General features: G+C 73.2%; 49 protein-coding genes and 1 tRNA gene (1 of these 50 only partly in view). 29 read left to right on the forward strand and 21 right to left on the reverse strand.

Features of this window, described 5'->3' with window-relative positions:
- From uvrB to der, 16 genes are all read left to right on the forward strand, one after another.
- Positions 1 to 489, forward strand: the 3' portion of a protein-coding gene (gene uvrB / locus G011_RS0121110; protein WP_013152016.1) for an excinuclease ABC subunit UvrB. Its footprint begins 1,611 nt before the window's first position; 489 of the gene's 2,100 nt are visible here — the last part of the coding sequence; its start codon lies beyond the left edge, outside the window; its stop codon occupies positions 487 to 489.
- A 182-nt stretch (positions 490 to 671) separates the two neighbouring features.
- Positions 672 to 1,124: a DUF3060 domain-containing protein gene (locus G011_RS0121115; protein WP_081643008.1), complete on the forward strand. Its 453-nt coding sequence runs from the start codon at positions 672 to 674 to the stop codon at positions 1,122 to 1,124.
- Positions 1,125 to 1,515: 391 nt separating this feature from the next.
- The gene (locus G011_RS0121120) at positions 1,516 to 2,511 is read left to right on the forward strand and encodes a GNAT family N-acetyltransferase (RefSeq protein ID WP_013152018.1); all 996 of its coding nucleotides are present in this window, start codon (positions 1,516 to 1,518) and stop codon (positions 2,509 to 2,511) included.
- Between the two features lie 186 nt (positions 2,512 to 2,697).
- Entirely contained in the window at positions 2,698 to 3,621 is a 924-nt protein-coding gene (locus tag G011_RS0121125; protein WP_019610215.1) for a hydroxymethylglutaryl-CoA lyase, read from the forward strand.
- Between the two features lie 312 nt (positions 3,622 to 3,933).
- Positions 3,934 to 5,574, forward strand: a complete 1,641-nt coding sequence (locus G011_RS0121130; protein WP_081643009.1) for a CTP synthase — start codon at positions 3,934 to 3,936, stop codon at positions 5,572 to 5,574.
- 44 nt (positions 5,575 to 5,618) lie between these two features.
- Positions 5,619 to 6,281: an NUDIX domain-containing protein gene (locus tag G011_RS0121135; RefSeq protein WP_019610217.1), complete on the forward strand. Its 663-nt coding sequence runs from the start codon at positions 5,619 to 5,621 to the stop codon at positions 6,279 to 6,281.
- Positions 6,282 to 6,284: 3 nt separating this feature from the next.
- A complete protein-coding gene (locus tag G011_RS0121140; protein ID WP_019610218.1) occupies positions 6,285 to 7,271 on the forward strand; it encodes a site-specific tyrosine recombinase XerD in 987 nt (328 codons plus the stop codon).
- A 249-nt stretch (positions 7,272 to 7,520) separates the two neighbouring features.
- Positions 7,521 to 8,474, forward strand: coding sequence for a ParA family protein (locus tag G011_RS0121145; protein ID WP_013152023.1), 954 nt, complete (start codon positions 7,521 to 7,523; stop codon positions 8,472 to 8,474).
- Positions 8,471 to 8,872, forward strand: a complete 402-nt coding sequence (locus tag G011_RS0121150) for a hypothetical protein (protein ID WP_019610220.1) — start codon at positions 8,471 to 8,473, stop codon at positions 8,870 to 8,872. The genes G011_RS0121145 and G011_RS0121150 overlap by 4 nt, the downstream gene beginning before the upstream one ends.
- Before the next feature lie 122 nt (positions 8,873 to 8,994).
- Positions 8,995 to 9,870, forward strand: coding sequence for a ScpA family protein (locus G011_RS0121155; protein ID WP_019610221.1), 876 nt, complete (start codon positions 8,995 to 8,997; stop codon positions 9,868 to 9,870).
- Entirely contained in the window at positions 9,867 to 10,541 is a 675-nt protein-coding gene (gene scpB / locus G011_RS0121160; protein WP_019610222.1) for an SMC-Scp complex subunit ScpB, read from the forward strand. Before G011_RS0121155 ends, scpB begins: the two co-directional genes overlap by 4 nt.
- Positions 10,528 to 12,528 carry a pseudouridine synthase gene (locus tag G011_RS31275; protein WP_019610223.1) on the forward strand — a complete coding sequence of 667 codons (2,001 nt, stop codon included), beginning with the start codon at positions 10,528 to 10,530 and terminating at the stop codon, positions 12,526 to 12,528. Before scpB ends, G011_RS31275 begins: the two co-directional genes overlap by 14 nt.
- 99 nt (positions 12,529 to 12,627) lie before the next feature.
- On the forward strand, positions 12,628 to 12,990 hold the full coding sequence (aroH, locus tag G011_RS0121170) for a chorismate mutase (protein WP_019610224.1): 363 nt from the start codon (positions 12,628 to 12,630) through the stop codon (positions 12,988 to 12,990).
- Between the two features lie 71 nt (positions 12,991 to 13,061).
- The gene (locus tag G011_RS0121175) at positions 13,062 to 14,225 is read left to right on the forward strand and encodes a prephenate dehydrogenase (protein ID WP_019610225.1); all 1,164 of its coding nucleotides are present in this window, start codon (positions 13,062 to 13,064) and stop codon (positions 14,223 to 14,225) included.
- Between the two features lie 108 nt (positions 14,226 to 14,333).
- Positions 14,334 to 15,029, forward strand: coding sequence for a (d)CMP kinase (gene cmk / locus G011_RS0121180; RefSeq protein WP_013152030.1), 696 nt, complete (start codon positions 14,334 to 14,336; stop codon positions 15,027 to 15,029).
- A gap of 143 nt (positions 15,030 to 15,172) precedes the next feature.
- Positions 15,173 to 16,759, forward strand: a complete 1,587-nt coding sequence (der, locus tag G011_RS0121185; RefSeq protein ID WP_304412447.1) for a ribosome biogenesis GTPase Der — start codon at positions 15,173 to 15,175, stop codon at positions 16,757 to 16,759.
- A 203-nt stretch (positions 16,760 to 16,962) separates the two neighbouring features.
- On the opposite strand, the gene G011_RS30080 is transcribed toward der, so the two are convergent.
- From G011_RS30080 to G011_RS0121200, 3 genes are all read right to left on the reverse strand, one after another.
- Positions 16,963 to 17,370, reverse strand: a complete 408-nt coding sequence (locus tag G011_RS30080) for an alpha/beta fold hydrolase (protein ID WP_019610227.1) — start codon at positions 17,368 to 17,370, stop codon at positions 16,963 to 16,965.
- A gap of 47 nt (positions 17,371 to 17,417) precedes the next feature.
- Entirely contained in the window at positions 17,418 to 18,863 is a 1,446-nt protein-coding gene (locus G011_RS0121195; RefSeq protein ID WP_019610228.1) for an MFS transporter, read from the reverse strand.
- 164 nt (positions 18,864 to 19,027) lie between these two features.
- Positions 19,028 to 20,191, reverse strand: coding sequence for a DUF418 domain-containing protein (locus G011_RS0121200; RefSeq protein WP_019610229.1), 1,164 nt, complete (start codon positions 20,189 to 20,191; stop codon positions 19,028 to 19,030).
- A 138-nt stretch (positions 20,192 to 20,329) separates the two neighbouring features.
- On the opposite strand from G011_RS0121200, the gene G011_RS0121205 reads away from it, so the two are divergent.
- Positions 20,330 to 20,617 carry an AbrB/MazE/SpoVT family DNA-binding domain-containing protein gene (locus G011_RS0121205; protein WP_019610230.1) on the forward strand — a complete coding sequence of 96 codons (288 nt, stop codon included), beginning with the start codon at positions 20,330 to 20,332 and terminating at the stop codon, positions 20,615 to 20,617.
- A 279-nt stretch (positions 20,618 to 20,896) separates the two neighbouring features.
- Positions 20,897 to 21,394 (forward strand): DUF523 domain-containing protein, encoded by a 498-nt coding sequence (locus tag G011_RS0121210; protein WP_013152037.1) that lies wholly within the window; start codon positions 20,897 to 20,899, stop codon positions 21,392 to 21,394.
- Between the two features lie 207 nt (positions 21,395 to 21,601).
- On the opposite strand, the gene G011_RS0121215 is transcribed toward G011_RS0121210, so the two are convergent.
- A complete protein-coding gene (locus G011_RS0121215; RefSeq protein WP_019610231.1) occupies positions 21,602 to 22,141 on the reverse strand; it encodes a dihydrofolate reductase family protein in 540 nt (179 codons plus the stop codon).
- Positions 22,138 to 23,070, reverse strand: a complete 933-nt coding sequence (locus G011_RS0121220) for a helix-turn-helix domain-containing protein (protein ID WP_019610232.1) — start codon at positions 23,068 to 23,070, stop codon at positions 22,138 to 22,140. Before G011_RS0121220 ends, G011_RS0121215 begins: the two co-directional genes overlap by 4 nt.
- Before the next feature lie 166 nt (positions 23,071 to 23,236).
- Here G011_RS0121220 and G011_RS0121225 point away from each other — a divergent pair.
- A tRNA-Pro gene (locus G011_RS0121225) sits at positions 23,237 to 23,310 on the forward strand.
- A gap of 68 nt (positions 23,311 to 23,378) precedes the next feature.
- Here G011_RS0121225 and G011_RS0121230 read toward each other — a convergent pair.
- Positions 23,379 to 24,383 (reverse strand): arabinan endo-1,5-alpha-L-arabinosidase, encoded by a 1,005-nt coding sequence (locus G011_RS0121230; RefSeq protein WP_019610233.1) that lies wholly within the window; start codon positions 24,381 to 24,383, stop codon positions 23,379 to 23,381.
- A gap of 935 nt (positions 24,384 to 25,318) precedes the next feature.
- Between G011_RS0121230 and G011_RS0121235 the strand changes: the two genes are divergently transcribed.
- Together G011_RS0121235 and G011_RS0121240 are read left to right on the forward strand one after the other, a co-directional pair.
- Positions 25,319 to 27,001 carry a sodium:solute symporter family protein gene (locus G011_RS0121235; protein WP_019610234.1) on the forward strand — a complete coding sequence of 561 codons (1,683 nt, stop codon included), beginning with the start codon at positions 25,319 to 25,321 and terminating at the stop codon, positions 26,999 to 27,001.
- A 49-nt stretch (positions 27,002 to 27,050) separates the two neighbouring features.
- Positions 27,051 to 27,323 (forward strand): hypothetical protein, encoded by a 273-nt coding sequence (locus G011_RS0121240; protein WP_019610235.1) that lies wholly within the window; start codon positions 27,051 to 27,053, stop codon positions 27,321 to 27,323.
- A gap of 45 nt (positions 27,324 to 27,368) precedes the next feature.
- Here the strand turns inward: G011_RS0121240 and G011_RS0121245 are convergent, their stop codons facing one another.
- From G011_RS0121245 to G011_RS0121265, 5 genes are all read right to left on the reverse strand, one after another.
- Positions 27,369 to 28,262 carry an alpha/beta fold hydrolase gene (locus G011_RS0121245; protein WP_019610236.1) on the reverse strand — a complete coding sequence of 298 codons (894 nt, stop codon included), beginning with the start codon at positions 28,260 to 28,262 and terminating at the stop codon, positions 27,369 to 27,371.
- 428 nt (positions 28,263 to 28,690) lie between these two features.
- Positions 28,691 to 29,818: an MFS transporter gene (locus tag G011_RS0121250; protein WP_019610237.1), complete on the reverse strand. Its 1,128-nt coding sequence runs from the start codon at positions 29,816 to 29,818 to the stop codon at positions 28,691 to 28,693.
- A gap of 155 nt (positions 29,819 to 29,973) precedes the next feature.
- Complete coding sequence (locus G011_RS0121255; RefSeq protein WP_026338505.1) at positions 29,974 to 31,506, reverse strand: tripartite tricarboxylate transporter permease; 1,533 nt, start codon at positions 31,504 to 31,506, stop codon at positions 29,974 to 29,976.
- A 5-nt stretch (positions 31,507 to 31,511) separates the two neighbouring features.
- Positions 31,512 to 32,477 (reverse strand): tripartite tricarboxylate transporter TctB family protein, encoded by a 966-nt coding sequence (locus G011_RS0121260; RefSeq protein ID WP_231391547.1) that lies wholly within the window; start codon positions 32,475 to 32,477, stop codon positions 31,512 to 31,514.
- On the reverse strand, positions 32,474 to 33,475 hold the full coding sequence (locus G011_RS0121265) for a tripartite tricarboxylate transporter substrate binding protein (protein ID WP_019610240.1): 1,002 nt from the start codon (positions 33,473 to 33,475) through the stop codon (positions 32,474 to 32,476). The genes G011_RS0121260 and G011_RS0121265 overlap by 4 nt, the downstream gene beginning before the upstream one ends.
- Positions 33,476 to 33,926: 451 nt before the next feature.
- On the opposite strand from G011_RS0121265, the gene G011_RS0121270 reads away from it, so the two are divergent.
- Positions 33,927 to 36,719 carry an aconitate hydratase gene (locus tag G011_RS0121270; RefSeq protein ID WP_019610241.1) on the forward strand — a complete coding sequence of 931 codons (2,793 nt, stop codon included), beginning with the start codon at positions 33,927 to 33,929 and terminating at the stop codon, positions 36,717 to 36,719.
- A gap of 211 nt (positions 36,720 to 36,930) precedes the next feature.
- On the opposite strand, the gene G011_RS0121275 is transcribed toward G011_RS0121270, so the two are convergent.
- From G011_RS0121275 to G011_RS0121285, 3 genes are all read right to left on the reverse strand, one after another.
- A complete protein-coding gene (locus G011_RS0121275) occupies positions 36,931 to 37,872 on the reverse strand; it encodes a GntR family transcriptional regulator (protein WP_019610242.1) in 942 nt (313 codons plus the stop codon).
- Positions 37,873 to 37,991: 119 nt separating this feature from the next.
- Positions 37,992 to 38,849 carry an alpha/beta hydrolase gene (locus G011_RS0121280; protein WP_231391548.1) on the reverse strand — a complete coding sequence of 286 codons (858 nt, stop codon included), beginning with the start codon at positions 38,847 to 38,849 and terminating at the stop codon, positions 37,992 to 37,994.
- Positions 38,850 to 39,329: 480 nt separating this feature from the next.
- A complete protein-coding gene (locus G011_RS0121285) occupies positions 39,330 to 40,403 on the reverse strand; it encodes an alkene reductase (RefSeq protein WP_019610244.1) in 1,074 nt (357 codons plus the stop codon).
- Between the two features lie 113 nt (positions 40,404 to 40,516).
- On the opposite strand from G011_RS0121285, the gene G011_RS0121290 reads away from it, so the two are divergent.
- Complete coding sequence (locus G011_RS0121290; protein ID WP_019610245.1) at positions 40,517 to 40,894, forward strand: MerR family transcriptional regulator; 378 nt, start codon at positions 40,517 to 40,519, stop codon at positions 40,892 to 40,894.
- 95 nt (positions 40,895 to 40,989) lie between these two features.
- Here the strand turns inward: G011_RS0121290 and G011_RS0121295 are convergent, their stop codons facing one another.
- Positions 40,990 to 41,499, reverse strand: coding sequence for a hypothetical protein (locus G011_RS0121295; RefSeq protein ID WP_013152055.1), 510 nt, complete (start codon positions 41,497 to 41,499; stop codon positions 40,990 to 40,992).
- A 308-nt stretch (positions 41,500 to 41,807) separates the two neighbouring features.
- Positions 41,808 to 42,464: a TetR/AcrR family transcriptional regulator gene (locus G011_RS0121300; RefSeq protein WP_026338506.1), complete on the reverse strand. Its 657-nt coding sequence runs from the start codon at positions 42,462 to 42,464 to the stop codon at positions 41,808 to 41,810.
- A 54-nt stretch (positions 42,465 to 42,518) separates the two neighbouring features.
- Between G011_RS0121300 and G011_RS0121305 the strand changes: the two genes are divergently transcribed.
- Together G011_RS0121305 and G011_RS0121310 are read left to right on the forward strand one after the other, a co-directional pair.
- Positions 42,519 to 43,493 (forward strand): alpha/beta fold hydrolase, encoded by a 975-nt coding sequence (locus tag G011_RS0121305; RefSeq protein ID WP_019610247.1) that lies wholly within the window; start codon positions 42,519 to 42,521, stop codon positions 43,491 to 43,493.
- Between the two features lie 155 nt (positions 43,494 to 43,648).
- Positions 43,649 to 43,945, forward strand: a complete 297-nt coding sequence (locus tag G011_RS0121310) for a hypothetical protein (RefSeq protein WP_019610248.1) — start codon at positions 43,649 to 43,651, stop codon at positions 43,943 to 43,945.
- 343 nt (positions 43,946 to 44,288) lie between these two features.
- On the opposite strand, the gene G011_RS0121315 is transcribed toward G011_RS0121310, so the two are convergent.
- From G011_RS0121315 to G011_RS0121330, 4 genes are all read right to left on the reverse strand, one after another.
- The gene (locus G011_RS0121315) at positions 44,289 to 45,911 is read right to left on the reverse strand and encodes a carbohydrate-binding protein (RefSeq protein ID WP_019610249.1); all 1,623 of its coding nucleotides are present in this window, start codon (positions 45,909 to 45,911) and stop codon (positions 44,289 to 44,291) included.
- Positions 45,912 to 47,072: 1,161 nt separating this feature from the next.
- The gene (locus tag G011_RS0121320) at positions 47,073 to 47,837 is read right to left on the reverse strand and encodes a cupin domain-containing protein (RefSeq protein WP_019610250.1); all 765 of its coding nucleotides are present in this window, start codon (positions 47,835 to 47,837) and stop codon (positions 47,073 to 47,075) included.
- A complete protein-coding gene (locus tag G011_RS0121325; RefSeq protein WP_019610251.1) occupies positions 47,834 to 48,754 on the reverse strand; it encodes a PmoA family protein in 921 nt (306 codons plus the stop codon). The genes G011_RS0121320 and G011_RS0121325 overlap by 4 nt, the downstream gene beginning before the upstream one ends.
- Entirely contained in the window at positions 48,747 to 49,919 is a 1,173-nt protein-coding gene (locus tag G011_RS0121330) for a Gfo/Idh/MocA family protein (protein WP_036552881.1), read from the reverse strand. Before G011_RS0121330 ends, G011_RS0121325 begins: the two co-directional genes overlap by 8 nt.
- 139 nt (positions 49,920 to 50,058) lie before the next feature.
- Here G011_RS0121330 and G011_RS0121335 point away from each other — a divergent pair, with 139 nt between their 5' ends.
- From G011_RS0121335 to G011_RS0121345, 3 genes are all read left to right on the forward strand, one after another.
- Positions 50,059 to 51,075: a LacI family DNA-binding transcriptional regulator gene (locus G011_RS0121335; RefSeq protein WP_019610253.1), complete on the forward strand. Its 1,017-nt coding sequence runs from the start codon at positions 50,059 to 50,061 to the stop codon at positions 51,073 to 51,075.
- Between the two features lie 411 nt (positions 51,076 to 51,486).
- Positions 51,487 to 53,133, forward strand: coding sequence for an amidohydrolase (locus G011_RS0121340; protein ID WP_019610254.1), 1,647 nt, complete (start codon positions 51,487 to 51,489; stop codon positions 53,131 to 53,133).
- Positions 53,134 to 53,289: 156 nt separating this feature from the next.
- Complete coding sequence (locus G011_RS0121345; RefSeq protein ID WP_019610255.1) at positions 53,290 to 54,624, forward strand: MFS transporter; 1,335 nt, start codon at positions 53,290 to 53,292, stop codon at positions 54,622 to 54,624.
- A 247-nt stretch (positions 54,625 to 54,871) separates the two neighbouring features.
- Here G011_RS0121345 and G011_RS0121350 read toward each other — a convergent pair whose 3' ends face one another.
- Positions 54,872 to 56,170, reverse strand: coding sequence for a M20 family metallo-hydrolase (locus G011_RS0121350; RefSeq protein WP_019610256.1), 1,299 nt, complete (start codon positions 56,168 to 56,170; stop codon positions 54,872 to 54,874).
- A gap of 278 nt (positions 56,171 to 56,448) precedes the next feature.
- Here G011_RS0121350 and G011_RS0121355 point away from each other — a divergent pair, with 278 nt between their 5' ends.
- On the forward strand, positions 56,449 to 57,597 hold the full coding sequence (locus G011_RS0121355) for a helix-turn-helix domain-containing protein (protein ID WP_019610257.1): 1,149 nt from the start codon (positions 56,449 to 56,451) through the stop codon (positions 57,595 to 57,597).
- Positions 57,598 to 57,671 lie beyond the last annotated feature (74 nt).

Here is a 57,671-nt window from a genome sequence, read left to right on the forward strand (position 1 = left end):
CGCTCGGAGACCTCGCTGATCCAGACGATCGGGCGCGCGGCGCGCAACGTCGCGGGCCAGGTGCACATGTACGCCGACAACGTCACCGACTCCATGCGGGCGGCCATCGACGAGACCAACCGGCGCCGGGACAAGCAGTTGGCCTACAACGCCGAGCACGGGATCGACCCCACGCCGCTGCGCAAGCAGATCGCCGACATCCTGGACACGCTCAACCGCGAGGACGTGGACACCGAGGAGCTTATGGCCACCGGGTACCGCAGCTCGGGGGGCAGGGGCGGCCGGGCGCCGGTGCCCGCGCTGGGCGAGCGTTCGGCGGACGTGTCCGCCATGCCGCGCGCGGAGCTGGCCGGGCTCATCGAGCAGCTGAGCGAGCAGATGCACCAGGCGGCCACCGACCTCCAGTTCGAGCTGGCGGCCCGGTTGCGCGACGAGATCGGCGAACTCAAACGTGAGCTCCGCGGCATGGACGCGGCCGGGGTGAAGTGACGCGAGTGCCTGTGGATTAACGTTTCCAGCTCTGGGAACACCGGGATCGGGGCGGCACCCACATCTCGAAACAGAAACTTTTTGAGAACGGCGAGGTCGCACAGTTACCTCCGCGTGACATACTCTTGGCTTCGCGCAAGCCGTATGTCGCAATTGCCGGTTATCCGGTTGTGGGGGAGAACATGAGAGTTCGGCTTCTCGTGGCCGCGGGTGGCGGCCTGCTGATCACCGGCCTTCTTCCCGGCTGTGGTCTGGCCTTCGGGCACGAGGACGTCGAGCCGCCCAACGGCGCCCCGGGCACCGAGGGCGCCTCCGACGGGGGCGAGCCCGACATGCCCAAGCACAACGTCAGCACCGAGGACGTGCTCATCGTCGTCGACGACGGCGCCGAGGTGAGCGAGGACTGCGGGGAGCGCGAGGTCGTCGTCACCGCGGACGACGCCGTCGTCGTGCTGCACGGAGACTGCGGGCTGGTGCGCGCCACCGGTCGCGGGTCCACCGTCGACGTGGGCTCGGCGGACAAGATCGTGCTGGTCGGCGTGGACAACAGGATCTCCTTCGCCTCCGGCGAGCCCGAGGTGATCAACCACGGGCGCAACACCACCGTGGCCGAGGGCGGCGCCGCGCAGCGGTGATCCCGCGGGCGCCGCGCGCCGGGAGGCCCGCGGATCCCGCGGGCGCCGCGCGCCGGGAGGCCCGCGCCGGGGGATCCGTGTCGGGGCGTTGACCGCCCCGGCACCCGAGAGTGACCTTCGATCCGTTACGGTGGTGCGCGTCCGTGCGCGCGCGGGGAAGCGGCGCGGGACGCCGGGGCCGAGCGGGCGCGGCGACGCGCAGTGAATTCTTGGTTGCAGTTGGCTGTTTCGTCCTCCTGATCGGTTCTGAGGCGGTACGGTCGTTTCGTTCCGCCCGCGGTATGGCCTGTCCCGCCGGGGCGGCACGACGGCCCGGGGGCGGCGCACGCGCCCTGCCGGAGCCGTTCCGAGGGCGCGCGTTCGACGTGAGGACCCGCTAGGGGAGGGGTGGATGAGCGGTTATGTCGCACGGGTGCGGCATGATGAGTCGCCCGGGGGCGACGTCGGCCTGGACCCGTTGGTGAGTTCGGCCGCCCAGCGCTGGGCGGCCGTGGATTCGCTGTTGCCCGAACCGGTCAACTTCGCTCCGGGCTCCTATCCCCTCCTGACCGTCAGCGACGAGGACGGCCGTGCCGTCGCCGCCGGCACCATGCACTACACCTGGTACCAGCCCGGCGAGGTCGGCCGGATATGGGGCGTGCCCGACCAGCACTGGCTCACCCCCATCGTGGGCGGCCCCGACCCCGGCCGCGCCCTGGACTCGCTGCTGACCAGCTGGCGCGACCAGCTGGAGGACCTGCCGACCGGCACCGGCTCGGAGTCGGCGGCCCTGGTGAGCTGGCCAGCCCGCGACGTGTGCGGCATCATCCCGCTCCAGCGCCACGGTCTACAGCCCTACACCGTGCTGGCCGCCCGCCAGCGCCGCCGCGGCGTGCCCCCGTCGCTGCCGCCGCGCGACGTGACCATCCGGCTGGCCGACCGCAGCGATCTGACCCAGGTGGTCGGTCTGCTGATGGAGGAGCACCGCTACGAGCAGCACTTCGGCGGGGTGTTCCTGCAGCCCGACACCGCCGAGCAGACCCGTGAGGTGGCGGCCCGGGCGCTGAACCGCTCCCGGTCCTGGATCTGGCTGGCCGAGCGGCGCGGTCGCGCGGTGGGCCTGCTGTGGGTCTCCCCGCCCGAGCGTTCGCGCTGGGCCAAGTCGCTGGTCAACGCGCGCCCGATCGCGCACATCGGCTACGGCGTGGTGACCGCCGCGGAGCGCGGCAGCGGGATCGGCACGGCGCTGGTGGGCCAGGCGCACCAGGCGCTGGACAGCCACGGAGTGGGCGTCTCGGTGCTCAACTACGCGGCGATGAACCCGCTGTCGGGGCCGTTCTGGCACCGCATGGGGTACCGCCCGGTGTGGACGACCTGGGAGGTCCGCCCCGCGCTCGCCCTGCGCTGATCCGGGCAGCGCGAAGCCGGAGGGCCGGGGTGGCCCCCCGGTATCCAGTAGACCGCGCTCCCCCCGTCCCGCGCCAGCGGCGTTCCGGTGCCTGTGGACGACGGGGGCGCGGCCCGGTGCGGGCCCGCCGACGGGTGCTCCACTACCCTGTGCGCTGACGCGACGGCGCGTGGAAGGGGACGGACGATGGCTGCCAGCGACAGCGGGCCCGAGGGCGCGGAGCACGTCGAGATCGTCGAGGTGGGGCCGCGCGACGGCCTCCAGAACGAGGAGAGGACCCTCCCGGTCGAGGACCGCATCGAGCTGATCGACCGCGCGGTGGCCGCCGGGGTGCGCCGGATCGAGGCGGTCAGCTTCGTCAACCCCAGGCGCGTCCCCCAGATGGCCGGGGCCGAGGAGGTCATGGCGGGCGTCACGCGCGCGCCGGGGGTCTCCCACATCGGGCTGGTCCTCAACCGGCGCGGCCTGGACCGCGCGGTGGCCGCGCGGGTGTCCGAGGTCAACGTCGCGGTGCCCGCCACCGACGGGTTCTGCGTCCGTAACCAGGGGTGCACCGTCGAGGAGATGCTCGGCACCCTGGCCGACATCGACGCCGCGCTGGAGGGCACGGGCATTCCGCTGAGCGTGACCGTCTCCACCGCGTTCGGCTGCCCCTTCGACGGCGAGGTGGCGCCCGAGCGCGTGGTGGAGGTGGTCCGGCGCATCGCCGACACCGGTGCGGTGGAGATCGCCCTGGCCGACACGATCGGCGTGGGCGTGCCCCGCCAGGTGACCGCACTCGTGGCCGCCGTCGGCGAGGTCGCGGGCGGACGCGCGCTGCGCTGTCACTTCCACAACACCCGCAACACCGGTTACGCGAACGCGCTCGCGGCCGTGGACGCGGGAGTGCGGGTGCTCGACTCCAGCCTGGGCGGATTCGGCGGTTGCCCGTTCGCCCCCGCCGCCACCGGCAACATCGCCACCGAGGACCTGCTGTACGCGCTGCACCGCAGCGGCCTGCACACCGGGATCAGCCTCTCCGGGGCCGCCGCCCTGGGCGGGTGGATGGGCGAGCGCCTGGGCAAGCAGCCGCCCGCCTACCTGGGCCGCGCCGGGGCGTTCCCGGCCTGAGGCGCCGGTGTGGTGTTCGTCGCCCGGCCCTCGCAGTCCAAGGACCCGGACCTCGGGGCGCACGAACGGTTTCCGCGCGCCGCCGCGCTCCCCGAACCGCTGTGGGCAAGGCGATCACGCTGGTGACGGGAGGGAACCCGGGGGTGTACGGCGGTGTCCCCGGGTGTGGACATCCGGGGTGCCTGTTATCCTGGTGCCCCGTGGAGTCCGGCGGCCGGAGCGACGAAGCCAACCGCCCGCAACCGGACCGCCGCACGGCCGCTCAGCCCGATCCGAGCCCGCCGTAGCCACTCAACCCACGGGAGCACCACTTTGGCATCCGCCGCGAGTACCAAGCACCTTTTCGTTACCGGCGGCGTCGCCTCCAGTCTCGGTAAAGGCCTGACCGCTTCCAGCCTGGGACGACTCCTGAAGTCGCGCGGCCTGCGGGTCACCATGCAAAAGCTCGACCCCTACCTCAACGTCGACCCGGGGACGATGAACCCCTTCCAGCACGGCGAGGTCTTCGTCACCGACGACGGGGCCGAGACCGACCTGGACGTCGGCCACTACGAGCGCTTCCTGGACACCGAGCTGTCCGCCACGGCCAACGTCACCACCGGCCAGATCTACTCCAGCGTCATCGCCAAGGAGCGCCAGGGCGCCTACCTCGGCGACACCGTGCAGGTCATCCCGCACATCACCAACGAGATCAAGGCGCGCATCTACGCGATGGACGCCCCCGACGTCGACATCGTCATCACCGAGATCGGCGGCACGGTCGGCGACATCGAGTCGCAGCCCTTCCTGGAGGCGGTCCGCCAGATCCGCCACGAGATCGGCCGGGACAACTGCTTCTTCCTGCACGTGTCCCTCATCCCCTTCCTCGGCCCGTCCGGCGAGATGAAGACCAAGCCCACCCAGCACTCCGTGGCCGCCCTGCGCAGCATCGGCATCCAGCCCGACGCCATCGTGTGCCGCTCGGACCGCCCCATCACGCAGAGCCTGAAGTCCAAGATCAGCCTCATGTGCGACGTGGACGAGGCCGGGGTGGTCTCCACCCCCGACGCCCCCTCGATCTACGACATCCCCAAGGTCCTGCACCGCGAGGGCCTGGACGCCTACGTCGTGCGCCGCCTGGGCATGCCCTTCCGGGACGTGGACTGGACCGAGTGGGACGAGCTGCTGCGCCGCGTGCACCAGCCCGACCACGAGGTCACCATCGCCCTGGTCGGCAAGTACATCGACCTGCCCGACGCCTACCTGTCGGTCAGCGAGGCGCTGCGCGCGGGCGGTTTCGCCACCGACACCCGCGTCAACATCCGCTGGGTGGCCAGCGACAACTGCGCCAGCCCCTCCGGTGCCGCCTCCGAGCTGGACGGCGCGGACGGCATCCTCATCCCCGGCGGCTTCGGCGTGCGCGGCATCGAGGGCAAGATCGGCGCCATCCGCTACGCCCGTGAGAACGGTGTGCCGCTGCTGGGCATCTGCCTGGGCCTGCAGGCCGTCGTCATCGAGTACGCCCGCCACGTGCTCGGGCTGGAGGGCGCCAACAGCACCGAGTTCGACGACAAGGCCGCCGACCCGGTCATCGCCACCATGGCCGACCAGACCGACGTCGTCGCCGGGGAGCGCGACATGGGCGGCACCATGCGCCTGGGCATGTACCCGGCCGCGCTGGGCGAGGGCACCGTGGTGCGTGAGCTCTACGAAGGCAGCGCCGAGGCCTCCGAGCGGCACCGCCACCGCTTCGAGGTCAACAACGCCTACCGCCCGAAGCTGGAGGAGGCGGGTCTGGTGTTCTCCGGGCTCTCCCCGGATGGCAAGCTGGTGGAGTACGTCGAACTGCCCCGGGACGCCCACCCGTTCTTCGTCGCGACGCAGGCGCACCCGGAGCTGCGTTCCCGCCCGACCAAGGCCAACCCGCTCTTCCGCGGACTGGTCTCGGCGGCCCTGGAGTACCACAACTCCTGATCCGAGGGGCCGGGCGGGGCACGAGGCCTGAGAGGCGAGAATCCATGCCCAGTGACACCCACCCGGCCCTTCCCACGGGGGCGGACGCGAAGGTCGCGGACGCCCCCGAGTCGTGGCCGGTGGAGCGGTCCGAGGAACGCTTCCGCAGCGCCAAGTGCGGCATGCGTACGGACTGGGTGCGCATGGTCGGCAGCGACGGCGGGGGCACGACCGTGGCCGCCCGCGACTACATGGAGCACCCCGGCGCCGCCGCGGCCCTGGCCCTGGACGCCGACGGCCGGGTGCTGCTCCAGCGCCAGTACCGCCACGCCACCCGGCACACCCTGTGGGAGCTGCCCGCCGGTCTCATAGACGAGGAGGGCGAGGGGCCGCTGCGCACCGCCCAGCGCGAACTCGTCGAGGAGGCGGGGCTGCGCGCCGGGCTCTGGCACGAGCTGGCCGAGTTCTTCCCCTCGCCCGGGTTCTCCGACGAGCGCATCCACGTGTACCTGGCCCGGGACCTGTCGGTGGTGCCGCCCGAGGAGATCGGCTTCGAACGCGAGCACGAGGAGGCCGACCTGGTCGCCGAGTGGGTGCCCCTGGAGGAGGCGGTCGCCCTGGTCATGGCGGGCAGGCTGCACAACGGCGCCACCGTCATCGGCGTCCTGGCCGCCCAGGCCGCCGCCGCGGACGGGTTCGCCTCCCTGCGCGAGCCCGCGGAGGACTGACCCGTGGCCGACCGGGCGGGAGAGGAGCAGGACCCGCTGGCGCGGGTGTGCGCCGCCTTCCTGGACCACCTCAGCGCGGAGCGCGCCCTGGCCGACAACACCCTCGCGGCCTACCGGCGCGACCTGCGGCGCTACCGCGCCTACCTGGCCGGGCACGGGGTCCTGTCGCCCGAGCGGGTGGGCCCCGCCCAGGTGGGCGACTTCCTGCGGGCCCTGCGCGAGGGCGACGCCGACCACCCGCCGCTCGGCGCCGCCTCGGCCGGACGGGTCCTGGCCGCCGTGCGCGGCCTGCACCGGTTCGCGGCCCGCGAGGGCTGGACGAATGTCGACCCGGCCGCCGAGATCTCCCCGCCCGCGCCGCCGATGCGCCTGCCCAAGGCGGTGCCGCTGGCGTCGGTGGAGCGCCTCCTGGACGCCGCCGGACCGGTCGGGGCCCCGGCCTCCGGCGACCGCGCCGGGCTGCTGGCCCTGCGCGACCGGGCGCTGCTGGAGGTGCTCTACGGCACGGGCGCGCGCGTCTCCGAGGCGGTGGGGCTGGACGTGGACGACGTCGCCGACGCGGTGGAGGGCGACGACGCCGTGGGCCTGGTGCGCTTCCGCGGCAAGGGCGGCAGGGAGCGCGTGGTGCCGCTGGGCTCCCACGCCCGCCGCGCGCTCTCGGGCTACCTGGTGCGGGCCCGGCCGGGTCTGGCCGCCTCCGGCCGGGGCGGTCCGGCGCTGTTCCTCAACGCGCGCGGGGGCAGGCTCACCCGGCAGGGCGGCTGGGGGATCCTGGCGGCCGTGGCCGAGCGCGCCGGGGTCGAGGGCGTCTCACCGCACACCCTGCGCCACTCCTTCGCCACCCACCTGCTCGACGGCGGAGCCGACATCCGGGTCGTCCAGGAGCTGTTGGGACACAGTTCGGTCACCACCACGCAGATCTACACGCTGGTGACGGTCGAGCACCTGCGCGAGGTGTACGCGTCGAGCCATCCCCGGGCACGGCGCTGAGCGGGGAGGCCACCACGGGGGTCCGCGCGCGGTGCGAAGCGGAACAACCCGGTTGGAGGCTCCGATTTCCCCCAGGGGCGCAGGCGTGGGATTCTACCCGTACGTTTTGTTGAAGTGCGTCGTGTCGGCGTTCTAGAGTCGCCGCGCGGAGGTACGTTGCTGTCGACATATTGAGTTTCCGACGGCGGCCAGGGACAGGGGCGCGCGGCATCCCTAGCCGTGGCCGATCCGTAGGGGAGGTCAAGGGTTGTGAACTGGGACAACGAGGCTGCGAACACCGCACCTGTCGGCGAGGGGGAGCTCGCCGACCCGGTGACCAACCCGTGGGGGACGACACGCAACACGGGGGCTAACCTGCACACCTCAAGACCCGAGCGAGCCTATCCGGAGCCCGGGCCCGTAGATGAACACGGCCCGGCACGGATTGTAGCACTCTGTAACCAGAAGGGTGGGGTCGGCAAGACCACCACGACGATCAACCTCGGCGCCGCCATCGCCGAGTACGGAAGACGGGTGCTGCTGGTCGACTTCGACCCGCAGGGCGCGCTCTCCGTCGGCCTGGGCCGCCTCGATCCGCGCGAACTGGACCTGACCGTCTACAACCTGCTCATGCAGCGGGACGTGACGGTCGAGGACGTCCTGCTCAAGACCGACATCGACGGCCTGGACCTGATCCCGAGCAACATCGACCTGTCGGCCGCGGAGGTGCAGCTGGTCGGCGAGGTGGCGCGCGAGCAGATGCTCGGCCGCGCGCTGAGACCGGTCATCAACGACTACGACGTGGTCCTGATCGACTGCCAGCCCTCGCTGGGCCTGCTCACCGTCAACGCGCTCACCGCCGCGGACGGCGTCATCGTGCCGCTGGAGTGCGAGTTCTTCGCGCTGCGCGGTGTGGCACTGCTGATGGACACCATCCAGAAGGTCCAGGAGCGGCTCAACGAGGACCTGGTCATCGACGGCTTCCTGGGCACCATGTACGACCCGCGCACGCTGCACGCGCGCGAGGTGCTGTCCACGATCATCGACGGCTTCGGGGACAAGGTCTACGGCACGGTCATCAACCGCACCGTGCGCTTCCCCGACGCCACCGTGGCGGGCGAGCCCATCACCAGGTTCGACTCGTCCTCGGCCGGGGCCAACGCCTACCGGGAGCTGGCCAAGGAGGTGCTGGCGAGGTGGCCTCTCAGCGGTCACGGCGTGTGACCCTACCCGGGGCGGACGAACTGTTCTTCCGTCCCAGCGGCACCGAGGAGGTGCCGGAAGAGACCGAACGCCAGCACAAGGCACCGGAGCAGGGCAGCAAGGGCAGCAGGGGCGAGGCTCCGTCGCGCTCCAACGGCACCAACAGGGGCACGTCCGCCGTGAAGGCGGCGCGCGCGCCCAAACCGAGCGGGCGCCAACGCCACGACGAGAAGATCACCGTCTACATCTCCGGGCCCGAACTGCTGGCACTGGAACAGACCCGGCTCTCGCTGCGCGCCGAGCACGGGCTGTCCGCCGACAGGGGCCGCCTCGTCCGCGAGGCCGTCGCCGTGCTGCTGGCGGACTTCGAGGAGCACGGACCGGCCAGCATGCTGGTACGCAGGCTGACCGAGGACTGAGGGCACGCGCACCGGTACCGGAGGGGGTGCCGGTTCGATGACGGAGGTGCCACGGGTGTCACCGGCGGGTTCTGGCCGGTGACACCCTTGTCCCATGAGGAAGACGACGCGGGGCCGGTGCCATGGGGGCTGAGGGAACGTCGGCGGACACCGTCGCGGAGGTGGACGACAACGCCTTCCAGGTGCACCTCGACAACTTCGAGGGGCCCTTCGACCTGCTCCTCGGGCTGATCGCCAAGCACAAGCTGGACATCACCGAGGTGTCGCTGTCCAAGGTCACCGACGAGTTCATCGCGCACATCCGGGCGCACGGCGACGACTGGGACCTGGACCAGGCCAGCAACTTCCTGCTGGTCGCGGCGACCCTGCTGGACCTGAAGGCGGCGCGCCTGCTGCCGCGCGGCGACGTCGAGGACGAGGCCGACCTGGCCCTGCTGGAGGCCCGCGACCTGCTGTTCGCCCGGCTGCTCCAGTACCGCGCCTACAAGGAGGTCGCCTCCTTCATGCGGGCGCGGCTGGCCTCGCAGGGGCGCCGCTACGCGCGCGCCGTCCCGCTGGAGGAGCGCTTCGCGGGGCTGCGGCCGGACGTGCTGTTCAAGCTGGGCCCCCAGGAGTTCGCCGCCCTGGCGGGGATGGTCTTCACGCCCAAGGAGCCGCCCAGCGTCCCGGTCACCCACATCCACCAGGCCAAGACCTCGGTGAAGGAACAGGGCGAGCTGATGGTCGCGGAGCTGCGCGAGCACGGACGGTTGACCTTCGCCCAGCTCACGGCCGCCTGCACCGGTACCTTCGAGGTCATCGCCCGCTTCCTCGCCCTGCTGGAGCTGTACCGGGCCGCCAACGTGGGCTTCGACCAGCCCGAACCGCTGGGGGAGCTGATCGTCTCCTGGACCGGCGGCGAGGGCGAGGTCGAGCTGGAGAGCGAGTACGACGAGGCCGACGGCGCCGGGGACACCGGCGGCGGGAGCGGGCCGGGGGAGACGGAGGAGCGCGGATGAGCGTCCGGGACACGGTGGGGAACCCGACAACGGAGGACCCGGCAGCGGGGGACGCGGCGGCCCGGGAGGCGGTCGGCGGAGAGGCCGCAGGGGACGGGACCGAGGTGGGCGCGCAGGGCGCCCCGGCCACCCTGCGCCGCGACCTGGAGGCCGTGCTGATGGTCGTGGACCAGCCGGTGTCGGAGTACGACCTGGCGCGGGCCATGGACGTGCCCGTCACGGTGGTCGTCGGGGTGCTGGAGTCGCTGTCGCGGGAATACACCGAGCAGGGCCGGGGTTTCGACCTGAGAGCGGTGGCCGAGGGGTGGCGTGTGTACACGCGGCCCGAATGCGCCGACGTCGTCGAGCACTTCCTCCGGGAGGGGCAGGAGGTGCGGCTCACCCAGGCCGCGCTGGAGACGATGGCGGTGGTGGCCTACCGACAGCCGGTCTCCCGGGGCAGGGTCTCCGCCGTGCGCGGTGTCAACTGCGACGGGGTTATGCGTACCCTCGTACTGAGGGGCCTGATCGAAGAGGCCGGACACGACTCCGAGTCCGGTGCGCTGCTGTATCGGACCACCTCCTATTTCCTGGAACGGTTGGGCCTGCGAGGCCTCGACGAGCTGCCTGATCTGGCGCCGTTCCTCCCCGACGACATCGAAGGTCTAGACGACACCGGTGAGCACACCTAACAACAGTTCCCGCGGTGCGCGGGACGACGCCCCGCGCGGTGAGCGCGGCGACTACGACAAGCGCGGCGGACAGGGCCGCGGCGACAGCCGGGACCGCCGGGACGACCGTCCCCGCGGCGGGTTCCGGGGTGACCGGGACGATCGCGGCGGACGTGACTTCCGCGGCGGCCGCGACGGCCAGCGCGGTGAGGGCCGCTCCTTCGGCGGCGACCGTGACGGCCGCCGTTCCTTCTCCGGCGGTCGGGACGACCGTGGCGGACGTGACTTCCGGGGCGGTCGTGATGACCGTGACCGTGGTGGCTTCCGCGGTGACCGTGGCCCGGGTGGCGGCCGGGACGACCGCGACCGCGGTGGCTTCCGCGGTGACCGGGACAGCCGTGGCGGGCGCGACTTCCGTGGTGGCCGTGACGGTCAGCGGGACGACCGCCGTTCCTTCGGCGACCGCGACAACCGTGGCGGGCGTGACAACCGTGGTTCCGGTGGCGGCCGCGACTTCCGCGACGGTGGGGACCGGCGTTCGTTCTCGGGCGGTCGGGACGACCGCGGTGGCCGTGACTTTCGGGGCGGTCGTGATGACCGTGACCGTGGTGGCTTCCGCGGTGACCGCGACAACCGCCGCTCCTTCGACGACCGCGGCGGCCGTGACGGCCAGCGGGACGACCGCCGTTCCTTCGGCGACCGCGGCAACCGCGGCTCGGGCGGTCGCTTCCAGGACCGTGACAACCGTGGCGGGCGTGACAGCCGCGACGGTGGGGACCGGCGTTCGTTCTCGGGCGGCCGGGACGAGCGCGGCGGCCGTGACTTCCGTGACCGCGACAACCGTGGCCCGGGCGGACGCTCCTACGACCGTGGCGGACGCGGCCCGGGTGGCGGTCGTGATGACCGTGACCGCGACCGCGGTGGCGTCCGGGGTGACCGGGACAGCCGGGGTGGGCGCGACTTCCGCGGTGGCCGTGACGGCCAGCGCGGCGAGGGCCGCTCCTTCGGAGGCGGTCGCGACGACCGCCGCTCCTTCGGTGACCGCGACAACCGCGGCGGGCGTGACAGCCGTGGCCCCGGTGGCGGACGCGACTTCCGCGACCGCGAGGACCGTGAGGACCGCGACGGCCGTCCCGGCGGCGACCGCTCCGGCGCCAAGCGCGTCACGAGCGAGAACCAGCTCTCCAAGGCGGCCCGCGAGCGGCTCAGCGCCCTGCGCGCCGACTACGACCCCAAGGACGAGGACCACGCCGACGAGGCGCGCGACACCTACACCGACGTCGAGAACGGCATCCGCCTCCAGAAGGCGCTCGCCGCGGCCGGGGTCGCCAGCCGCCGGGCCAGCGAGGAGATGATCGCGGCCGGACGCGTCAGCGTGGACGGCCAGGTCGTGCGCAGGTTCGGCGCCCGGGTCGACCCCGAGTCCTCCGAGATCCGCGTCGACGGCATGCGCGTGGTCACCGCCCCGGACAAGCTGTACTTCGCGCTCAACAAGCCGCGCGGCGTCGTCAGCACCATGTGGGACCCCGAGGGCCGCCCCACCCTGGCCGACTACACCGGTCAGACCGAGGAGCGGATCTTCCACGTCGGCCGGCTCGACACCGAGACCGAGGGCCTCATCCTGCTGACCAACGACGGCGAGCTGGCCAACCGGCTCACCCACCCGCGCTACAAGGTCGTCAAGACCTACATCGCCAAGGTGCCCGGCCCGGTCCCGCACCGTGTCGTGCGCGAGGTGCAGAAGGGCGTGGAGCTGGAGGACGGCCCGGTCGAGGTGGACTCCTTCCGCGTGGTCGACAACGAGCCGCCCAAGGCGCTCGTCGAGATCCGGCTGCACGAGGGCCGCAAGCACATCGTGCGCCGCCTGATGGAGGCCGTCGGCCACCCGGTCGCCGACCTCGCCCGTACCCAGGTCGGCCCGATCGACCTGAACGCCCTCAAACTGGGCACGATGCGGGCCCTCACCTCGCGTGAGGTGAGCGAACTCTACGAGGCCGCGGGCCTGTAGATACAGTTGACGGCGGTCGCCTGCCCGGACACCGGGCGGCGACCGCCGTTCCCTTTTCCCGGGCACGGCACGCTGAACGAGGACGAGGCGGGATCGAACGTGGCGGTACGGGCCATCCGCGGTGCGGTGCAGGTCGACGCGGACGAACGCGAGCAGGTGCTGGAGGCCACGGCCGAACTGGTCTCGGAGGTGATGCGGCGCAACTCACTGGGGACCGACGACGTGATCAGCGTGCTGTTCACCGCCACCCCCGACCTGAACAGCGAGTTCCCCGCGCTGGCCGCGCGCAAGCTCGGCTTCTCCGACGTCCCGCTGATGTGCGCGACCGAGATCGCCGTCCCCCACGCCTTGCCGCGCGTGGTGCGCCTCATGGCGCACGTGGAGACCGACCGGCCGCGCTCCGAGCTCCAGCACGTCTACCTGCGCGGGGCCCAGGCCCTGCGGCTGGACATCGCCCAGTGACGGCATCCACCGGCCTCCGGGCAGGTCGTAGGCTTGGGAGGTAACGGGAACACGTCGGAGGCGGGGGAACAGTGAGCGACAGCAGCGGTGCGCGGGGGGACGGGGAGCAGCGGCTCCCGGTGCGCCGGGTCACGGTGGTCGGCACGGGGCTCATCGGCACGTCGGTGGCGCTCGCCCTGCGCTCGCGCGGCGTGGACGTCGCCCTCTCCGACCCCGACGCCGCCTCCCTGCGCCTGGCCTGCGACCTGGGCGCGGGACACCCCCTGGAGGAGTCCGACGACCCGACCTCGGCCCCGGCCGACCTCGCGGTCATCGCCGCGCCGCCCGCCGTCATCCCCTCCGTGCTGCGCCGGGCCCAGGACCGGGGACTGGCCCACGTCTACACCGACGTGGCCAGCGTGAAGGCGAGTGTGCTGGCCGAGGCCGAGCGGCTGGGCTGCGACATGGCCACGTTCGTGGCCGGGCACCCCATGGGCGGCAGGGAGAAGCAGGGCCCCGGCGCCGCGCGCGCCGACCTGTTCCTGGGCCGTTCGTGGGCGCTGTGCCCCACCGGCAAGGCCGACGCGCAGGCCGTCGCCGTCGTCGCCGAGGTCGCCCGCATGTGCGGCGCGGACCCGCTGGTGCTGGACGCGGCGGCGCACGACCGGGCGGTGGCGCTGGTCTCGCACGCGCCCCACGTGGCCTCCTCGGCGGTGGCGGCCCGGCTGCTCTCGGGCGACGACGCCGCCCTGACCCTGGCGGGGCAGGGCGTGCGCGACGTCACCCGGGTGGCGGGCGGCGACCCCGCCATGTGGTCCGAGATCCTCACGCACAACGCCGCCCCGGTCGCGGAGGTCCTGCACGCGGTGGCCGCCGACCTCGCGGCGACCGCCGACGCCCTGCGCGCGCTGGCGGACCGGCCGGGGCCGAAGGAGGCGTCGGACCGCGTCCTCGCTCCGGTGCACGACCTGCTGGAGCGCGGCAGGACGGGCCACGGCCGCATCCCCGGCAAGCACGGCACGGTACGGCTGCCCGACTACACGGTCATGCCGGTGGTCATCCCCGACGAACCCGGTGCGCTGGGCCGCCTGTTCGCCGCGGCGGCGGAGGCCGGGGTCAACATCGAGGACGTGCGCATCGAGCACACGCCCGGCCTGCCGCTGGGCGTGGCGCAGCTGCACGTGCTGCCCGAGGCGGTGGACACGCTCGCGCGTGCGCTGGCCGCCGACGGCTGGTCGGTGCACCCGGGCCTCTGAGCTCCCCGCGCACTGCGCACGACTGCACGCGACCGAGCGCCAAGTACACACGGGCCACGGGTAGGGTTGGGCGTCGGCAACAGTGAACGCAAGCGGGAGTCAACGGCAGTGAGCGCGCAGGACAGCACCGAGGGCATCGTCATCGCGATCGACGGTCCCTCCGGGTCGGGCAAGTCGAGCACCTCCCGGGGTGTGGCCAGGGCGCGGGAGCTGCGGTACCTCGACACCGGCGCGATGTACCGCGCGCTGACCTGGTGGATGCTCTCCCAGGGTGTGAACGTCAACGACGCCGACGCCGTGACCGCCCTCGTCGACACCCCCGTCATCACCATGGGCACCGACCCCGACGCGCCCTCCGTGGCGGTGGACGGCCGCGACGTGGCCGCCGAGATCCGCGGCAGGGAGGTCACCACCAACGTCAGCGCGGTCTCGGCCGTGCCCGCGGCGCGCGAGCGCCTCGTGCGCACCCAGCGCGAGATCATCGCCGCCGCCAGGGCCGAGAGCGCGGGCATCGTGGTCGAGGGACGCGACATCACGACCGTCGTCGCCCCCGACGCCCCGGTCAAGCTCTTCCTGACCGCCAGCCCCGAGGCCCGCGCCCAGCGCCGCAGCAAGGAGGTCCGCAGCGCCGACGTCGCCGCCACCCAGGCCGACCTGGCCCGGCGCGACGCGCTGGACTCCAGCCGGGCGCACTCGCCCCTGCGCCAGACCGAGGACGCCACCGAACTCGACACCAGCGGGCTGACCCTGGACGAGGTCGTCGCCCTGGTGGTCAAGCTGGCCGACGAGGCCCGCGACCACTGACCCGCGGGGTCGGGCGCCGCCGCGTTCCAGCGGACGGGCGTCCCGTGCCTCCGGACGCCGCCGCGACGGGCGGGCGGTGCACCCCGCGGCCGTAACACCGGACACATTCGTCCCGACAGTCCCTTTCGGGGGAACACAACGACATCCGCGGGGGTTCCTCCCCGTGGCCAGTACACGGGCGCCGTCGGCGCCCGCGTCGATCCGCGCGACCCGGGACACCGGGGCGGGTCGGCCCTTCGCATCCCCGCGGCACGCATCCTGGGCGCGCGGGGACCCAGAACCGGGAGCAGTACATGAGTGACTTCGACATCTCCGACGTCGTCCACGGGGGGACGGACGCCCAAGAGCCCGCCACCCTCCCCGTGGTGGCCGTGGTCGGACGCCCCAACGTGGGCAAGTCCAGCCTGGTCAACCGCATCATCGGCCGCCGTGAGGCCGTAGTGGAGGACGTGCCGGGCGTGACCCGCGACCGGGTCGCCTACGACGCCGAGTGGCAGAACACCAGGTTCACCCTGGTCGACACCGGCGGCTGGGAGACCAGCGTCAGCGGCCTGGCCGCCATGGTCGCCCGCCAGGCCGAGTACGCCGCGCAGACCGCGGACGTCATCCTGTTCGTGGTCGACGCCACGGTGGGCGTCACCGACGCCGACGCCGCCGTCACCCGCGTCCTGCGCTCGACCAAGCGCCCCGTGGTGCTGGCCGCCAACAAGGTCGACGGCAGCATGCAGGAGGCCGACGCCCTCGACCTGTGGCAGCTGGGCGTGGGCCAGCCCTTCCCCATCAGCGCCCTGCACGGCCGCGGCACCGGCGACCTGCTGGACGCACTCGTGGCCGAGTTCCCCGAGCAGCCCCTGGGCGAGGAGGACGAGGGCGAGGACGGCCCGCCGCGCATCGCGCTGCTGGGCCGCCCCAACGTGGGCAAGTCCAGCCTGCTCAACCGCCTCGCGGGTGAGGACCGGGTGGTCGTCGACGCTGTGGCGGGCACGACCCGCGACGCGGTGGACGAGCTGATCGAGCTGGGCGGGAAGATCTGGAAGTTCATCGACACCGCCGGTATCCGCCGCCGGTTCCGGGCCCTCCAGGGAGCCGACTACTACGCCACCATGCGCACCGGTACCGCCCTGGAGCGGGCCGAGGTCGCCGTGGTGCTCATGGACGTCAGCGAGCCCCTCGCCGAGCAGGACATCCGGGTCGTCGAGCAGGTCGTGGAGGCGGGTCGCGGCCTGGTCCTGGCCTTCAACAAGTGGGACATCCTGGACGAGGAGCGCCGGACCTACCTGGAGAAGGAGATCGACCGCCAGCTGGCGCGGGTCTCCTGGGCGCCGCGCGTGAACGTCTCGGCCAAGACCGGGCGCCACATGGAGAAGCTGGTCCCGGCGATCGAGACCAGCCTGAGCGGGTGGAACCAGCGCATCCCGACCGGGCAGCTCAACAACTGGCTCAAGGAGCTGGTGGCGGCCACTCCGCCGCCGGTGCGCGGCGGCAAGCAGCCCAAGATCCTGTTCGCGACGCAGGCGGGCTCGCGTCCGCCGCACTTCGTCCTGTTCACCACCGGGTTCCTGGAGGACAACTACCGCCGCTTCATCGAGCGGCGCCTGCGGGAGGACTTCGGCTTCGAGGGCTCCCCGGTGCACATCAGCATGCGCATCCGCGAGAAGAAGGGCGGCGGGGCCCAGGGCCGCGCCTCCAAGGGCAGCGTGCGTCCGGACCGCAAGCACCGCCGCCGGTAGGGCGTGTCCGGCGGGCGCGCGCCCCGCTGCGTGAGGGGCGGTGTCCTCCGGACGCGTCCCGGCCCACCGGCTCCGCCAGCCCGACCACGGCACGAGGAAGGGGGCTCCCCGCCCGGGGAGCCCCCTTCGCCGTGTCCTCGGGCCGGGGCGCGCGGCGCCCTGCCCGGTCGCGCCGCGCGCGTGGGCCCTCGCGCTCCGGGCGCTCAGGCGTCGGGGGAGGCCCAGAAGTCGCGCAGTACGCGGGCGCCCCGCTCGGGGTCCTGGAGCATCCAGTAGTGGGTGAGCCCGCCCAGCTCCTGGAACCGGGCGCCCAGGCGCAGGGCCACCTCCCGGTCCTGCTCGGGGTGTGCCATCGGGTCCCCGGTCGGGGCGAGCAGGAGTCCGGGCGCCTTGGCGGGGCCGTCGAAGTCCCGGCCCCAGTCGGCGTGGAGGTTGGGCCACGCCGAACGGTAGAGCGCCAGGACGGCCGCGCTCATCTCCTCGTCATGGGTTCGGTCGACCTCCCGGGCCAGTTCGGGGCTCATGCCGCGGGGCTGGAGGACGTCTCCGAAGGTGCCCCCGCTGCCGGGGACGGCCCCGCGCAGCCCGGCCAGGGACTCCCTTCCGGGCACACGGTGCCGTGGCCGCCCCGCGCGCGGACATCACCCCCCCGAGCGGGTCAGGCCTCCCCGCGCAGGCGGCGGACGTTGCCCTGCGGCGGGTGGCTCCCCGTCGTTCCCCCCTTGCGGGCGCGGGGCGGTCGGCCCCCCTCCTCCCCGGGAACGGGGATCGCGGGGGCGCCGGGCAGCGGGCGGTTCGCGCTCTCCTTCATCCGCCACACCACCACCAGCCCCACCACACCCGCGACCATCACCAGCCACGCCGGTGCGTAGAGGTTTCCGGTGGCCTGCACCAGCGCCTCGGCGACCAGCGGGGTGGTGCCGCCGAACAGCGCCACCGACACGTTGAAGCTGATGGCCAGCGCGCCGTAGCGCACGCTGGTGGGGAAGAAGGCCGGGAGCGCCGCGGGCGCGCCGCCGGAGAAGTGCACCAGGGTCACCGCCAGCACCACCATGCCCAGGGCGACCGTCCACAGACCGCCCTGTTGCAGCAGCCAGAACGCGGGCAGGGCCAGCACGATCGAGAACAGGCTGCCCGAGAGCAGCACGGGCCTGCGCCCCACACGGTCGCTCAGGTGCCCGAACCCGGTCACCGCGAACAGCATCAGCACCATCGCCGCCAGCGTCAGCACCAGGGCCGTGGTGGGGCCGTACCCCAGCTCGGCCTCCAGGTAGGTGGGCATGTACGCGGTCAGGACGTAGTTGTTGACGTTGAAGACCATCACCAGGCCCACGCACAGCAGGATGTGGCGCCACTGGTCCACGACCGTCGCCCGCAGCTGACCCTCGCGGTGCCCGCCGTGGGAGTCCTTGGCGTAGCCCCCGGTGTTCTGCTCGAAGACCGGGGTGTCCTCCAGCTTCACCCGCAGGTACAGGCCGACGGCGCCCAGCGGCAGCGCGATCAGGAAGGGAACGCGCCACCCCCAGTCCTGCATGGTGTCCGAACCGAGCAGGAGGGTCATCACCGTGACGACGGTGGCGCCGCCGACGTAGCCGCTGACCGTGCCGAACTCCAGCCAGGAGGCCAGGAAGCCGCGCCGCCGGTCGGGCGCGTACTCGGCGATGAAGGTCGTGGCGCCGCCGTACTCGCCGCCGGTGGAGAAGCCCTGGAGCATCCGCGCGACCAGCAGCAGCACGGGCGCGGCGAAGCCGATGCTCGCGGCCGAGGGGATGAGCCCGATCGAGAACGTGCTCACCGCCATGAGCAGCATCGTGAAGGCCAGGACGCGCTTGCGGCCGATCCTGTCGCCGAGGGGGCCGAAGAACAGCCCGCCCAGGGGCCGCACCAGGAAGGCGGCGGCGAAGGTGGTGAAGGTGGCGATGAGCTGCGTGCCCTGGGTCTGCGCCGGGTAGAACACCAGGCCGATCGTGACGGCCAGGTAGCTGTAGACGCCGAAGTCGTACCACTCGGTCGCGTTGCCGATCGCCGCGGCCACCACGGCCTTGCGCGTCGCCCTGCGGTCCGTGGTCAGGGCCGTCCGCCCCTGCGGCTGCGGCTCGTTCACGTCTCCCCCTCGCTGCCCAGCGGTCCTGGTGTACCCACTTAATCACCCTGGGTGACGAGAGCGCGTGCTCTGTCCGTGTCGCCGTCCCGGTAGCGTGTTGGCGGCCAGGAGTCGAGTCCCTGCTGCGGGGTGCACCGGGTCCGAGGCGGAGCCCCGGCGTGTGCTCAGGCCGAGGAGGGGACCTCCCGCGGGGCCCGGGGCGCGGCCCGGCGGGAGAGGCGGCGCAGCAGGTTCTCCGCCGGACCGCGGTAGCCGGCGCGCCGCATCAGCTCGGCGGCGGCCAGCGACGCCAGCCAGGTCGCGGCGGCCACCCCGAAGGCTCCAGCCAGCCCCAGCCGGTCCTGCCACCCCAGGCCCACCGGTGAGAAGACCGCGAGGAAGACCACGCTCTGGAGCAGGTAGAAGCTCAGGGAGCGCTGGCCCAGAGCCTGGACGGCGCTGGTCAGGACGCCGCGGGTGCGGGCCGCCCGGATCGCGGCCAGCGCGACGATCCCGGCCATCCCGACGCCGCCGAAGTAGCCCGTCAGGGGCTGGAGGAGGGCCGTGCCCCACTGCGCGGCGGCCGAGGGGGCGCTCCACGCGCCCGTCTGGACCAGGACCGAGGGCAGGGCCCCGGCGACGGAGACCGCCGTGGTGAGCATGACGACGCGCGTCAGGAAGGCGCGGTTGCGCTCGGGTTCCTCCAGGAGGCGGTGCCGCGCCGCCCACATGCCCGCGACCACCCCGGGTGCGACCAGGACCGTTCCGACGGCCAGGGCGAAGGGTGCGCCGGGGAGGCGCTCCAGGTAGAGCGCGCCGGGGTCGGACCCGGGGGGCGGGGCCACGGAGCCGATGTCGAAGGTGGAGACGCCCTGGGACAGGGCCAGTCCCAGGGGGATCGCCGAGAGCGCGGTGCCGGGGACCAGGGCCAGGCCCGCGACCCACAGCAGGGTCGTCGAGCGCGCCCGCAACAGGCCCACGAGCAGCAGGGAGGCGACGCCGTAGGCGGCGAGGATGTCGAGGGGGACCAGCAGCGTGTGGGCCAGGCCGAAGGCCAGCAGCCACCAGCCCCTGCGGCGCAGCAGGGCGCGGACGCCGACCGGGTCGGCTCCGCGTGCGACCCGCCGGTCCAGCGTCTGCGCCAGGGCGTAACCGAACAGGAAGGCGAACATCGGGCGTGCGTGGTTGCCTACGAACAGCTCGTGGAGGACGAGCGCGGCGCCGTTGGCCAGGGCGGGGCCGTGGTCGACGGCCAGGACGAACAGCGGGGCGTGGGCGCAGGCGATGGCCAGCAGCATGGCGCCCCTGGCCAGGTCCGGGGCGAGCGCACGGGGCGCGGGAGCGGTCACGGATCCTCCTCGGCGGGGGGTGGAGTACATGCTATTACATGTAAATCATGTATATCGTGCGCCCTGTGATCGTGACCGCAGGCGGACACGGCCCGCTTGGTACGCTGTGCGGAACACGTACGGGAAGGCGGTGGCGGGGTGACTGCGGACCAGGACGGCGCCTCCTACGGACCCGGCGGCCGGGGCTTCTACGGCGCGGTGACGGTCAGCGAACGCGGCCAGATCGCGATCCCGGCCAAGGCCCGCCGCGACCTGGGCATCTCCCCCGGCGACAAGCTGCTGGTCCTCGGCGACCCCCAGCAGGGGATCGCCCTCATGACGGTCGACCGGCTCATGGAGAACCTCCAGGGTTCCTCGGTCCTGATGGACGTGCTGCGACAGCACGTCCAGGACGACGGGGGGACCCCGCCCGGCGGGGCCGGATAGCGGCACCGCGGGACGCTGGCGGGCCCCCTTGTTCCGGTTCCCGCGGACTCCCCGGGGCCGGCTCCTCCCCGGTGCGGATCGGGACCCGCGGGCGTGCCCTTCCTCCGGACACCCGGCGCCGCTTCCGCCGCGTACGGATCAGGACCCCCCGTACGGGCGGGCGCGGCGCACGCCGGCGGGGGAGGATGTCCGCAGCGCCGCGGGGGCGCCGCCGACGGGAGCGCGTGCTCTGCCCGTCCCGCCGTCCCGGTAGCGTGGTGGCGGCCGAGAGGGGGGTCCATGCGCAGAGTGCTGGTCAGCGCGTGTCTGATGGGACGCCGGGTGCGTTACGACGGGCGAGCCAAGCCGGTCGAGGACGACGTGGTCGCCCGCTGGCGTGAGGAGGGCCGCCTGGTGGTGCACTGCCCGGAGGTCGCGGGCGGCCTCCCGGTACCCCGCCCGCCCGCCGAGATCGAGCCCGGCGCGACCGCCGCCGACGTGCTCGCGGGCCGCGCGCGCATCCTCACCCCCGAGGGACGGGACGTGACCGGGCACTTCGTGGACGGGGCCCGGGCGGCGTTGGCCACCGCCCGCGCGCACGGCGTGGTGGTGGCGGTGCTCAAGGAGTCGAGCCCCTCCTGCGGGGTGCACCGGGTCTACGACGGAGCCTTCGGCGGGCGCGGGGTCCCCGGTGAGGGGGTCACCGCGCGGCTGCTCGCGGACGACGGCGTCGCGGTGTTCACCGAGGACGAGATCGCCGGTGCCGCCGCGCGTCTGCGCGAGCTGGACGGCGGCTGAGGGGCGTCGCCGGGACTTCGTCGTCGGCGGCGCTCGGAGCCGTGCCTCCCGACCCGGGGCGGCGGAGGCGCTTCCACGGGGAACTCACGCCGGGGCCGCGGATGAGGCGCGGGGTCCGGGATTCGGCTGGTGGTGTGCGGGCGGTTCGGGGATGGGGCGCGGGGTCCGGGGCCCGGTCGGTGGCGGCGGGCCCCGGAACCCTCCGGGTCAGGGGCGGACGACCTCGTAGCGCATGCACGCGAAGTCACCGGCGCGGTGCACGTCCAGCACCCTCAGATCCACGCGCCCGGCCAGCAGGGGCGAACCCGCGCCCAGGGTGACCGGCGCGACCGACACGACCACCTCGTCCAGGAGGCCGAGCCGGGCCAGGTCCGCGGCGACGCCGCCACCGCCGATCAGCCACACGTCACGTCCGTCGGCCGCCTCGACCACCTCGGCGTGCAGGTCGCGCAGTTCCTGGTCGGTGTCGGCGCTGGCGAAGCGGATGTCGCCCTCGATCCCGGGCAGGTCGCGGTGGGTGAGCACCCAGGTGGGGACCTGGTAGGGCCAGGGCTTGTCGCCCTCGTGCTTCAGGATCCACTCGTAGGTGCCCGCACCGGACACGATCGCGCCCGCCCCGCGGATGAAGGTATCCGTCTCGTTCAGGGCATCGCCCCCGTCGGCGGCGAACAGCCACTCCAGGGAGTGGTCCTCGGTGGCGATGAAGCCGTCCAGGCTCGTCGCGGTGTTGTAAACCGTTTTACTCATCGTGTACCTCCGTCGTGGTGTCGGTCCTGAAGCCATTCGATGGGGTCGCCGTGGTCCACCTCCAGGCCCTCCGCGCGCAGCATGTGGCGCACGAGCTGCCTGCGGTGGGCGGAGAAGGTGAGCACGTGCGCGACGACGCTGCCCAGCACGAAGCTCTCGGGCGGATCGCACAGGGCGTCGATCAGCCGGTCGCCCCAGGCGCCCCGCCGCCCGATGTCGTCGATCGCGGCGATCCAGCGCGCCCCCGCCCGCGTGTGCCGCTCCGCCAGCGCCTCCGGGCCGTCCGCCCCCCGTTCGGGCAGGTCGGCGCCGTCGATCGAGGCGAGCCACATCTCCTTGGCCCGGACCAGGTGGTCGAGCACGGCGGCCACGGACCCCTCCGGCCCGTCCCATTCCAGGACGGTCCGCCCGGGTGAGTGCACCCGCCGGTAGGCCTCCTCGGACAGCCGTCCGGCGAGGCGGATCAGATGGGCGGTGTCGTCCACGTCGTGGTGGACCTGGAGGGCGATCAGGTCCATGCCGGTCCGCTCCTTGGGTCTGTCCTCGATCCACAGGTGGATCGGCGGGTGGAAGTGGATGCCGTTGGGCGCGGACAGCCACGTGCCGCTGCCCGACGTGGTGGCGCTGGGCGGGTGCCCGAAGGCGCGTCCGAAGGCGCGCGTGAACCCCTCGACCGATTCGTATCCGGCCGCGAACGCGGCGTCGGTCACGCTGCTGCCCTGACTGATCTGCCAGGCCGCGCGTTCCAGGAGCACCCGGCGGCGCAGCGCGACCGGTGACTCCCCGGTGTCGCGGGTCAGTCTGCGGGTGAAGTGGAACGGTGAGGCGAAGGCGTGGTCCGCCATGTCGGTGAGGCGGGTGTTCTCCTCGTCCAGGACCGCGTCGAGCAGTTCGCGCAGGCGGTCCCGGCCTGGGGTGGGCTCGGTCATGGCAACCAGTATGTTCACCGGAGGCGCCCGGGCGCCTGACCGATCTTGCCCACCCGTGCCGCCGCCGCGGCCGGGGCCCGGCGGGCTTTTCCCGGTGCGAGCGCCCCGGCGGATGCGGTAGAGTCTTCTGCGTCGGCGGGGCCGGAAAAGGCGACCGCTCGACGAACGGGACGTAGCGCAGTTTGGCAGCGCACTTGACTGGGGGTCAAGGGGTCGTGGGTTCAAATCCCGCCGTCCCGACAGAGGAATAGCAGGTCAGCGAGGGGTCCACCGGAAGGTGGGCCCCTCGCCGCGTTCCAGGGCCGGTGTCAGCGCACGTACGGCCATCCGGCGGAGTCCCAGCCGAGCCAGTTGACGCCCAGCAGCGCCGTGCCGTCGTCGGCGTAGTAGTGGTAGGCGAGGATGTCGTGGTCGGTGTCGGCGAAGACGTCCTGGTGGCCGGGGCCGTGCACGCCGCCGTGGCCGGACAGGACCTCTGTGCCGCCGCCCGCGGTCATGGCCCTCCCGGTGCGGTCGCGGTAGGGGCCGGTGATGCTGGTGGAGCGGCCGACCATGATGCGGTAGGTGCTGTCCGCTCCCCGGCAGCACAGGTCGAAGGAGACGAACAGGTAGTACCAGCCGTCGCGCTGGAAGAGGGTCGGCGCCTCGACGGCGTCGCCGCCGCGGCCCGCGATCGAGTGCAGGACGCGGTCGCCGCGCTTGCCGGTCGCCGGGTCGATGCGTACCATCTTGATCCCCGACCAGAACGAGCCGAACGCCAGCCACCAGCGGCCCTGGCCGTCCACCTCCAGATGGGGGTCGATGGCGTTGAAGTCGTCGGAGGGGAACGACTCGATGACCAGGCCCTCGTCGCGCCAGGTGCCCGAGTCCCCGCTGGTGCTGGTGGCCAGGAAGATCGCGGACCGGTTGGAGCCGAAGGTCGAGGCGGAGTAGTAGAGGCGGTACCGCCCGTCGGCGTGGGACAGGTGCGGGGCCCACAGGTTGCGTGCGCCGCCCGTGTAGGGGCTGGTCCACGGGGCGCCGCCGGGGAAGGCCGGGCCCACGTCGCGGAAGGCGGTCCGGTCGGCGGAGGCCTTCAGGGCCACGTCGTCGCCGGTGTGGGCGACCAGGTAGCCGCCCCCGGGCCGCTTGACGAAGGACGGGTCGTGCACCCGGACGTCGCCGGTCACATGGCCGGGTCCGGGGTAGTCGGCGGCCGCCGCGGGCCGGGCACCGACCGCGTCGGCGGCGGTCGTGGTCGCGGCCAGCGCTCCCGCGGCCAGGGCGGAGCCCAGCATTCTGCGGCGGGAGAGGGTGCGCGGGTGTTCCGTCATGGGGAGCCTCCTCGGGCTCGGTTCTGGGGGGTGGGTGCCGCGGCGACGCCGGGTTCCGGGTCGTGGAGTGTCCGGGACCGGGGAGCCCCGGCCCGAGAAGTGCCTCGGCACCAGGGGAGACGGGTTCCGCGTCGCCGTGCGAGGGCGTGTCACCCATGTGTTGTTAGCGCTAACAACGGGTGCCGCGGGAGCGCGGCGTGCTGCGGATACCGGAACGGGGGGTCGTGCGGGCGCGGAACGGGCCGCGCGTCGCGGTCCGCCCTCGGGTCGCCCGGGTGCGGGGGTGGTCCACCAGGAGTCCGTGTCGGCGCCGGGGTTCGTGTGCCGTGGGACGGGGGCGGCGGGCATCGTGCGCGGTGGCGGGTGCGCCCCGTCACCGTGCGTGCATCGTAAGGTCGTGGTCGCGCAGCGTCAACCCTCCTTCGCGCACTGTCCGCCTCCGGCGTTCCCGGCGCCGCCGAGGTGTTTCCGGCGGCGGCATTTCATGAGAAACGGCCCCGGAAGCACACGATAGGCGCGTTCCGGCGGGGTAGGTGCACAGGCGCCCCCTGCCCCCCGGCGCCCGAGGAGAAGGCTCCCGCGACGCCGCTCCCCGCGGTGCCCGCGACCCGTTGCGGGGCCGCGAGTGCCACCCCGAACAGAGCGGCGCCAGACCCTTGACACGCCGGTGCTTGTGCAAGATGGTTGCTTACCTTGATGGTTAATGTTTGGTTCCGTGGAAAAATGTGGGGAATGGTCCTCATGTGCACGGTGCACATGCGTGAACGGAGTAAGAACATGGGCGCACCCCGTCCTGAGGTGGAGATACGGGTACCGGTTCGCGACGCCGCGTCCTGCGTCGCCCGAGATCCGGTGGTGACCCGAGCGCACCACGTCCGAAGGTGTGAACAGGCCTTCCACGCAGGGGCCGCCGCGTCGAGAGAGGACCAGCCGACGTGACCGTGCTAGCACAGGACTCCCTGAGGCTGGACGCCAACGCCATCGACTACACCCTGCTCGCGGTGTACTTCGCGTTCGTGCTGGGCATCGGCTTCATCGCCCGGCGTTCGGTCTCCAACAGCCTCGACTTCTTCCTGTCGGGGCGCTCCCTGCCCGCCTGGGTGACGGGTCTGGCCTTCATCGCGGCCAACCTCGGCGCCATCGAGATCATCGGCATGTCGGCCAACGGCGCCAACTACGGCATGCCGACCATGCACTACTTCTGGATCGGCGCCGTCCCGGCGATGCTGTTCCTGGGCCTGGTCATGATGCCGTTCTACTACGGCTCCAAGGTCCGCAGCGTCCCCGAGTTCATGCTCCGCCGCTTCGGCACCGCCGCCCACCTGCTCAACGGGGTCAGCTTCGCGGTCGCCCAGATCCTGATCGCGGGCGTCAACCTCTTCCTGCTGGCGACCATCGTGGACGCGCTGCTGGGCTGGCCCCTGTGGCTGTCGCTCCTGGTCGCCGCCGCGATCGTCCTCAGCTACACCGCGCTGGGCGGACTCTCCGCGGCGATCTACAACGAGGTGCTCCAGTTCTTCGTCATCGTCGCGGCGCTGCTGCCGCTGACCCTGGCGGGACTGAACCGGGTCGGCGGCTGGTCGGGTCTGGTGGAGGAGGTCACCGCCTCCCCGCAGGGCGCCGAACAGCTCTCCGCCTGGCCGGGCAACGCGCTGACCGGTTTCGGCGACAGCTTCCTGAGCATCCTCGGCATCGTCTTCGGCCTCGGCTTCGTCCTCGCCTTCGGCTACTGGACGACGAACTTCGTCGAGGTGCAGCGCGCCATGGCCTCCAAGAGCATGTCGGCCGCGATGCGCACCCCCATCATCGGCGCCTTCCCCAAGCTGTTCATCCCGTTCATCGTCATCATCCCCGGGATGATCGCGGGCGTGAGCGTCTCGGAGATGGTCCAGCTCAAGGCCGGTGAGAACCCCGGCGTCGACTACAACGACGCGATCCTGCTGCTGATGCGCGACGTGCTGCCCAACGGTCTGCTGGGCGTGGCCCTGGCCGGTCTGCTCGCGTCGTTCATGGCCGGTATGGCCGCCAACCTCAGCTCGTTCAACACCGTGTTCACGTACGACATCTGGCAGGCCTACGTCGTCAAGAACCGGCCCGACTCCTACTACCTGGGCATGGGCCGGTGGGTCACGGTCGGCGCCACCGTCGGCGCCGTGGGCACGGCGTTCATCGCCTCGGGCTACTCCAACCTGATGGACTACCTGCAACAGCTGTTCTCGTTCTTCAACGCGCCGCTGTTCGCCACGTTCATCCTCGGTATGTACTGGAAGCGGATGACGCCCCACGCCGGTTGGAGCGGCCTGGCGGCGGGAACCCTGGCCGCAGTGGGCGTGTTCCTGCTCGCCGAGACCGGCGTGCTGGCCCTGTCGGCGCAGGGCGCGAGCTTCGTCGGCGCGGGAGCGGCCTTCGTGGTCGACATCCTCGTCAGCGTCGTGGTCACCATGTTCACCCGGCCCAAGCCCGACTCCGAGCTGGTGGGCCTGGTGCACTCGCTGACCCCGCGCGAGTCGCGCAAGGCCTCCACCACCGGTGAGGACGCCGGCTGGTACCGCCGACCGGGGCTGCTGGCCGGGATCGCCCTGGTGCTCGTCATCGTCCTGAACATCATCTTCGCCTGAGCGACCCCGAGAGGTGCACCGTGCTGAGACAAGCTGAGGAGGTCATCCGATGAGTGCTGACAGCCCCGGAAAGAGGAAGGGCCGCACCGCCTCCCGGGTCTTCGACATCCGCACGATCATCGCGCTGCTGTTCGCCATCTACGGCGTCGTGCTGACGGTCATGGGCTTCGCGGCCACGCCGGAGCAGATCGAGCAGAGCGGAACGAACCTGAACCTGTGGTCCGGCCTGGGCATGCTGGCCTTCGCCGTGTTCATGGGCGGCTGGGCGCTGGTCAAGCCGCTGAAGGCCCCCGAGGAGCCGGGCCCCGACACCGGGGCCTGATCCGCGCGGTCACACGGGCCCCGGGCGCGTCGCGCGCCCGGGGCCTCAGGCGCTGGGCAACCCCCGCAGCAGGTTCCGCACCAGGTCGGGGCGTTCGCGCAGCGCGAGGTGCCCCGCGCCCTGGACGGTGTGGACGGCGGCGTCCAGGAAGAGCAGGGCCGGGCTGTACAGCAGGTCCGGGGAGAAGAAGGGGTCGTGCGACCCGGTGGCGACGCTGACCGGGGTCCGCCGCCAGTGGTGGAGGGCCTCCGCGCGCAGCGGCCGGGGCGGCAGCACGTTGACCGCGCGGCAGGACCGGCCGACCAGGGTCGTCCACTCCAGCAGGGTGGTGTCCCGGGGTTCGGCCGAGCCGGGGCCGCACATGGCGCGCAGCAGCGCGGAGCTGGACCGGGTGTCGGGGTGGAACCTCCAGCGCACCAGGGCGGCGGCCAGGCCGGTGCCGCCGGTCGCCGGTGTCAGGCCGCCGGGGTTGACCAGGCAGAGCCCGGCCACCAGGGGCCCGGGAGTGGCCGAGAGCGCGATGGCCGCGCCGATGCCGTGGCCCAGGACCAGGACCGGGCGGTCGGTGATCTGCGGCAGCACCTCGTCCAGCCAGCCGCCGTAGTACGCCGGACGCTCGACCAGCGGCCGGTCGCCGTCGCTGAGCCCGGGCTGTCCGGGCGGATCGGCGACCAGGACGGGGCGGTCCTCGGACAGGACGCGGACGGCGTCCAGGAGCGTGGCCGCGCTCAGGACCGACCCGGGGAGCACGAGGACCGGGGTGCCGGGGCCTCCGGGGGCGGTGAAGACGCGGGTGACGCCCAGGGAACAGGGGACGGTCGCGAGCGGGGTGAGCAGGGCCTGGGCGTTGAGCCCGTCCCAGCACCAGTCGTGGACGGCCTGTCTGGTGGTCCGGGAACGGTAGACGCGCTGTGCGGGAGAGGGGGCGGGGTGGTTCACGTTGCCTGGTTCCGTGGAGACGCCGGGGCCGGTGGACCCGACTGCCGACACACCTAACGTCCCATCGTACGCCCCCGGGGGGTGTTCGAACAGGGGGGAAGTGCGCCACCTGCGCGTTCGCGCCGAGGCGGTTCCCGGGTCCGGTTCCGGGACGGGCGAACACGCTTGTGACGCCTGTGCTGCATATCCGTCTCGCACACCCCGGGCCACCCATGCGGCTCGCACGCCTCATGCGCACCCGGCTTTCCGTACGCGTCTGTCTCGCATGGTCGGGAGGCCACGCGTGCGCCTGGTGCCTCCTGCTTTCCGCCGTCCCACGTGGCCGGGGCCCCGCGTGCGTCTGGCGCCTCGTGCGTGTCTGCCTCGCGTGGCCGGGAGGCCCCGCGTGCACCTGCTGACTCACGCTTCCCGGCAGGCCCCGGGGCGGATCAGATCTGCTTGGCCGCCGTGACCGCCGACGCCACGAGCACCACCGCCGCGAACCACAGCGCCCCGGGCGCGCCCACCGCGCCCGCGACCCCCGCGCCCACGGCCGGGATCCCGACCTGCCCGAGCCGGTTGCCCCAGATCCGCAGCGCCAGGGCGGCCCCGCGCGAGCCCTCCGGGGCTGCCGTGGCCACCGCCGACATCGTCAGCGGCTGGCCCAGACCCAGCAGGAACCCCCCGACGGCCAGCACCGCCCCCAGCACGAACACGTTGCTGACCGGCAGGGCCACCGCCGCCATCGACAGGCCCGCGGCCCCGGCGCTGACCGCGATCAGCGTCTCGCGCGACCAGCGCCGCACCAGGCGGGACAGCACCAGGCGGGACAGCAGTGAGAACCCCGCGCGCAGGCTCAGCAGGACGCCGACCGCCATCGGCGAGATGCCGCGGTTCTCGGCGACCAGCGGCAGGTAGGCGGTGAGGATGTCCACGGCCGAGAGCAGCGCGAGGCTGGCGAACAGCCCCGAGGGCAGGCCCGGCCTGCGCAGCAGTTCCCGCGCGGGGGTCCTCTCCGACCCCTTCTCGCGCGAGGGCGCGGGCATGCGCACCCGGACGAAGGCCAGGGTCGGCACCAGCCCCAGCCCGCCGGTCACCGCGGCGACGAGCAGGGCGGAGGAGGTCGCCGACAGCAGCGCGTCCCCCGAGGCGTCGGCCAGCATCGCACCCGACAGCAGGGGGCCCACGAGCTGGCCCAGGGAGGCCGCCGCGGTGAACCACCCGAAGTCGCGGTCCAGGTTCCCCGGTGCGGCCAGGCGCGCGATGAGCCCCTGACCCGCGACCATGCACAGCAGGTGGCCCATGCCCAGCACCGTGCTGGCCGCGGCGATCGCGAACAGGTCCGTGCCGTACGCCAGCAGCAGCGAGCCCGCGCCGAGCACCGCCGCGCCCAGGCCGACGATCCACGCCATGCGCCGGGACCGGTCGGTCGCCCGCCCCAGCGGGACCGCCACCAGCAGGGGCAGCAGCGCGTAGGCGGCGGTGACCAGGCCCACCGCCACGGCGTCACCGCCCAGGGCGATCGTCCGGTACGAGACCAGGGGACGGGCGAGATTGAGCGCGGTGTGGGTGAACATGACGCTCAGTAACAGCGGCCAGAGCCACGACGCCCCCCTGACGCGGCCTCTTCCCAACGTTCTCTCCCCCTCGTCCGTGTACTCCCCGCCCGACGCAACGGCGCCCCGGAGGCTGGGGGTCCCCCGGGGACATCCGATGACGTGACCATCTGGTTCTACACGGTGTCCACCCGGCGCTCGTCGGCCGGGGTCGCGGACCGGCGCCGGTCCCGCACCCGCTTGACCGCGAAGACCGCCACCACCGCCACGAGGATGGTGTAGATGCCGACCGCGATGCCGCTGTCGAACAGGATCGACACGTCGCCCTGGCTCGCGGCCATCGCCCGGCGCAGCTCGCTCTCGGCCAGCGGCCCCAGGATGACGCCGATGAGGACCGGCGCCACGGGAATGTCGTACCTGCGCATCAGGAGCCCGAGGGCGCCCACCGCGAACAGCAGGACGACGTCGAACACCGAGCCCTTGACCGAGTACACGCCCACCGTGGCGAAGACCATCAGCCCCGCGAACAGGTGGCGCTGGGGCAGGCGCAGGAGACGCGCCCACAGCGGCGCGAAGGGCAGGTTGATCACCAGCAGCAGGAACGTGCCGATGAACATGCTGGCCAGCAGCGCCCAGACCAGGTCGCCCTCCTGCTCGAAGAGCAGGGGGCCCGGCTGCATCCCGTACTGCTGGAACGCCGCCAGCATCACGGCGGCCGTCGCGGACGTGGGCAGGCCGAGCCCGAGCAGGGGGACCATCGCGGTCGCCGTGGTCGCGTTGTTGGCGGCCTCCGGACCCGCCACGCCCTCGATCGCGCCCCGGCCGAACTCGCTGTCGCCGCGCCGCCTGGCCAGCGCCTTCTCGGCCCCGAAGGACAGGAAGGTGGGGATCTCCGAACCGCCCGCGGGGATCACGCCGAAGGGCAGGCCCAGCGCGGTTCCCCGCAGCCAGGGCTTCCAGGAGCGGCGCAGGTCCGCCCGCCCCAGCCACGGCGTGCCCGACGCGACCAGCTGCCCGGCGGGGGCCCGGCTCGGCCGGAACCCGGTGTGCAGGACCTCGCCCACGGCCAGCAGCCCGACCGTGATCACGACGATGCCGACCCCGTCCAGCAGCTGCGGAACGCCCAGGGTCAGGCGGATCGCGCCGCTCTGGTCGTCGATGCCGACCACGCTGACCGCCAGGCCGATGCCCAGCGCGGCGATGCCCCGCAGGGGGGAGGAGGTCACGACGGCGGCGGTGCACACGAAGGCCAGGACGGCGAGCGCGAAGTACTCGGCCGGTCCGAACCCGAGCGCCAGGACCACCATGCGCTGGGCGAAGAAGGCCACCACGGTCGTGGCCACGATGCCGCCCACGAAGGAGCCGATCACCGCCGCCGCCAGGGCCTGGGAGGCCCTGCCGCGCCGCGCCATGATGTGGCCCTCGAACGCGGTGGCGATCGAGGAGCTCTGCCCGGGGGTGTTGAGCAGGATGGACGTGGTCGCGCCGCCGAACTGCCCGCCGTAGTAGATGCCCGCGAACATGATGAACGCCGCGGTCGGCTCCAGCAGGAAGGTCAGGGGGAGCAGGAGGGCGACCGCCATGGACGAGCCCAGCCCCGGCAGGACGCCCACGGCCGTGCCCAGGACCACGCCGAGGAGGCACCACAGCAGGTTGACGGGGGTCAGCGCCTCGGCGAACCCCGACATGAGGAGGGAGAAGGTGTCCACGGTGTTCACAGGACCTTTCCGAGCAGGCCGCTGGGCAGCGACACGTCCAGCAGGCCGGAGAAGCAGATCTGCACGATCGCGGCCAGGGCCACGGCCACGCACAGGTCCAGCAGGGGTGAGCGTCGGTCCAGGGCGAAGCTGACGCCCCAGAAGAGCAGGGTGCCCGAGAGCAGCCAGCCGAGCGGTTGGAGCAGCAGGACGTGGGCGGTCAGGGTCGCGGCCATGATGCCCAGGGTGCGCCAGTCGCCGTGTTCGCTCTTCGCGTCGTCGGCTGCCGCGCCGTTGGCGGTGGCCGCGCCGTCGTCGGTGGCCGTGTCGGTCGCGGTCGGAGCGGTCGAAGCCGCGGCCTCGGCGCGGGAGCCGGAGCCCCCGGGCGTCGCGGAGGTCCCCGTGGACTCCGGGGGCGCGGATGCCCCGGAGGACTCCGGGGCACCCGGTGCCGCCGGGGTCGCGGTGGTTCCGGCGGACGGGGAGCGCCGCACGGCCAGGACCGCGCGCGCCCCCGCCACGCACGCCGTGACGCCCAGGAGGGCGCCCACGGTCAGCGGGAAGAACTGCGGGCCCAGGAAGCCGCTGCTCTCCGGCACGCGGATCGCCATTCCTCCCACGAGCAGGAAGAGGGCCGTCACCAGGGTCACCACGGGCACGGCCAGCGCCGTGCCGAGGGTGACGGGCGCGGGATCAGTCGCGGGCACGGACTCCGGGGCGGCGGTGTCGGATCCGGTCCCGGGTTGCGGGGTACCGGTGTCGGGCCGGTCGCCGGGCAGATCCTCGGGGGCCGGTCCGGTCCCGCTCGCGGCCTGCGTTCCGGGCCTGTCGCCGGTCACGCTTCCAACAGCCTTCCCGACGCCGGTCCCGTCGCCGTTCCCGGACCCGGTCCGGGTGCTGGCCTGCGCCTCGCTCCCGTTCACGGGCCCGGTCTCCGCGTCGGTGTCCGGGGACTGCACCCCGGCGGGTCTTTCTCGGGTCACGACAGCCCCAATCCCTCGATGATCTGCTCCAGGCGAGCGGTCTCCTCGGTGAGGAACGCGTCGAAGTCCTCCCCGGCGACGAACGCCTCCCGCCACCCGAAGCGCTCCACGGCCTCCTGCCACTCCGGTGTCCCGACCAGCGCGTGGGTCAGGTCCAGCAGGACCTCGCGCTGGTCCCCGTCCAGCCCGCCCGGCGCGGCCAGGCCGCGCCAGTTGGCCAGGTCCAGGTCCATGCCCGCCTCGCGCAGGGTGGGGACGTCCACGCCGGGCAGCGGTTCGGCGGCGGAGACGGCCAGCGCCCGCACCTCCCCGGCCTCGATCTGCGACTGGAAGCCGTTGTAGCTGGACACCGCGATGTCGGAGGTGTGCGACAGCAGGGAGGTGAGCACCTCGCCGTCGCCCGAGTAGACGATGTAGTTCAGTTCGGAGGGCGAGACCCCGAGCCCGTCGAGCATCAGCGCGGCCAGCAGGTGGTCCGAGGTGCCGATGGCGCCCCCGCCCACCACGAGGTCGCGGGGCGCCCCGGTCCAGGCCGCGGCCAGGTCCTCCAGGGTCCGCAGCGGGGAGTCCTGGCGGACCGCGACCACGATGTAGTCCTCGGCCAGCCGGGCCAGCGGCGTGATGTCGGCCAGGGTGGTCCGCGAACCGGTGATCTCGATGCCGCCCAGGATCGAGCTGCCCATCACCATGAGCACGTCCCCGCGCCCGCTCTGCCGCGCCGTGTGGTTGAGGCCCACGGTGCCGCCGCCACCGGGCAGGTTGAGTACCTCGATCCCGCTGGCCAGGCCGTTCTGCTGGAGCGCGTACTGCGTCTGCCGGGCGACGGTGTCGAAGCCGCCGCCCGCCGCGGCGGGAACCACCATCTCCAGGCGCCCACCGCCCGTGCCCGCTTCACGGGAGGTCTCGCCGGCGCGGACCTCCACCAGGGCACCGGCGAGGGCGACCGCTCCGATCGCACCCGCGATCGCCTCGCGTCGGCTCGGAGCCGTTATCTGCATTGCTCTCCCCCACGGGTCGAGTGACCGGTGCCCGGTCCCTGTGTGACGTGTGCCTCGTGAGGCGGGGCACACACCTGGAGATATTGCACCAAGATGAACGCGAGTGCAATATGCGGAACCCGAGATCAGTGCTCGTCACCCCTCGGGAGCCTCCCGGTTCTCCCCACGTGGGGTCGGGGGGCGACGGGGGCGCGGCCGGTGCGGAGTACGGCGTTCCGACCCAGGTGATCTCGTGGTTGTGGCGATGTTCGGGCGCCTGGGTCCGCTGCAAGTGCAAGGACGCGGCGGAGGGGGAGAGCCGGTCGCGACCTGGTGGGATGTCTCGAAGGGGCGGGCGGTCGCTCTCGGGGGGCTGGCTCCGCCAGGTGTTTCCACTTTGTACTAGTCTCGTTGCTAGAACAATCATGGGTGTCCGGGAACCGGCGCACCCGAGGACCAGCGTGGGGAGACGATGGACGACTCCGTGGCCACAACCGCCAGAACCGCCGCGACAGCGGTACTCAACGCGGCCGGAAGCGAGTTCCGCTACGTCGCGCTCGACCGGCTGCTCACCCCCGACGAGCTGGACCGCACGCCCTACACGGTCCGCGTCCTGGTGGAGAACGTGGCCCGCCGGGCGCCCGAGGCGCTGCCCGCGGTGCTCGCCCGCGTGCGCTCGGGCAGCGGGGACTGCGAGGTCCCCTTCCACCCCAACCGGATGATGCTGCACGACACCACGTGCCTGCCCACGCTCACCGACCTGGCCGCCCTGCGCGACACGGTCACCGAACTGGGCGGCGACGCAGCGGACGTCAACCCGGTGATCGCCACCGACCTGGTCGTGGACCACTCCGTGATCGCCGAGACGCACGGTTCGGCGGCCGCCTTCGCCCGCAACCTCGACATCGACTTCCGCCGCAACGCCGAGCGGTACGAGTTCGTCAAGTGGGCCGAGCGCAGCGTGCGCGGCTTCCGCGTGGTCCCCCCGGGCCGGGGCATCATCCACCAGGTCAACATGGAGACCCTCGCCCGCGTGGTCTGGCGCGAGGACGGCGGCGACGGTCCCGACCTCCTGCACCCCGACGTCCTCGTGGCCACCGACAGCCACACGCCGATGATCAACGCCATCGGCGTCCTGGGCTGGGGCGTGGGCGGCCTCCAGGCGCAGGCCGCCATGCTCGGCGAACCCGTGATGCTCAACTTCCCCGAGGTCGTCGGCGTCCGGCTCACCGGGGGCCTGCGGCGCGGCGTCACCGCCACCGACCTGGCGCTGACGTTGACCGAGCTGCTGCGCGCGACCGGCGTCGTGGACGCGTTCGTGGAGTTCTGCGGGCCGGGGATCGACGGCCTGTCCTGGTCGGCGCGCGCGGCGGTGGCGAACATGGCGCCCGAGTACGGCGCCACGTGCGCCTACTTTCCCTACGACCGCGAGGTCCGCGACTACCTGCTCCTGACCGGGCGCGAGGACGGGCACGTGGAGGCGGTGGACGCCTACATGCGCGCCCAGGGGCTGGTGCGCGGCGCGGACTCCCCGGAGCCGCGCTTCGACCGGCTCGTGGAGTTCGACCTGGACGCGGTGGAGCCCTGCCTGGCCGGGCCGCACCGCCCCGACCAGCGCGTTCCGCTGTCCCGGGTGCCCGCGTCCTTCCTGGAGACCGCGTCCGCGCCGGAGAGCGTTCCGGCCCCGGACACGGTGGCGGGCGCGAGCACGGACGAGGGCCCGGCCGCGGCCTCGGATCTGAACCCGGCTCCGGCTCCCCGCCCCGGCTCGGACGGCACGGACGGCGCCGCGGGCGCCGCGACGGGGGAGGACGTCTTCGGCGAGCCCCTCCCGCGCGGACCCGTGGGCATCGCCGCCATCACCAGTTGCACCAACACCGCCAACCCCGCGCTGATGATCCAGGCGGGTCTGCTCGCGGCACGGGCCATGGAGCGCGGCCTGCGCGTCAAGCCCTGGGTCAAGACCACCCTGTCCCCGGGCTCGCGGGTGGTGGTCGGCTACCTGGAGGAGGCCGGGCTGATGGAGCCCCTGGAGGCGGCCGGTTTCCACACCGTCGGCTTCGGCTGCATGACCTGCATCGGCAACTCCGGCCCCCTCGTCCCCGAACTGGAGGAACTGGCCGGGGAGGGACTGGAGGCCGCGGCCGTGCTGTCCGGCAACCGCAACTTCCCCGGCCGGGTCAACCCGCGCGTCTCGCACGCCTACCTGGCCTCGCCGCCCCTCGTCGTGGCCTACGCCCTGGCCGGAACGGTCCTGCACGACTTCGCCGCCGAGCCGCTCGGCCACGACCGCGACGGGACCCCGGTGTACCTCGCGGACCTGTGGCCCGACGACGAGGAGGTCGCGCGCGTCGCGGAGAAGGCGGTCGACCCGCAGGCCTTCCGGGAGAACGCCGCCGCGGTCTGGGAGGGCACCGAGCAGTGGCGGGCGCTGGACGCGGCCGGGAGCACGCACTTCCCCTGGAACGAACACTCCACCTACATCCGCCGACCGCCCTACCTCACCGGTGTGCGCCCCGGACCGGGCAGCGAGGTCCGGGTCGAGGACGCCCGGGTCCTGCTGTGGCTGGGCGACCACGTCACCACCGACCACATCTCACCGGCCGGGGCCATCCCCCGTAACAGCCTGGCCGGTGCCTACCTGCGGGAACGGGGCACCGAACCGCGCGACCTCAACCAGTACTCCACCCGGCGCAGCAACCCCGAGGTGATGCTGCGCGGCGCCTTCACCAACCCGGCCGTGGCCAACCTGCTCCTGCCGGAGGACGAACGCGGCAGGGGAGGGCACGCCCGCGTCCTCGACGGCTCGCGCGTGGAACCGGTCTTCCACGCCGCCGCGACCTACCGCGAGGCCGGGGTGGACCTGGTGGTCCTGGCGGGCCGGTCCTACGGGACGGGGTCGAGCCGCGACGTCGCGGCCAAGGTCCAGGCCCTGCTGGGCGTACGGGCGGTGATCGCGGAGAGCTTCGAGCGCATCCACCGCAGCAACCTCATCGGCATGGGGGTCCTGCCGCTGCTGTTCCCCGAGGGGAGCACCGCGGCCGACCTGGAGCTCGACGGCGGCGAGCGCCTGACCGTCCTCGGGCTCGGCGGGATCGGGGTGGGGGTGACGCCGCTCGTCCTCAGGGTCACCGGGGCCGACGGGAGCGCTCGGGAGCACACGGTGCTGCTGCGCCTGGACTCGGGGCACGAGGTCGCCTACCTGCGGCACGGGGGCACGATGCCCTATGTGGCGCGCCGCTTCGCGGACCGCCGTCCCGTCTGAGGCCGTCCCGTCCTGGGCCGTCCCGATCGGTGGACACCTGCGTGCCCGGGGCCGTCCCGGACCGGTGAACGCCCGCGCGCTCGGCCCGCCGAACCGGGGGGTGCGGCGATCCCCGGCAACGGACGTCCGCGCGCCCGGGGCCGGTCCCCGCTCAGGGCCTTCTCCGGTCAGGTCCGCACGCGGGCACGCCCGGTCGCGGGGCCGCCACCCGTCACAGCAGGGCGGGCGGCTCCGCGCCGATCCCGGTCTTGATCCACCGGACCCGGTCCAGGTGCGCGTGCAGGGCCCGGGAGGCCTCCTCGATCCGCCCCTCCTTGAGCAGGTCCATCAGGAGCAGGTGCTCGCGGGCCTGGTGCACCATCCGCGTGCGGTCCACCTGGTGGCGGTACTCGATGAGCCTGCGCACCCGGTTCTGCCGACGCACCGCGTCGAGCAGGACCGGGTTGTTCGCGCACCCCACGAGCATCTCGTGGAACTCCGCCCCCGTCTGGAACAGGGTGCCGCGCGCCGACGACAGCGCCCTGCCCCGTACCAGGCCCTCCTGGCGCTCCCGGTGGAGCGCGAAGGCCTCCGCGTCCACCGCGAACCCCGGCTCCAGCAGCGCGGCGGGTTCCACGATCATCCGGAACCGGTAGCTGTGGTCGTGCCCCTCCGCGGTGGAGAGCACCTCCTGGAACTCCCAGCCGCGGCCCGTCCGCCGCCGCACCAGGTCCTCGGCCTCCATCCGGACCAGGACCTGCTGCACGTGTCGGGCCGCCACCCCGTGGCGGCGCGCGATCTCCGCGGCCGTGAACTCCCGGTCGAGCCGGTCGTTGAGGAAGTCGTCCACCACGCGGAAGTACAGGTCCTCCTGCCCGTCCCGCTCCGGAACGGCGTCCACGGAAGCCAGTTCGCTGCCCGGCCGGGTGAGGAAGTACCCCCGGTTCGGGATGTGCTCGACGATCCCCATCTCGTCCAGCAGCGCCAGCGCGCGCCGCACCGGGGACCGCGACACCTGGAGCCGGTCGGCGATCCACTGCTCGGTCAGGTGCGCGCCCTCGTCCAGGCCGCCCGTCCGCGCCAGCTCGCTGATCTGGGTCGCGAGCGAGAGCGCGAGCGCGGAGGCCCGGCCGTCCGCGCTCTTCCTGGCGCCCGTCTCGACTGCTCCGGTCATGCGCGTTCCCGTCGTGTGGCTGCGTTCCCTCCCTATGATGCCGGTGCTCTCCGGCCGGGGGCGCGGACGCCCGGGGGTCCGGGGCCGGGCCTCGGGAGCGGGTAGCCGGGAGCGGAGTGTCAGGAGTCGGCCCGAACGGGGTGTCGGGAACCGTCCAGCTCGCGGGCCAGGGCCTTCTCCAGCCAGGTCCGTGCCCGGTCGAGGTAGTCGCGGGCGACGGAGGTCCTGGCGCCCCAGGAGTCGAACCCGTGGGGAGCTCCGGGCTCCAGGTAGAAGGTCGTGTCCACGCCGGCGTCGCGCAGCCTGTGCGCGTACTCCCTGGACTCGTTGTGGAACAGGTCGATGTCGCCGACGCCGATCCAGGCGGGCGGCAGACCGCTGAGGTCCTCGCGGCGTGCGGGCACGGCGTAGCGCGGGACCGTGGCCGCGCCGGGGTCGGTGCCCAGGTAGGAACGCCAGCCGAAGCGGTTGACCTCGTTGTTCCAGATGCGGTGGCGGACCCTGTCCAGGTCGCGCCGGGCGGCGGTGCGGTCGTCGAGCATGGGACACAGCAGCCACTGTCCGACCGGTTGCGTGCCGCCCTCGTCGTGCAGCCGTTGGACGAGTGAGGCGGTGAGGCCGCCGCCCGCGCTCTGGCCGCCGATCGCCACGCGCGCGGGGTCCACGCCCAGGGAGGCGGCGTTGTCCTGGAGCCAGGTCCAGGCGGCGTGGCAGTCGTCCAGGGCGGCGGGGTAGGGGTCCTCGGGGGCCATGCGGTACTCGGCGGAGACGATGGTGACGCCCAGCCGGCGGGCGGTGGCGTTGCACAGCGGGTCGTCCTGCACGGCGCGGCCCATGACCAGGCCGCCGCCGTGGATCCAGACGAGGGCGCCGTCCGAGTGCTTGTCGTCGGGGCGGTAGACCCGTACGCCGGGGGCTGCTTCCTCGGGGAGTTCCATGGTGACGCCGGGCAGGTGCCGGGCGTCCAGGTCTTCCATCAGTTTGCGTGTGAGTCGCAGGGCCCAGGGGCGGTGTACAGGGACTTCCGGTGAACGGAGCAGGGGGCCGCGCAGCTCCGGTGCCACCCTCGACAGCTTCATGACAGCGGTCCTGGGACGGTGGTGGTCGGCACGGGGGCCTCCCTCGGTTCGCGGGCGGGCGAGCAGGGCGTCGCGCCGTCCGCCGCCGGGCGGCGCGGATGCCGTCCGGAGCATACCGGAACGGGGTGTGGGGGCGGATGCCCTGGTCGAGTGCCCGGACATCCGGCGGGCCCGCGCCCCGCAAGGCGATCCCAGAAGGCGGGGGGCAGCGGCCCGGCGGCCCTTCCGGGTGCTTTCCCGGAAGGGCCGCCGCGTTCCCGGCACTTCCTGCGCTGCCTCGCGTCTTCCCTGCTGCCTTCCACACGGACTCTCACGCCCGGGCGTGGACACCGGGCAGGGTCGGCCGGAAGCGGGTCATGACCAGCACAGCCCCGGAACCTACGCGCTGTACTGGTACGCGGGGTAGGTCAGGTAACCCCGGTCGCCGCCCTGGTAGTAGGTCGCCTCGTCCACCGGGGCGAGCGGCAGCCCGGTGCGCAGCCGCTCCACCAGGTCGGGGTTGGCGATGAACGCGCGGCCGAAGCTGATGAGGTCGGCCCCCAGCCCCAGCCAGTGGTCGGCCTCGGCTCGGCCGACCTGCTTGGGACCCATGGGGAGCACCGGGTTCATGATGAGGGTGCCCGGCCAGGCGCGGCGCAGCTCCAGCAGCAGTTCCTCGTCGGTGGTGGCTTCGAGGTGGACGTAGGCCACCCCGATCCGGGCCAGCTCGGCCAGCAGCGCGGTGTACAGCTCGCGCACGCCCGTCTCCTTCACCCCCCAGAACCCGGCGCCGGGGGAGAGGCGGATACCCGTGCGCTCCGCCCCCACGGCGTCGACGGTGGCGGCGGTCGCCTCGACGGCGAACCGGATCCGGTTGGCCACCGAGCCCCCGTAGGAGTCGGTGCGCAGGTTGGCGTTGTCCGAGAGGAACTGCGAGATCAGGTAGCCGTTGGCCCCGTGCAGTTCGACCCCGTCGAATCCGGCGGCGACCGCGCGGCGTGCTGCCCGGGCGTAGGACTCGGCGTGCTCGGGCACCTCGGCCTCCTCCAGCGCACGCGGCACCGGCACGGGCTGGGGGCCGCTCGGCGTGAACACGTCGCCCGTGGCCGCGACGGCCGAGGGGCCGACCGGCTGCGTTCCGGTGGTCTCGGGGTGCGAGACGCGTCCGCCGTGCATGATCTGGGCGAAGACGCGGCCGCCGTTGGCGTGCACCGCTTCGGTCACCGGCTTCCAGGAGGCGACCTGCTCGTCGGTGTGCAGCCCCGGCGTTCCCGGGTTGGACTGCCCCACCAGGCTCGGCTGCACCCCCTCGGAGACGATGAGCCCCGCGGTCGCGCGCTGGGCGTAGTACGCCGCCATGGACGGCGTCGCAAGCCCGCCCTCGGCGGCGCGGACGCGGGTCATCGGCGCCATCACGACCCGGTTGGGCAGGTGCAGGTCGGCGAGCCGGTAGGGCTGGAAAAGGCTGGTCACGACAGGTTCTCCTCCGTGGGCGGCGTACCCCGGTCGGGTACGTCGACTACGCTAAAACCTCACATTGATGTGAGGGGCAAGCGGTTGTGCCGCAGGTCACGGGGGAGGAAGTCGTGCGCATCGGGGAACTCGCCAGGCGGACGGGCGTGAGCGTCCGGTCCCTGCGCTACTACGAGGAGCAGGGGCTGCTCATGAGCGCCCGCAGCGACAGCGGGCAGCGGCACTACACCGAGGCCGCGGTCGAGCGCGTCGCCTTCGTCCAGCGGCTGTACGCCGCCGGGCTGTCCAGCCGCACCATCGCCGATGTGCTGCCCTGCGCGGAGGCGCCCAGCGAGCGCAACTCCGACGCGGCGATCGAGCGCATGGCCCAGGAGCGCGACCGGCTCACCGAGCACATCGCCGAGCTGGTGCGCACGCGCGACGCGCTCGACGACCTGACGGAAGCGGCCCTCGCCTACCGGGAGCGGTTCCGCTCCGGCGCCGCCGCCTGACGCGCCCCCGCCTTTTCCCTCCCCTCCCGGCCTGTCCCGTCCCACTGCGTCCGGGTCCGGCCCCACCGGTCGACGGGGCCGGACCCGGACGGCGGTCAGCAGCGGTAGGTGGTGCCGTTGGCGGCGTTGCCCCAGTTGCAGGAGCTGATGGTGCCCGTGCTGGAGTTGTTGTCGGCGCTGCCCGGACGCTTCAGGCGCAGGTCGGGGTTGCGGCTGGTGCTGCTGTTGAGCAGGACGTGGCGGTCGTAGCCCCGGTAGATCTGGTGGTAGCCGTTGGAGTCGCGCCGGTGGGTTCCCCTTCCGGTGCGCACGTAGGCCGTCGCCCCCGCGGGCAGGTTGTAGGAGGGCAGCGGTCGCCCGTAGGTGTTGGTGGTGATGTCGGGGACGTACCCGCCCACGTTGACGGTGCGCGTGGTGACGTTCCTGATGAGGAAGTACTCCCCGTTGACGTTGCTGGAGGTGTCCGACCCGGCGGCGTTGGGACGCACCTGGGTGACCATGAGCGCTCCGGTGGTGGAGGCGGCCTGTGCGGGGGCCGACAGCAGTGAGGCGGCGGTGACGGCGGCCGCGGCGATCGCGGCGGCGCGCAGGGCAAGACGTGGCATGGACGCTCCTGAGGGGCTGATGGAAGCGTCATCGTTGCAGGAGTCATGCCTCATGCGCGGCCTTTTGAAAGTATTTGGCCTGGTTTGGCCAACGTGTACACCGGTCCGGTGGTACCGCGTCCGAGGTCGTGTCGATCAGTGCCGTCGCCGAAGCCGCCGAGGCCGGGGCCGAGACTCCGGCGCGCCTCCCGGGTGCGTCCCGCGGTTGTCCGCCCCGAAGGCGCTGTCAGGGCGGATCCGGACAGGCCCCGGCGGGGGCGCGGGTGGGGAACGCGGACCGTGGGAGCCCCGCGCCGGTTCGCCGCCGGTCAGGAGAAGAGGACGCCGTCGAGCATGGCGACCAGCTCCTCGGCCGCCGCGAGCGGGTCGTAGTCGGGGTGGTCCAGGTGCTCGGCCACGATCGCGTCCATGCCGCCGCCGACGATCAGCGCCGTGGTGCGCAGGTCCGGCCCCTCCGTGCCCGAGTCCGCTCCGCGCGCCCGCCGGGCGGCCGCCATCAGGTCCGCCAGGGGGCGCCAGCGCTGGCTGGAGCGGCGGTCCTCGTCGCTCACCGCCGCGATGACCACCCGGGTGTGGCCCGGGTGGTCGCGCAGGTAGCCGACCATCGAGCGGATGTAGGCGGCGGGGGCCCGTTCGGCGTCGGCGCTCTCCACGGCCCGGCCCACGTGCTCGACCAGACTGCTGAGCGCGCTCTCGTGCGCCGCGCGCACCAGGGCGTCCTTGGAGCGGAAGTGGTACAGCACCGCCGCCTTGGTGATGCCCGCGGCCTCGGCGATACGGGCCAGCGAGGTGGCCGCGTCCCCGTGCTCGGCGATGAGCCGGACCGTCACGTCGATGAGCTGCGCGCGCCGCGCCTGCTCGGTCAGGGTGGGCCTGCGGGGCCCGCGCTCCTGTCCCCGTGTCGGCCCTTCTGTCTGCTCGTGCCTGTGTCCGGATTCCTGCGACCGGGGGTTCTCTCTTGTCATGACTCCAGAACTTACCGTATGGTCAGATTACTTACCAAGCGGTTAGGGGCTGTCATGCAGAAGAAGAAGCGCAACCGGTGGATCATCGTGGCGTGCGCCGTGGTCGTCGCGGTGCTCCTCGCCGCGATCGCCCTGCGCACGCCCTCCCCGGTGGGGCACTGGCGCTCGGCCGAGGGACGGGACGCCTTCATGCGCGCCTACGAGGCGGCGATGGCCGACCTGCCCCGGCCCGACGCCGAGATCGACGTGCGCACCGACTACGGAGTCGTGCGGATGTACCGCTTCGAGGGCGCGGGGGACCGGGAGGAGCCGCTGGTCCTGCTGCCCGGCCGGGCGGCGCCCTCGCCGGTCTGGGCGGACAACCTGCCCTCCCTGCTGGAGGTCGGGGACGTCTACACGGTCGACCTGCTGGGCGAACCCGGGATGAGCGTGCAGGACCGGCCGATCGAGGACGACGCCGACCAGGCGGCGTGGCTGCACCAGGCCCTCGACGGCCTGCCCGAGGAGGGGTTCCACCTGGTGGGGCTGTCGTTCGGCGGTTGGTCGGTGACCAACCTGGCCGTCCGCGAACCCTCGCTGGTGGCCTCGGTGACGCTGGTCGACCCGGTGTTCGTCTTCGACGACATGCCCATGGAGGTGGTCCTGCGCTCCCTGCCCGCATCGCTGCCCTGGCTGCCGCGCTCCTGGCGCGACGGCTTCAACTCCTGGACCGCGGGCGGCGCTCCGGTGGAGGACGTTCCGGTCGCCCGGATGATCGAGTCCGGCATGCAGAACTACGCGATCAAGCTGCCCCAGCCCGGCAGGATCAGCGAGGAGTCCCTCACGGACCTGGACATGCCCGTGCTGGCGTTCGTCGCCGGACGGTCGGTGATGCACGACCCCGACACGGCCGCGGCCACCGCCGAGCGCGCCCTGCCGAACGGCACGGTCGAGGTCTACCCGGAGGCCTCGCACGCGATCAACGGCGAGTACCCCGAGGAGATGGCCGCCGACATCGACGCCTTTCTGGACGAGGCCGACCGGTCGTGAGACGGGCGCCCTCGGGCCTTGGACGGGTGTTGACCGGCCCTGGACGGGGTGCCGAGCGCCCCGGGACGGCTGCCGACCGGCCCTGAGACGGATGACGACCGTTCCTGAGGTGAGCGGCGCGCTTGCTCCGGGCCGTTCGCGGGCACCACACGGACATGCCCGAACGCACCGAGGACGGACGCTACGTCGTGGTCTCCGGCCGCCGTTGGCGCGCGAGCGACCCGCAGTTGCCGGAACCGGTACGCGAGCGCCTGGTAAGACACCTGATGTCCGCGCGCAGGGACGTGGCCGCCGCGCTGCGCGCCGGGGACACCGACGCCGAGGGGCGGGCGCGCGCACGCGTGGCCCTGGCCAAGCACGGCCTGGGCGAGCGCGGCACGCCCTGGTGGGAGCTGCCGGAGGCCGACCGCCGCCACCGCTGGGAGGAGGCGCTGCGCCGCCTGGAGCCCTGAGGGGTCGCGGCCCGGACGGTCTTCGTGCCACGAGACGGGGCCTGCCGCACTCCTGCGCCGAGGCGATACGGCACCCGCACGGGGTGGGCGGACCGCTGCGCCCGGAACCGGGGTACTGAGCCCCCTTGGCCCGTGGCGCGGCGTTCCGGCACGCGAGCCGTCCGGGACCGCGCACGTCCCGTGGGACGCCCGGCGCCCCACCGGGTGCGCGAAGGCCCCGGCCAGCGGACTTCCCCGCTGGTCGGGGCCTCCTGTTTTTCGGGCGCGGGCGCGGGTGCGGGTCCGGGGACCGAACCGTGGCGGGCGCCTCGGTCGCGTCAGCGCACCCGGGCCGCGGCGCCGGTTACGGCGTGACCCGCTGGCCCCCGAAGGTCACGACCAGGGTGCCGTCGGCGGCGTAGGACCAGTCCAGGCCGCCGTCGTAGGAGGAGCACCGCGACCCGTTCGAGCCGGACCAGAACTGGTTGGAGCTGTCGGCGTTGCCGATGATCCGGTCGTTGGAACCGCTGTCGCACGAGGTGTTGCCGCGGAACACCGAGGAGCCGTCGTCGAAGTTGAAGTTGCGCTCCTCGTTGCCGATGCTGACGTTGTCCGACACCGTCATCGAGCCCGGGTTGCTGTTGTAGGTGAACCCGTGCTTGCCGTTGTCGTAGGCGATGTTGCCCGTGATGACGTGGTCGACCCCGATGTCCTCGCCGCCGAGCTTGAAGCCGTTGCGGTCGCCGTTGCCGGCCTGGGAGCCGTCGCTGAGGATGCCGTTCTCGTAGGCCAGGGAGTCCTCGATGGTCACGGTGCCGATGGGGCCGGTGTCGTCCTTGGTGTAGAGGTCCCAGCCGTCGTCGATGTTGTTGTGGGCCACGGCGTAGCGGAAGACGTTGCCGGGGCCGGAGGTGAGCTTGGCGGCGAAGCCGTCGGCGTCCTCGCCGTCGGAGTCGGCGTTGTCGTGCGACTCCGCGCTCAGGATGAGGTTGTGGGCGGGCCAGTCGCTCTCGGGGGTGCTGGAGACGCGGCGCGAGAGCTGGAGGCCGGTGTCGCGGTTGAAGCGGGTCACCGTGCGCTCGATGACGTTGTGGCTGCCGCTGACGAAGATGCCGTTGTCCCCGGCGTGCTCGACGACGATGCCCTCGACGTGCCAGTAGGACGCCTCCAGTGCCAGGCCGCGGTTGGCGGAGTCCTCGCTCTGGGCGGAGAAGTTCAGCACCGGGGTCTCACCCGGGTAGGCGGACAGCTCCGTGCGGTTTCCGGAGGTGCCGTCCTCGCCCAGCGGGATGGTGACCGTGTCCGAGAAGGAGTAGGTCCCGCCGCGCATGTGGATCGTCCCGCCGGGCTCGATCCGGTCGATGGCCGAGGTGAGCGTGGTGGGGTCGGACTCGGTGCCGTCCGCGCCCGCGCTGCCGCCCGGGGCCACGTACAACGCGTCCGAGGTCGGCGGGTCGCCGTCGTCGCCGCCCCCGTCGTCACCGCCGCCGTCATCGCCTCCGCCGTCGTCGCCACCGCCGCTGGTCTCCACGTCGAGGTAGTCGACGTTGGGCATGCCCTGGGAACCGGTCGGGTCGAACCGGATCGTGTTGGCGCCCTCGGCCAGCTGGACGGTGAGCGTCTTGGTCGTCCACGCGTCCCAGTCGCCGGTGCCCTCGAAGGAGACCGACGCCGCCCGGGAGCCGTTCACGAGGACGTCGGCGGGGCGGGCGGAGGAGGTGCCGTTGGCGAAGCGCACGGTCAGCGTGGCCGTTCCCGAGGCGGGGGCGTTCACGCTGAACTGCACGTGGGCGCCCTCCTCGTTCTCGGTGTCGCAGAACCCGTTGCCGGAGTAACCCGGCCACTCGGTCTCGATGCTGCCGTTGCAGGAGGCCGAGGAGCCCTCGGCCTCGTAGCGGGTGGTGGCGGCGTGCGCCGCGGTGCCGGAAAGCGTGACGAGCGTGCCTGCCAGCAGGGCGGCGCACGCGAGGGCGGGTCTGGTTCTCATCGTTCGTCTCCAGGGGGGTTGGTGCGTCTGACCAGTGGGACGTTGAACGGAAGGGTCGGGGGAAGGGGGCCGGGGGCGGGCGCCCCCGGGTGCGGACGGTGTGGCACGGCCGGTGCCGTGTGGTCGGCGCGGCGCGGAAAGCGCGGCGCGGTCGGTCATGGGGTGGTGCGGCCACGGGGTCGGCCGTGCCGGTGGAACGGTGACACCCGTGGTACGGAAAGCGCTTTCAAACGAGAAGTTAAGTGTTCGTTCCCAGCGCGTCAACGGTCTTGTTCTCCGTGCGCTTTCGTGTTAATAGCGCGGAGTTCCTCCTGTTCGGAGCGGTGGCCTTTTTCTTGTAGGTGCTCTGTGTCAGGGTTGGTGGCGCTCGGTCGCGGTGGCGATGGCGCGCGGGCGGCGCGTCGAGGCGTCCGCCCATGTGCCTCGTGGGGCAGAAGAGGCGTGAGTGGCGAATGGTGTTTCGGTCGTGTTCGTGCGACGCGCTTCACGAGGGCGTTGACCTGGCCTGACGGCGTGGCCGGAGACGCCGAACCAGGTGATACGGAAAGCCCTTACCAGGACATTGGTGAACGCTGGCGCCGTCAGCCCCGCGCCCCGGTACCGCCTCGTCGATCCCGCGCCTCGGGGCGCGGGCCCCGGGGACCTCCTCGGCGATCCGCTCGGCGTCGCCGTCCCTGATCAGCCGCAGGTCATCGGTCAGCCCGATGTCCCCCCGGGGCGCTGGCGCTCGGGCCCCCGGAGGAGGTCGGTGTCCCTTTCTGGGGCACCGGGGCACGGGGGGTACGGGTTGTCCGGGGTCTCCGGGGTCTCTGGGGTCGCCCGGTCTTCTGGGTTTCGAGGCTGTCTGGGGTCTCCGGGGCCGCTGAGGCGTTCCGGGTTCTCTGGGGGGTCTGGCAGAGCGGAGGTGCCTGGAGTGCTTGAGGCCTCCGGGACTCCCGACGTGCCCCGGACCTGCGGGATCGTGGGTGCCTGGGGCTCTTGAGACTTGCGGGATTCCCGGGGTTCCCCAGACCTCTGGAATCGTGGGTGCTCGGGGCCCCGGGCATCCGGGGTGTTCCGGGACCTCTGGGGAACCCGGCAGGTCGGAGGTCCCCGGGGCGGTTGAGGTCCCCGGGGCTTCCCGAGGTGCCCCGGGCCTCCGCAACCGAGGAGGCCCGGGGCCTACGGGGTCTCCGGGGCTCCCGGGGGTTCGCCGGTCTCGGGAGCGTCCGCGACCCGCCACGTGCGCAGGCGTCCGCACATCCCGAAGGCCCGGGGCCCCGGCCTCGGCTCGGTGCGCACCACGGCCGCATCCCGCATGATCCCCGGGTCGCCCCCGGCCAGCGCCGCGAGCTGCTCCCGGGTGCGCTCCACCTCCCGTTCCACGCCCTCGCGCCAGATCTCCCGCCACTCCCGCACGCGCGGCCGCACCACCTCCGCCGCGAGCCGGTGGAACTCCTCCAGCGCTCCCGCGCCCTCCTCGCGGACCGACGCGACCAGCTCCCAGTAGCCACGTAGGGCCAGGTCGCGCCGGGCCCGCGCCCGCTCCGCGCGCAGCTCCTCGGGCCCCTCCGCGGGCAGGGCCGCCGCGGCGGCGTAGGCCTCGGGGTCGGTCAACACCCCGCGCGGGAAGGTGAACACCGCGTCGCCCGCCTCGGGCAGGCCCGCGTTCTGCATGACCACGGTGATCTCCAGCCCGCCGGAGTTCACCAGCCGGTGCACGGTGCCCGGGGCGAACCACAGCACGGCACCGGCCGCGAGCGGGTCGGCCGCGACGCCCCGCGGGGTGACCGTGTGCACCTCGCCCTCGCCCGCGACCACCACGTAGGCCTCCGACGACGCGGTGTGGAGGTGGGGCGTGCCGCCGTGCAGGCCGTCGGGCGCCTCCCAGTCGTAGACCCGCAGGCCGCTGACGGCGGTGCCGCCGGGGAAACGGGGCGTGTTCACGGCGCCTCCTCCCCGGGCGCGTACTCCCGCGCGAGCGCACCGGCCTCGTCGGCGGCGCACACCCGGTCGACGAACACCAGGCGGTGGCGCAGGCTCAGGGTGTGGTCCGGCTCCAGGACGATCTCCTCGTCGAAGGACGGCGAGGGGCTGAACACGGGGAAGGGGTCGGTCCGCACGAACCACCTGATCGGGACGGAGGCGCTCGTGGTCCCGGCGTAGGCCAGGACGGTCGCGCCGCCGTCGATCTCGTCGTGCTGGCCGCTGAAGGCGATCCAGTTCGCCTCCGTGCCCATGACGTCGGCGCCGGTGAGGCCGGTCGCGCTGACCACGTCGCCGCCGGTCCACGAGCGGGGGCCGCGCCAGAAGAGCCCGGTGTAGCCCGCGGCGGCGCGTCCGTGGGTGGTGGGGCTGCCCAGTTCGAGGGCACTCCCGCGCACGTTGGTCAGCGAGGTCGCGAAGTCCAGCGCCCAGATCCCCCGTTCGCGGTCCGCCGAGTGGAACCGGTGGGTGCGCACCTCGGCGATCCACCGCTCGCCGCCCGAACTCCTCCAGGCCAGGCGCTCGGTGACCGAGACGCCGTCGCCGTCGCGGGCGACGGAGGTGAACCCCTCGTGGCCGATGGCGCCGTTGTTGCCCAGCCACCGGTAGCCCTCGCCGCGGACGAAGGTCGGCCCTCCCCAGAAGTTCTGCCCCGAGACGTGGGACCAGGTCATCTGGAGGCCCTTGTGCCACCGGTGGTCCCACGGCCGGAACGCGGTCAGCGGCGCGCCGCTGAGGGTGCGCAGGGGGTGCAGGTAGGGCTTGGGCGACTCGGTGGCGGGGGAGTCGGGGCGCAGCACGTAGCGCGCGATCTCGACCCCGCCCACCGCCACGGTGAGCGCGTCGTCTCCTTCGGTCAGGGTGGGGGTCTCAGACACCTGTGTTCTCCTCCGTCCTGGTGAGGACGGCCGCGGCGGTGCCCGCGTCGCCCCCGTGCATCGCGTGGTAGAAGCCGTCGTCCGGGGGCAGGTCCCGGCGCCGCACCGTCGTGCCGGTCAGGGCCGACCGGTACATGCCCGTGACGAGTTCGAGGGCGCGCCGACCGTCGGGGCCGCTGGCGCGGGGCCGCTCTCCGCGTTCCATCGCGTCGAGCAGCGCGGCGAGCTGGGCCCGGTGCGAACTCGGCTCGTCCTCCACCGGCGGCCAGGACGCGACCGCGTCGGCGTCGCGCACGTGCGGCGCGGGGGTCCAGCGCCAGTGCGCGTTGTCGTAGCCGTAGAGGTGCTCCAGCTCGACCGTGGCGTGCTCGAAGTCGAAGCGCAGGTAGCTGGTCTCGCGGGGGGAGAGCAGGCTGTTGGCCACGGAGACGGTCGCGCCCGACTCCAGGCGCACGATCGCCATCGACACGTCCTCGGTCTCGGTGGACCGGGCGGTCGTGGACATCACGGCGGTGACCTCGGACCAGTCGCCGAGCAGGGAGAGCATGAGGTCCATCTGGTGGATGCCGTGGCCCATGCTCGGGCCGCCGCCCTCGGTCGCCCAGCGTCCGCGCCAGGGGACCTCGAAGTAGTCCGGGGCGCGGAACCACAGGGTGTTGCACACGCCGACGAGCGGGCGGCCGAGCGTGCCCTCGGCCAGGTGGCGGCGCAGGCGCTCGGCGCCGGAGCCGAACCTGTGCTGGAACACGTAGCTGACGAAGGGGCCGCCTCCGCCGCCGGGACCGGACGCGCCGGGACCGGATCCGCCTCCCTCGTGGGCACAGGCCTCGTCGTACTCGGCGAGGGACAGCGCCGGCGGCTTCTCGCACCACACCCAGCACCCGGCGTCCAGGGCCGTGATCACCGCGTCCTTGTGCGCGACGGGCGGCGTGCACACGATCACCAGGTCGGGGGACTCGGCGCGCAGCAGGGCGTCGAGGCCGGTGTAGCGGCCGGGGACGCCCCACTCGTCGGCGGTCGCGGACACGCGGGAGGCGTCGGGGTCGGCCAACGCGACCACCTCGACCCTGCCCCCCAGGGCGGCGAGCGCGGGCAGGTGCCTGCCCCGGGCGATACCGCCGCTTCCGACGACGGCTACGCGAATCGGTGGTCTGGGACTCGGCACTGGCACACCCCTCGGATCACGAACCCATGGTGAACGTTCACTTTCTGCGGCCGGGTCTAAAATAGTGATCGTTCACATCCACCGTCAAGACCGACCCCGCCGACGGACGCCGCCGACGGGCCCGCCCGAGGAGGAGCCGATGGCCGAGCCCGAACAGCCCAGGCGACGACCGACCATCATGGAGGTCGCCCGCCTGGCGGGCGTCTCCCACCAGACCGTCTCGCGCTACCTGCGCTTCGAGGGCGGGCTCAAGGAGACGACCCGCGAGCGCGTCGACGCCGCGATCCGGGAGCTCGACTACCGCCCCAACCTGGTGGCCCGGTCGATGCGCACGCGCCGGACCGGGCGCCTGGCGATCCTCCTGCCCGGCGTGCCCGGCGCCAACCCGAGCCGGTTGCTGGCCGGGGCCATCGCGACCGCGCACGCGGAGGGGTTCGTCGTCGAGGCGGTGAGCGTGGACGGCGGGGTCGGGGCCCGGCCCGAGCGCATGCTCGAACTCGCCGGGTCGGGCCAGGTGGAGGGCGTCCTGTCCCTGGCACCCGTCGCCCCCGACAGCCTCCGGGACACGGGCGAGGGCGCCTCCGTGGTCGTCTCCGCCGACTACGACGACGAGATGCGCGGTCTGGGCGAGATCGCCGACGGGTCGGTCGTCGCCGACCTCGTCGAGGGGCTGGCCAAGGCCGGGCACCGGCGCTTCCTGCACGTGTCCGGCCCCCTCCAGTACGCCTCGGCGCGGGGGCGCAGACAGACCTACCTGGAGGCGGTCGAACGCCTGGGGCTGGAGTCCCACGGCGTGTTCGACGGCGACTGGTCGGCCGAGTCCGGCGCCGAGGCCGTGCGCTCCCTGCCCGAGGACAGCGGGGTCAGCGCCGTCATCGCGGGCAACGACGTGGTCGCGGCGGGCGCGGTCCGCGCGGCGATGGAGCGCGGGTGGAGCGTGCCGGGCGACCTGAGCGTGACGGGGTGGGACAACAACCCCGTGGGCGCCTACCTGTCTCCCTCGCTCACGACGGTCGACGTGGACCTCGAACGGCTGGGCGTCAACGCCATGCGCCGCCTGGTCGCGGCCGTGCGGGGCACGGTGGCGGAAGTCGGACGGGAGCCGCTCAACACGATCCTGTGGCGCGAGTCCACCGGCCCGGGCCCCTGGCGCTGACGGGGGACCACGGCCCAGGCGTTCGCGCGTCCGGGCACCGGGCGCGGCACGGAGGCGTCGGGTTCGGGCCGTCCTCCGCCCCGCACGTGTGACTGTGCGATGTGACACCGCGTAGGTAACGGCGTATGACGTGCGTGTTTCGGAAATGTCGCGCACCGGGCGGTCGTTGTGCACATGCCTATCGCCGCGTGCCCAATCCGATGCGAATCGCCATTGTTCGCCAGCTCACAGTTGCTGCAACCTGGAAGGAAATCCCAGGTGGGGGCGGCGTGAACCGTGCGGCACCGGCAGATGCGGAAGGCGCGTGCGTCCGCCCCGGCGCGGGCGCGTCCACGCCCGCCGCCGAGCCTGCGCGCGGTGCGTCCGCCGCGACCGTCCCGACCGCTGCACCCCACGGAGAACGCCTCCAGCATGCTCGACCTCAAACTGACCAACGCCCGCATCCGCACGGTCGACGACGACCGGCCCTTCGCCACGGTGCTCGGCATCGCCGCCGGGCGCGTCCTCGGCCTGGACGAGGAGGTCGCCGACCTGCCCGCGCGCAGGACGGTCGACTGCGGCGGCGCCGTGGTCGTCCCCGGGTTCGGGGACGCGCACAACCACATGGCGTGGTTCGGACAGTCGCTCGCCGAGCTGGAGCTGGAGACGGTGTCCACCCTGGACGCCCTCTACGACGCGGTCGCCCGCGCGGCCGCGACGCTGCCCGAGGACACGTGGATCGTCGGCTCCGGCTACGACGACGCCCTGCTCGGCGCCCACCCCGACCGCCACGGCCTCGACCGGGCCGGGGGCGGCCGACCCGTCTGGCTCAAGCACCGCTCCGGCCACATGTGCACCGTCAGCAGCGCGGTCCTGCGCCAGGCCGGGATCGACACGGCCGTGTCCGACACCGTCGCGGCCGACCTGGACGGGGGAGTGATCGTCCGCGACGGCGCGGGCGCCCCGACCGGCCTGCTCCAGGAGCGCGCGCAGGAACTGGTGACCGCGCTGGTCATGCCCTACCCGGTGACCGAGCTCGCCGACGCGCTCGCGCGCGCCTCCCGGGTCTACGCCTCCGAGGGCCTCACCCACGTCGTGGAGGCGGGCATCGGGCGCGGGCTGATCGGCCGCACCCCCGTGGAGGCCGCCGCCTACCAGCTCGCCCGCGACCGCGGCGAGCTGCTTCCCCGGGTCGAGCTCATGGTCGCCGCCGACAACATGCACCCGCTGGGCGGGCACGCCGACGACGGGATCGACACCGGCATCGACCTGGGGATCCGCACCGGCTTCGGCGACGACCGGCTGCGCCTGGGGCCGATGAAGATCTGGCTCGACGGATCCCTCATCGGCCGCACCGCCGCCGTCACCGAACCGCTCTGCGGGCACGGCCACGGCGTGTACCAGAACTCCCCGGAGGAGATGCGCGCGCTGGTCGTGGCCGCCCACCGGGCCGGGTGGCGCGTGGCCGCGCACGCCATCGGCGACGACGCCGTCGACGTCGCCCTGGAGGCGTTCGCCGAGGCGCAGCGCGCGCTGCCGCGCCCCGACGTGCGCCACCGCATCGAGCACGCGGGCGTGGTGCGCCCGGACCAGCTGCCCCGCATCGCCGAGGCGGGTCTGGTCCCCGTGCCCCAGCCCCGGTTCCTGTACGCCCTGGGCGACGGCATGGCCGCCGCAGTGGGCCCGGACCGCGTGCCCTGGCTCTACCGGCACCGGTCCTTCCTCGACCACGGGCTGCGCGTTCCGGGCAGCTCGGACCGGCCGGTCGCCCCGGGAGCGCCGCTCCTGGGCATGGAGTCGATGGTGGAGCGCATGACCGCCTCGGGAACCGTTCTGGCCGCCGACGAGCGTGTCAGCGCAGAACAGGCCCTGCGGGCCTACACGATGGACGCGGCCTGGGCCAGCCACGACGAGCACCGCAGGGGCAGCCTGACCCCGGGGAAGCTCGCCGACCTGGTGGTCCTGGACCGCGACCCCGTGGACACCGCGGAGGAGGGCATCGGCACGATCCGCGTCCTGGCGACCCTCGTCGGCGGGGAGTGCGTGCACGGGGCGGACGACCTCGACGGTCTGACCTGACCCGGCCCGACACGACTCCGGCCCGGCCCGGTCCAACCCGGGTTCGGCCCTGTCCGTGTCCGACGGGCGGCACCGGGCGAACGCCCGTCCGGCCCCGCCCCATCCCCTGAACACCGCGCCGCCGCCGGCGCGGACAGCGAATAGGAGAAACCAAGGATGAGTGACCTCGACCCAGAGGCGACCGAGGAGCGCCCGGCACGCGGCGGGCCGGTGGTGAGCGGTCGCGAGGCGGGCCGGATCGCTTTCGCGGCCTTCGTCGGCACCGCACTGGAGTGGTACGACTACTTCCTCTTCGGCACGGCCGCCGCGCTCGTGTTCAACCGGCTGTACTTCACGACGCTGGACGCCACGGCCGCCACCCTGGCCGCGTTCGCCACCTTCGGCGTCGGCTTCGTCGCGCGTCCGCTGGGCGCGGTGCTGTTCGGCTGGATGGGCGACCGGATCGGACGGCGACCAGCGCTGCTGATCACCGTGGTCTCCATCGGTGTGGCCACCGGCCTCATCGGCCTGCTGCCCGACTTCGCCTCGATTGGCATCGCCGCTCCGCTGCTGCTGGCCCTGCTCCGGCTCGTGCAGGGCGTCGCGGTCGGCGGCGAGTGGGGCGGCGCGGTGACCATCGCCGTCGAGCACGCCCCGCCGGAGAAGCGCGGGCGCTACGCGGCCCTGCCGCAGATCGGGTCGCCCGTGGGCACCCTGCTCTCCTCGGGCGCGTTCTCGCTGGTCCTGCTCCTGCCCGCCGAGCAGTTCGACTCCTGGGGCTGGCGCCTGCCGTTCCTCGCGGCCTTCCCGCTGCTGCTGGTCGCGGTCTACATCCGCCAGAAGGTGGAGGAGTCGCCGGTCTTCGAGGAGATGGAGAAGCAGGAGGCGCGCTCCAAGGTCCCCGCGGTCGACGTGTTCCGCCACGCGTGGGGCAGGCTCCTCATCGCGATCGCGTCCGCCATGCTGGGCGTCGGCGGCTTCTACGTCATGACGACGTTCGCCATCAGCTACGGCACCGACACCCTCGGACTGTCGCGCAGCCTCATGGTCAACGCCACCCTGGTCGCCGCGGTGGTGCAGATCGGCGTGATCGTCTACTTCGGGCGTCTGGCCGAGAAGCTCGGCCCCGGGCGCGTCACCATGTGGGGCGGTATCGCCACGGCGGTGATCGCCTTCCCGGTGTTCTGGCTGATCGACACGACCTCGCCGGTGCTGGTGGTGCTGGCGGTGGCCGGGGGCGTGGGCTTCCTGTCCATCGCCTACGCGGTCTCCGGCGCGCTGCTCACCGAGCTGTTCCCGGCGAACCTGCGCTACAGCGGCGTCGCGCTGGCCTACAACCTGGCCGGCGCCCTGAGCGGCTTCCTGCCGTTCATCGCGACCGCCCTGCTGGAGAGCGCGGGCGGCCGGTCCTGGGTCGCCTCGGTGCTGTTCCTGGGGATCGCCCTGGTCACGGCGGTCGGCGGCTTCTACGGCGAGCGGCTGCGCGTGCGCGACGACGTGGTGGTGCGCTGACACCGTAGGACGCAAAGCGACGGGCGGTGACCGGGGGCTCCCGGTCACCGCCCGTTCCGCCGTTCGGGCCCGTTCCACACCGCGCGCACGGGGAGTCGGCGGGTACCGCGCCGCCCGATGACGGGGCGGCCGTCCTTCCCGGTGCGGGGGTCCGTGTTCGGTGTTTCGCTCCCGGACGCGGCGAGGGGCCCGCGCGACGTCGCGCGGGCCCCTCGGTGCTCTCCGGCTCAGGGGCCGGGCGGTGCGCTCACGCGCGTCCGGGCGTGTAGGACCCGTCGGCGGCCAGCTCGCCCGCGCCGAGCCGCCGGACCACGTCGGTGAGCACCGCCAGGCCCGCGACCAGGTCGGAGTCCTCGGTGTACTCGCCCTCGTTGTGGGACACGCCCCCGACCGAGGGCACGAAGAGCATGACGGTGGGCACGCGCTCCTTCATGTTGATCGAGTCGTGCCCGGCCACGGTCATGACCTCGCCGCTGCTCAGGCCCAGGCTCCGGGCGCTGGCGCGGGCCAGGGCCACGCCCTCGGGCTGGTAGGGGTTGACGCCCCAGGAGTGGGAGAGGGTCTGCTCCACGGTGACGGAGGCCGCCGCCTCGATGCGGGCGACCTGCTCCTGGAACAGCCGGTCGGCCTCGGCGAGCACCTCCTCGTCGTGCGAGCGCAGGTCGAGCAGCAGCTCGACGCGCGAGGGCACCACCACCGGCGAGTTCGGGTAGACGTCGAACTGTCCCACGGCCGTGTGCAGGACCCCGGGGAACCGGTCGGCCAGCTCGCGCGCGGCCACGACCAGCATGGAGGCGCCCACGAGCGCGTCGCGGCGGTCGGCCATCACGGTCGCCCCCGAGTGCGCCTGCTCCCCGTGGACGGTGACCGCGTACTTGCGCGCGGCCCAACTGGCGCTGACCAGGCCGATCGTGGTGGAGGACTCCTCCAGGACGCGCCCCTGCTCGACGTGGATCTCGGCGCAGAAGGCGGCCTCGGGGCCGTCGTCCCCACCCAGGAAGCCCGTCGGGGCCAGGGCCTCGGCCACCGTGACCCCGGCCGCGTCGCGCGCGGCCAGTGCCGTCTCCAGCGGAAGCGCGCCGGTGTAGACGGCGCTGCCCATCATGGAGGGCGTGAAGCGCGAGCCCTCCTCGTTGAACCAGTTCACGACCGCGAGGTTGTACACGGGCGCGGGGGCTCCGGCGGCGTCCTGCTCGGCGATCCGGAAGACGGCGTGGGCGGCGGCCAGCACGCCGTAGGCCCCGTCGTAGCGCCCCGCCGTGGGCTGGGAGTCCATGTGCGAGCCGACGACCACGTAGGGGGCGCCCGGCACCCGCTCCAGTAGGCCGAACTGGTTGCCGATGCGGTCGTAGACCACCCGCAGCCCACGCTCGACCAGCAGTCCCTCCAGCCACCGCCGCTGGGCGATGTCGGGCCCGGTGGCGGCCTGCCGGTCGACGCCCCCCGACGGCGTGGCGCCGAAGGCGCTCATGGCCCGGAAGTCCTCCAGGAAGCGGGCGTCGGCGGATGCCGCGTCCTGTGACGGGCCCTGTTCGTGTGCGGTCATGGCGGTGTTCCTCTCGGAGAACGTCGGGTCGCGTGGGCCGGGCGTGGGCCACGTCCATCCTCGCCACGCGCCCCGCGCCGCTCAATCGTCATCCACACAAGATTCCCCGGGGGTGCTGTGCATGTGCACATAGACTCGGTGCCGGATGCCGAGCGCGGGTGCCGGGTGCCGAACGCAGGCTCTGGACACCGCGCGTCGCACGCCGAGTGCCGAGTGCCGAGCGCCGCACGTCGAGCCCGGACACCGGAAGCCGTCGAGACGTACGAAGGGAGGCGGCCGTGACGGACCCCGCGGAGCAGGACCCGCCCGCCGAGGAGCCCCGGTCCTGGGCGGGCATGGTCGAACGGCTCGCCGAGGACCGGGAGAACCTCGTCGAGGACTTCCTCCAGCGCCTGGCGGCCCTGGGCAACTACACCGACGGCATGGTCCCCGACACCGACCTGCGCCAGAGCGCCACGGAGACCTTCGACATGCTCACCCGGCGGATCGCCGGGGTGCCCCTGCCCGACCACCTGCGCGACCTCTCCACCCGCCTGGGCGTGCGCCGGGCCCGCCAGGGTGTGGCGCGCGAGCACCTGCTGGAGGCGGTCCGGCTCGACTTCCGCGTGCTCTGGGCGGGTCTGGTGCGCGCGGGCGGGCCGGGATCCTCACAGATCCTCGTGCTGCACGCCGAGGAGATCCTCACCACGGTCGAGCAGTACATCAGCGACGTGCAGGCCGCCTTCCTGGAGGAGAGGGCCGCCCTGGAACGCGACTCCCGGGCGGCGGCGGCCCAGGCGTTCTCCCGGCTGCTCAACTCCGGGAGCCGGGCCGCCGCCGTGGCCTCCGAGGTGGCGGGCACCCTGGGGCTCCCCGAGCACGGGACCTTCGACGTGGCCTTCGTCGTGCCGTCCCCGGAGCGGGAGCAGCGGCCCGCGGCCCGGGTCCGCGAACGCGACGGGGGCCTGGCGTGGGAGTTCGACGACGGCGTCGCCCTGGTGCGCGAGACCGCCCGCACGCCGTGGCCGGACCTGCCCCCGGGGACTTCGGGGGGACTGGTCGCGCGGGTGCGGGGGCTGGCCGCGGTCCCCGCCTCCGTCGAGGCGGCCCGCGTCCTGTCCGGCTACGCCGGCACCGGCGGCGGGTTCGTCCGCGAGGAGGACGTCTGGTCCGCCATCGCCCACGACCAGCTGCGCGGACTGATCCCCGGTTTCGGACGCGACCGGGTGGAGCGCTTCGAGCGGCTCGACGGGGACAGCCGGGCGCGGCTGCTGGAGACGCTGACCCACTACGCCGCGACGGGATCGGTCAAGGCCACCGCCGAGGCCCTGTACTGCCACCGCAACACGGTGGTCAACCGGCTCCAGGCGTTCCGTGAGACCACGGGCCTGGATCTGACCGTCCCGGCCGAGGCGGCCCAGGCCCTGGTGCTGTTCTCGGGCCGCTAGCTGACGGGCGGCCGCGCACAGAGCACGTGCGGCCCGGGAGGGGTTCCGGGCCGCACGTGAGGACCTCCGTGCTC

This window comes from Nocardiopsis sp. CNS-639 (genome assembly GCF_000381685.1).
GTDB classification, from domain to species: domain Bacteria; phylum Actinomycetota; class Actinomycetes; order Streptosporangiales; family Streptosporangiaceae; genus Nocardiopsis; species Nocardiopsis dassonvillei.

Coding starts and splice junctions, on each gene's coding strand:
- G011_RS0121350 (WP_019610256.1), bottom strand. CDS start 56,170: ATGACCGCACACGAACAGGGCCCGTCACAGGACGCGGCATCCGCCGAC.
- G011_RS0121115 (WP_081643008.1), top strand. CDS start 672: ATGAGAGTTCGGCTTCTCGTGGCCGCGGGTGGCGGCCTGCTGATCACC.
- G011_RS0121315 (WP_019610249.1), bottom strand. CDS start 45,911: ATGAGAACCAGACCCGCCCTCGCGTGCGCCGCCCTGCTGGCAGGCACG.
- G011_RS0121270 (WP_019610241.1), top strand. CDS start 33,927: ATGGACGACTCCGTGGCCACAACCGCCAGAACCGCCGCGACAGCGGTA.
- G011_RS0121310 (WP_019610248.1), top strand. CDS start 43,649: ATGCCCGAACGCACCGAGGACGGACGCTACGTCGTGGTCTCCGGCCGC.
- G011_RS0121125 (WP_019610215.1), top strand. CDS start 2,698: ATGGCTGCCAGCGACAGCGGGCCCGAGGGCGCGGAGCACGTCGAGATC.
- G011_RS0121340 (WP_019610254.1), top strand. CDS start 51,487: ATGCTCGACCTCAAACTGACCAACGCCCGCATCCGCACGGTCGACGAC.
- scpB (WP_019610222.1), top strand. CDS start 9,867: ATGAGCGTCCGGGACACGGTGGGGAACCCGACAACGGAGGACCCGGCA.
- G011_RS0121295 (WP_013152055.1), bottom strand. CDS start 41,499: ATGCCACGTCTTGCCCTGCGCGCCGCCGCGATCGCCGCGGCCGCCGTC.
- G011_RS0121230 (WP_019610233.1), bottom strand. CDS start 24,383: ATGACGGAACACCCGCGCACCCTCTCCCGCCGCAGAATGCTGGGCTCC.
- G011_RS0121300 (WP_026338506.1), bottom strand. CDS start 42,464: ATGACAAGAGAGAACCCCCGGTCGCAGGAATCCGGACACAGGCACGAG.
- G011_RS0121210 (WP_013152037.1), top strand. CDS start 20,897: ATGCGCAGAGTGCTGGTCAGCGCGTGTCTGATGGGACGCCGGGTGCGT.
- G011_RS0121240 (WP_019610235.1), top strand. CDS start 27,051: ATGAGTGCTGACAGCCCCGGAAAGAGGAAGGGCCGCACCGCCTCCCGG.
- G011_RS0121250 (WP_019610237.1), bottom strand. CDS start 29,818: ATGTTCACCCACACCGCGCTCAATCTCGCCCGTCCCCTGGTCTCGTAC.
- G011_RS0121280 (WP_231391548.1), bottom strand. CDS start 38,849: ATGGAAGACCTGGACGCCCGGCACCTGCCCGGCGTCACCATGGAACTC.
- G011_RS0121220 (WP_019610232.1), bottom strand. CDS start 23,070: ATGACCGAGCCCACCCCAGGCCGGGACCGCCTGCGCGAACTGCTCGAC.
- G011_RS0121265 (WP_019610240.1), bottom strand. CDS start 33,475: ATGCAGATAACGGCTCCGAGCCGACGCGAGGCGATCGCGGGTGCGATC.
- G011_RS0121155 (WP_019610221.1), top strand. CDS start 8,995: ATGGGGGCTGAGGGAACGTCGGCGGACACCGTCGCGGAGGTGGACGAC.
- G011_RS0121275 (WP_019610242.1), bottom strand. CDS start 37,872: ATGACCGGAGCAGTCGAGACGGGCGCCAGGAAGAGCGCGGACGGCCGG.
- G011_RS0121135 (WP_019610217.1), top strand. CDS start 5,619: ATGCCCAGTGACACCCACCCGGCCCTTCCCACGGGGGCGGACGCGAAG.
- G011_RS0121120 (WP_013152018.1), top strand. CDS start 1,516: ATGAGCGGTTATGTCGCACGGGTGCGGCATGATGAGTCGCCCGGGGGC.
- G011_RS0121335 (WP_019610253.1), top strand. CDS start 50,059: ATGGCCGAGCCCGAACAGCCCAGGCGACGACCGACCATCATGGAGGTC.
- G011_RS0121305 (WP_019610247.1), top strand. CDS start 42,519: ATGCAGAAGAAGAAGCGCAACCGGTGGATCATCGTGGCGTGCGCCGTG.
- G011_RS0121215 (WP_019610231.1), bottom strand. CDS start 22,141: ATGAGTAAAACGGTTTACAACACCGCGACGAGCCTGGACGGCTTCATC.
- G011_RS0121345 (WP_019610255.1), top strand. CDS start 53,290: ATGAGTGACCTCGACCCAGAGGCGACCGAGGAGCGCCCGGCACGCGGC.